This is a genomic window from Bacillus sp. ISL-75, from assembly GCF_018613095.1.
In genome coordinates this window covers 1-44159 of sequence record NZ_JAGGQX010000040.1, presented here as the reverse complement: position 1 = coordinate 44159, position 44159 = coordinate 1, and the positions used below count along the sequence as shown (strand labels likewise).

Genomic DNA, 44159 nt, shown 5'->3' with positions numbered 1-44159 from the left:
CGGTACACGGGATTGTCGCTGCTCTCTATGATCAGAGAACATACAATTATTATTTAAAGCCATTCGCCTCTAATAGAGAAACGAATGGCTTTTTTCTTTGGTTTTTTAATAATTTTGAACAAAACTTGGTGAGTTGGCCTCCAAATAAAACCCAAGATATGTCTTTATAGCTAATCAGTATATGAAAGATAACGATGTTTAAGAAAAAATAATGTTAACTTTTTCCAACAGTAAATATCTATAAAAGTATATTTTAATAATAATGATGGAATAGTCAACAAAGTTAAAGATAATTTATACATCAACATATAATATATAATGACATATATGTTGATATATGTTTTGAAAATATTATTAAAATATTGGTAGAGAAAAGAAATTCGGAGGTGTACACAAAAGCCGTATCCTAAGAATACTTGTAGTGAACAACTTCCATTCTATATAACCAGAACAACGTCCTGAGATCTGGAGCCGCCTGTAGTTCCATTACGTTTTTACCGTTTAACCAGGAAGCAGGAAGGAAAAATTCCACTCGATGGGGGTTGAAGCCAGCTCCAGCTATAGTCACCAATTGTTTGTTTATTCTCAGACTGATGGGAGGGAATCCTTCCTGATTTCTGTTTCGTGATACTAGACCAGTGAATGCAGCGATAGTATGGCCGTTTCTCATCTGGTCATCGTTCAAAGGAAAGCGGAACGCAACTGAACGTCCGTTGCTCACGATGACATGATCAAATCTGAAAGAACTCTCATTTTTAGTCGGATGTAGTCCGGGAGACGTTTCCGGCGGATTCAACTCAACGGATGAATACAGCTTGGAGATCGCTTCGTTGATACCGTCTTCCGGCATATTTGCGGCTTTCAACGCAGGACGCATGGACTCTTTTTCCAATGTCGGGAAGACCGTAGGGGAATAGATTACTTCCGCTACGTCCAAAGCTGTTCTCATTTTTGGAAAGACACCGGAAACGTAAAGTGCCTGGGCTACTTGCTCTGGCTGCGTGTATCCCACGTCGGCGGATAAATATGTTACAGCCAATTGCTCAGGGAATAACTCCGTAAACACAGGGGTCGGATCGCTGTGTTTTAGGACTTGCCCCAATTGCGCAGGGGATAACCCGGAGTAAAATCTCAAAATTTCATGCGCCAAGGAAGCGGGTAATGCTTGTGGAAACGCAAGGCGTAGCAACCACGCCTGATAGGCAGCGTCCTCCACTACATAGATTGATAGATTCATAGCTCTCCTCTTTTCTCTTTTCTGCTTTAGTTTCCGTACGTCTCCTGAATGGCTGCCATACGGTCGTCAGCGCTGGATCCAGGGAAAACTGTTGCTAATGCGGAAAGTACCTCTTCCTTGTCCGAATATCCCGCAATTTGCAGTGTTTGGACCATCTTCAAAGGAGTATCTTTGGTATCGCTAAAATACAGCCGCACAAGTATCGCCATCTGCAATGGTAACGCTGCGTACGGCGGATTGTCGTCCTTAATTTTCCAGGGCCGCTTCAGATGCGATTTTTCCTTGCTCCTGCAGAGCGAAGATGGATTGCTCTACGCTAAAAACGGGAAAAGCGCCCAAAGTTAGAACCATAAAATCATGCATGTTAATTTTCCCTTGGTAATATGTGCCCAACGCTTTACTCGCCTGGGCAGCAGAGATACCTGCTATACTAAGCGACCAGGCCATTTGTGCCGGAACACTAGTGGAACCTGTAAATTCATTTCCCAGCAAGGTTACTAGCAGCAACGGGTTGTTACGAATTTCCGGATACAGACCGGCCAACACATTGTTTCTCCATACTCATGAATTGATTCGTAACCAAATATGTAGATTCATTTTGTTTCTCTCTCAAATTACCAATTTTAAATGTTTGAATAGTCAGAAAATTATTAGTATAATAGAAAAAAGATCAAGGAGTTGATTTCTTATGGAAAAGAATTTGCTTAATTCACCACAACCTGAAGTTAATGTCATGGATTCTCTATTTGCTGAAATGGTGTTAGACAAAGCCCTGCGTGATTTCCGAAAAGAGAAAATTCAAAAGAAAATCGACCTGTCCTTAAGAGATAAAAATAAAGCAGAATTCATACGATTAACAGAGGAATTAAAGAAAGTTTCTTAAAATGGTTTTATGTAAATAGGTCTTATATAGTATAAAGGTTCTTCCAGTCGAAGATCCTTTATACTGCTTGTTGAACTAAACGTATCCGTTAGCCACCCATGCATCGCACGCTACACCACAGAAAATGAAATTGGGTACCCTCGGACTATTCTTTTATAAAGATTGGCAAACCATGTCGTTACATTTTGGTACCTTAGAGCTCATGTAGATGATAATTAAATATCATTTCTCGAATACATTCTAACCTTTTCATTTTTTGTTTTTGAAATCAAAAACCTCCTACATTTAGGCTTGGGCCTTGGGAGTGCACTTGTAGGAGTTATTTTGAAAATGGGCGGTTATATTCCGAATGCTAAACAAACTGCAACCGCTTTAAATTATATTGAAATAAGCTTTATCTGGATACCACTAGTCATCTGTATACTGATCGGAATCACCCTGATTCCCTACAAACTCGATGATAAACGGGCAGAAATGGACTTAGAACTTGAACGCCGCCGATCAGGCGCAACGCCAATTCAAAATGTTGGTTGATGCATGGGATGATGCATGGGGACGGTTCTTTTGCAAAATTCTCATAATTTAAGAAGAATGGTATAAACCGAATGACCCCGACTAATCGGTATAGTGTGAAGGAAAGTGGAGTGCAATGTAAATATATAGCTGATAAGTATACTAAAACTTAAACATTTTTAACTAATACAACCCTTTTCAGAATGAAAAGGGCTGTTTTCTAATCCATCACTATATAAAATAAGTAGCAAAATGTATACTAAATACTATTACTATTTGTTATATCATTACCAATATATACCTATAACACTGACCTCGTTTATTTTTTGCCGCTACATATGAATGTTGCAGTATTTTGATTAAGGTAAGTTGCCCTACTTTTGGGGTGCAGTACACACTTTTACGTGTCGAGTTACTACAATCTACAATTTAAAACTTTTGCTTGTTCAGTTATCCAACTGCAATGGTATCAAATTCAAAATACTTTGAAGCTACTTTTACTGTTGTTTCTTTAGAAACCTTAATGGCCTCCTCTGCGTCTAATTGATAATATTCCGGACGGAATAATTCTACAGACGCAACATCTGAAAAACCAATTTCCTTCAATGTTGATAAAATGCCATCTAAATCAATTGCACCTAATCCAGGCCATACTCGATCCTCATCTGTTAAGAATCCAATTGGGAAATCTTCTGTATCATCCATGTGTAAGATAAAGATTTTCGAGCCGTCTGCGTTCTTCAGGTCTTCCATTTTTGATCCCATCGCATGGAAGTGGAAACAATCAAGAACTAATCCGACATTCTCACGATTAACTGTCTCCACAATATCGTAAGCTTGCCCAAAAGTATTGACCGTACATTGCGGATGTCCAACAAATTCAACGGCGATTTTAATGCCATAGCCTTGAGCAATGTCAGATAATTCTTTTAAGACTTCTACACAACTGTTTTTAATATCTTGTTTCAGAATCTTTTGTTCAGTAACCAATGGCACTGCTACCACATACTGAACACCAATCTTTTTACCTAATTCCATCATTTCTTTGAATTCTTCAATGATGGCCTGATAGCCCTCTTCATCCCGATTGTTGAAAAATACAAGAGCATTAAATGCAAGCGGCTTAATATGATGGGTTTGGAAATATTCTGCGAGTTCATCAATTGTATGGTCTTTTAGATACTCAGGCAACTTGTCCATGGTACGAATTTCGATAGAATCATAACCATGTTTTTCACAGTATTCCAAATCCTTAGCTAGATTAGAGTTTTTCAGTGTAGTAGCTTCGTTAAAACATAATTTCATCGGTATCATCTCCATAGGGATATAGTTAATTTTACACTCAAGGGTGATTTACTTATCATTTGTTTTAAAAGAATTAAGCCTCTTGAAGCTGCTTCTCACTATAAAATGCCGGCTTTTCTCGAAGAATAATCGGTTCCTTTTGACCTGTTTGCTGGGCTTGAACACATGCATCTGCTGTTACTTGCGCAATATAGCCATCCCATGATGTTGGTCCTTGAGGCTCGCCAGTTTTATTAATGGAATCAATAAAGTCCTGGATTTCGACATTATAAGCATCCATAAAACGGTATTTCCAATCATTTAAGATGCTTGTGCTAAGTTTTTCATCCTTTCGCATCACGATACTGGAGAATTCAGGTAATTTTGCAATACCATCTTCACCAATGATTTCACATTGAATATCATAGCCATATTTACAATTTACAAACACTTCCACATTCATCACAATCCCGCCAACTGTTTCGATTGTAAATAATTGTGGATCTTGCAGCTTTTCATGTGAGTATTTTGTTTTCCTTGGAAAAACAACTTGAACAGATTTATAGTCATCATTTACAAGCCAGTGAAGTACATCAATTTCGTGGATTAATGTATCTACTACAGCCATTTCCGTCACATAATTTTCGCCTACAGTTGGATTACGGTGTGCCGCACGAATCATTAATGGCTCACCAATTTCATTGTTATCAATGGCTTGTTTTAATTGAACATATCCACTATCATAACGGCGCATGAAGCCTACTTGAACTAATTTTTTACCTTGTTTCATTTCTGCTTCCACGATTCTCACGCAGCCTTCCGCAGTAGTCGCTAACGGTTTTTCACAAAAAACATATTTACCAGCCTCAACTGCAGCTACAACTGTTGCTTCATGTGCTGGCCCCCAGCTTGTAACAATGACGACATCCACATTCGCATCGGCAATTAGTGCTCGATCGTCTGGATAAACGACAGCATCTAATCGATAGGTTTCAACCGTTTGTTTTGCAGATTCTTGATTAACATCTGTTACTGCTACAATTTTCCCTCCGGATAATTTATTTGTAATTCGATCAATATGCTCTCTGCCAATTGCACCTGTTCCTACTACACCAAATCTTAAAGTCATGTTGATACTCTCCTTTATATTTACGAATTTAATGTGATACATCTAGATGGCGCTTTCATTTTTTAGTTAATTCACAATTCAATCATTGTTTTATAAGATTATTGATTGGAAGCTTGTTTATGACTTTCTTGTTCATAGTTACGGAAATAACTTTCTAACTGCTCAAGTGACTTTCCTCTTGTCTCTGGCAAGATTTTATTCACAAATATAATGGCGGCAATTCCACACACAGCGAAAATGAAGAAGGTTATCGATAAGCCCACTGCACTTAGTAATATTGGGAAAAATAGCCCAACAAGGAAGTTTGTGATCCATAAGCAGAAAACCGTAACACCCATTCCAAGACCGCGTAATTTTTGCGGGAAGATTTCAGATAACATTAACCAGGTTACCGGAGAAATAGCACCCTGCTGGAATGCTAGGAAGGTAACTGTCAAGCTAAGAACTACAAACGGAAGCGCTGGTGATCCTTTAAGTACTAACGAGAATACCCCAATTAAGGCAAGAGCTGCCGTTGTTCCCGTCAATCCAGCAATAAGCATCGGACGTCGACCGACTTTTCCTAAAAGCCAGATACCGACAAAAGTTGCTAATACTGAGATGGCACCATTAGCAATATTTCCGATTAGTGCTGCATTGGTTGAAAAACCTGATTTTTGAAGAATTTGAGTGCCATAATACATGATGGAATTAACACCCGTTATTTGTTGCACAATCGCAATCCCAATTCCAATCCCGATTATCCGGCGGACCCACGGCACATTTAAATCCCCAAATGTTGCATGCTGAACCCCTGACTCTTGAGAAATATTATTTTTAATCTCATCAAGTTCCGATTCGGCACGGTTTGCTTCACGTATTTCTTTAAGGACTCTTAGTGCATCCCCCAGTTTTCCTTTTGATGCAAGCCAACGCGGGCTCTCTGGAACCGCTAACATTCCAAACCATAAGACCACAGCCGGAAGTGACGCAATCACTAACATGTAACGCCAAACATGTGAAGCTCCTTCGCCAAGCGTATTTCCAAGGATGGCATTAAATACAAACGCTAACAATTGACCGGAAACAATCATTAATTCGTTCTGGGTAACCATCCTTCCCCTCTTCTCAACCGGAGACATTTCCGCTAAAAAGGATGGCACCATAACGGATGCAGCCCCTACGGCTAAACCCAGCAAGAATCGGAAGACGATCATAACACCAGCAGATGGTGAAAGCGTACATCCAATGGCTGCAATAAAGAATAGTAAAGCGAGATTTAGAATCATTTTGCGGCGGCCAAAACGGTCGGATAAACGCCCACCAAATACGGATCCAAGCGCAGCTCCAAAAAGTAATGAACTTGTAACGAAACCTTCCGTCACCGGTGTCAGATTTAGCTGGTCAGGTTTTGCCATAAAAGGTAATGCTCCGTTAATAACACCGGTGTCATATCCAAAAAGAAGTCCCCCAAATGTGGATATAACCGTAATCTTTTTTAAAGCTTTTTCGTAATCATGTGGTTTTTCAATCGCTTGATTACTCATGTTCTCCCTCCCCAGGGTTCGTTTTTTTTTAAGCTTTTATTAATGAACCAATTTCTAATGGAATTAATTCTTCATTAATATAATTACGGGCTTTCAACGCATACTCCAACGGATGTGCAACTGAGGGGTCTTGTTCTGCTTCAATGACAATCCAGCCTGAATAATTCGTTCCGAGAAGCTTCTTGTATACTTCTGTAAAATCAATGCAGCCGTCACCAGGAACTGTAAACATTCCTGCCAAAAAGGATTGTAAGAAGGACTTTCCTTCTTTTTCACATTGTTCTTTTACCGCTTGACGCACATCTTTAAAATGAACGTGATGGATGCGATTGAGATGTTTATTTAATAGAGTCATATAATCAGCATCGGATACATAGATATGGCCGGTATCATACAGCAAATGAACGTGATTAGGATTAGTGTTTTCCATAAGACGATCAATTTCTGCTAATGTTTGTACGCCCGTCCCCATATGATGGTGAAAAACTAGCTTCAAATCATATTCTTCAGCAATTTTTCCTAATTCATTTAGTCCCTGGCATAACTGAGCCCATTCTTTATCTGTGAAGTATGGTTTTTCATTGAAAACATTTTTATCTATACCTTGAATACTATAGGTTTGTTCTGATACGACAGCAACAGCTGCATTAACCGCTTTCAAATACTCACAATGTTTATGGAAAGCTTTAGAGGCTTCTTCCACACCGTCTCGAATAATAAAACTGCTAAACCATTGTCCTGCAATTTTTAATTTGCGAAGTTGAAGCTCTTTGTTCAATACTTTAGGTTCTGGAAAAAAGCCACCAACTTCTGTTCCCTCAAAGCCTGCTACTACAATATCACTTAGTAAGTGGGACAATGTATTCTCTGCCCCAATTTCAGGAATGTCATCATTGCGCCAACCAATTGGAGCAATCCCCCATGAAATTTTTTTATTTCCCATCGTATAACCTTCTTCCTTATAAAAGTAGGACTGTTTAACCGGTTGTTTTATGAATAGCGTAAAAACCCGAAATAATATATCCTCCCTCTCTTATTAGTGGATTTCACTCCAATTATCGTCTGCAGACAAGAGTGTTCAGTCATATGTTCACAAAGAGATATTGATTAGTTCCTATTTTATAGATTATGAAGAATCGATGTATTATAAAAAATTGCTATCTAATTATCATTTCTTGCTAAACTTTTAGAAGTGTATCAAGATTTAACAAAAAAATACCCACATAAATGGATATTTTTTAAAAATATGTAATTAAAAACAAAGTTTTCTAAACTTTCCAGGAGTTATGCCCCCAGTAGATTGGGAGAACACTTTAATAAAATGGCCAATACTATTAAATCCGCAATCCATGCTTATTTGCTCGATTGAAAGATTGGTTTCCACCAATTGATTCTTAGCTTGGATCAATCTGTAATTTAGTACATATTGGTGAGGGCTGGTTCCTATATACTTTTTAAACGTACGACAAAAATGATAGGTACTTATATTGGATATTTCACTCAGCTGGTCGACGGTAATTTTAGATGAGTAATTCTCACTTATATAAGACAGTACGGCTTGAATTTCGGTTGGCACTGCTTTTGTCCCATTTGTATCTCTGTTTTCAAACGTATTACGGGTACTTTCTACTAAATTACCAAGCAGTTTATAAATTTCTAAAGATATTTTAAAGTCTATTTCCTGGTTCGACGCTATAAGTGATAAAATATTTGGAATATTATTTTGTTCAGTCGGCAGTCTAAAAATACACCCCTTTCTTTTGTATAACTCTTTATACATAACTTGCGTGTGACTACCTGTAAAGTGAAAAAATTGGAAGGTCGTTTCTTCCGCTGCATAGTAGTTATTATTTTCTTTACAATCTAGAAGAACAATATCATCTTTCGAGGCTACAAATGATTGGTCAAGATAGTGGAAATGCATCGATCCTTTTTTTATATAAAAAATGATAAAGGAATTCATGTAATCACGCTTAATGCTGTAGGGAACATCTACTATATATTCACCGCCCCATAGGACATAATTATATAATTCTTTCGTTAAAGCGGAAGGTTCATAGAAATATAATCCCTTTTTTGACTTGATGCCCGGTTCTACCTTTGGAATATAGAAATTCATTTTTTCACCTCTCACCAATTGTAAACACTAATTTAACATTATTAAATATAGTATATTTCATACAGACTCAAATGTAATGGTCTATTTTTTTGGAACTATTCGAACATTTTATACAATAGCACGGTAAATATTCTCTGAACACCATGTACGAGCGTTTTTTATTGAACATGAAAAAAAAGAGAAATATTGAGATAATTCATATTTTACACGCTTACATTATGAATGTTAGCGTTTTTTTAATACATGTTTTCGTTTTCATCACGATTGCTAAAGGGACTCACGAGGTACAAAATTAAATTAAACTAAACTAATTCCCAGGGGGAAATCATGATGAAAAGAATAATTAAATTCATTAAACATACAATACCATCTTTTAAAAAGTCAATGGATCAATATGGAGAGGCACGAATCATTTTTTATGAAAGTATGTGTGCTTTAAGCGAAAAAAAGTAAGGTAATTTTATTAATAATCTCATAAAAAAAAGCATAAAAAAACGCGGAGTAGTCCTCTAGACCATCTCCGCGATTCAGTTATTCATTTATTTTTTCTATGCTCTCATTTTAAAGTTGTCCTCTATTTGTTCTAATGAAAGCCCTCTTGTCTCTGGCAAGTTTTTCGCTACAAACACTACCCCAATGAACCCAAACACAGCAAATAAGAAAAATGTTCCTGAAAGTCCGACAACCTTTAAAAGTGTAGGGAAAAATAGACCTACTATAAAATTACAAAGCCATAAAAACAATGTAGCAATTCCCATACCAGCACCACGGAAACGAACAGGGAAAATTTCAGCAATAATGAGCCACCCTAAAGGACCAATTGCTCCTTGGAAGAAGGCTAAATATAGGACTGTCAGAGATAAAACTACCAATGGCAAGGCCGGTGAACCAGCAAGCGCGAAAGTAGAAATACCGATCGTAATAAGAACAACTGTTACACCAGTTAACCCTGTAAGCAGCATTGTCCGTCTGTTGACTTTGTTCGTGAGAGACATACCAACTATAACAGCAATAACGGCGATTAATCCATTTGCTACATTTGCAATCAAAGCTGTTTTTGTTCCAAAACCAGCATTTTCTAGAATTTGTGTTCCATAATACATAATAGAGTTTATACCAACTAACTGGGATACTCCCCCAATTATAGCCCCTAGGAAGATAATACGTTTGATCCAAGGTACCCTTAAATTCTTTAGCGTCACTTTTTCTATTTTTTGCTCTGCTTGGATATGTGCTTTTATTTCATTTAATTCTTGTTGTGCTACACCCTCATTACGAATCATTTGAAGCACTTTTAGTGCTTCAGCCATTTTTCCTTTTGATGCCAACCATCGAGGACTTTCTGGTAAAATAACCACTCCAATCCATAAAGCCACAGCTGGTAATGTTGCAACTACTAACATGTAACGCCAAGCATGTCCTGTATCACCAAAGACATTTCCGATGACTGCATTACATATATAAGCTAGAAACTGCCCAGTTACAATCATCAATTCATTTCGAGTAACCATCATGCCCCGCCGATCCGATGGAGACATTTCCGCAAGATAGGATGGTATTATGACTGAAGAACCACCGACAGCAAGCCCCAGCAAAAAGCGGAAAATAATCATGATTGATGCATTGGGTGAAATAACGCAGCCTAATGTTGAAAATAAAAATAAAATAGCTAGATACATGATTAGGCTTCTGCGCCCTTTTTTATCTGATAATCGGCCTCCCACTAATGACCCCATAGCAGCACCTAAGATTAATGAACTCGCTACTAACCCTTCTGTAAAAGCATTAAGATTTAATTGGTCAGGTTTAGCCATAAATGGAAGTGCTCCATTAATAACTCCTGTATCATATCCAAATAATAGCCCCCCAAATGTTGATACAGTAGTAATTAATTTCAAGAACTTTTTTGGGTTCTTTTTCTTCTCATGTTCCAGTTGAACTGGAATATCAGAAACTTTGAGATTTTGCATGTTAAATTTCCCCTTTGTCTAATTGTTTTTAACAAATTTCTTATCCCAGATTCCTTGATTAAGTCAGGTTGGAATAATAGACTCCCATAAAGATCCTTGCTCATTCGGGATCCATTTAAAACGCTTTCATTTTACTCAATTTTGAATCAAACTGATTCTATTTATATTTCTCATAATATAACCTAAAGTGGTACTGTAATTTTGAAATGCGATGTTGTGGTTTTCGGGGGTTCATAATTTTTAATGTTAATTATTGTAGATGACATGAGATGTTTAACTAAAAGACAGATTCCTGCATTGGCACAATTCAATAAGGAAAGTCTCAGGATATGAGGTAAAAAAATATATTTTATCTGACCGAGGAACAATCTATGGTAATTGCCCCCCCGGCCTTATAATACATTCAGTTGAATCTCTTCATATAACGAAGCTGTTTAACCTTTTTTTAGACTAGCTGTGGTTTTTTATTCTCATATTCTACCCAAACGGATCCGTTGTCTGCAGAACGAACACAGTTTTCAATCCAGCGAATACCTTCAATTCCAGCATTAATATCAGGGTATACCAGATTTTTCAATGTTTCCTCATCCCCGCGATTTTTTGCATCAATGGCAATGGCAAATTTCAGATAAATATTTGCCCAAGATTCGGTTAAACCTTCTTGATGCAATGCTCCCAAACGCTCATCAGCATTACATGTTTCATCCAAGTAAGGCATTGCACGTATTAAAGTTTGAATAGGTTCTCCCTGAACTTCCAACTTAAGTTCATTTGGTTTGCTATCCCACCATTCTAGACTTGCTTTAGATCCGACAATGCGAATTCTGTGGCCGTCCATACATCCTGCATTGATAGAAGATGTCCATAGTCTTCCTACTGCTCCGTTTTCATATTGCATCAAAACAAAAGCATTATCCTCTAAAGGAGCACGGGATCCAACAAAACTTTGTCGGTCACATAATAATTTTTTAATTTTCATGTTTGGCATAATCAGCTCGGACATATAGTAAGTATGGGTTGAAAGATCTCCCAAAACAAAACTTGGACCAGCAACCTTAGGATCCACACGCCATTTTTGGGCAGCATTTGTTTTATCACCTTGTTCGGTTGCACTAAAACCATGTGTGTACTGTAAATCAACCACACGAATATCACCGATCTTACCTTGTTCAATCATGGCCCGCATTTGAAGCAGCAACTGATTCCCAGAAAAACCATAAGTAACTCCCACAATTTTTCCTAGTTTCTCTGCTAGGGCTTTTATCTCCTCACCCTCTGCCACAGTAAAGAACAAAGGTTTTTCACAAATAACATGCAATCCGGCTTCCAATGCTTCTTTCGTAATTTCATAATGGGTTCCGTTAGGAGTGGCAATGGATACAACCTCGATACCATCTTCCCGTTTCGCTTCTTCTGCAAACATTGTTTTATAATCAGGATAGCAGCGATTCTCATCGACACCAAGATTAACACCAAAGTCTTTTCCTCTTTCTGCATCGATATCAAATGCACCCGCTACCAATTGATAAGCTGTATTATCTCTTAGTGCCCCAATGCGGTGTTTATAACCAACCTGGCCAGTTCGCCCGCCTCCAATCATCGCCCAACGTAGTGGTCTTTCAATCTTTTTCTCTCCATTTAACATCGTAAAAACTCCTCTCAATTGAATAATTTTTAGTATTTTTCAGAAATATCTGTAAAATTAAAAGCTAAGTGTTTGTTTTAAAGCATCTATCGATGTTCTTATTCCTGCCTCAATGGACATGGTCAGATCTTCCATTTCTAGTGAAACTTCACCGTTATATCCCATCATGCGAACAACAGAGAAGAATTCTTTCCACCATTGCAAATCTTGACCGCAGCCGACAGCCACATAATTCCATGCTCTATTTGCTGTATCCGTAACCTCTTTTGTTTCCAATACACCATTAACAGCTGATAAATGTCTTTCAATTCTTACATCTTTACCATGAACATGGTGAATCGCTGCTCCCAGTTCTCTGGCTGCCAAAATGGGATCTGCTCCCATCCAGATTAAATGGCTTGGGTCTAAATTCAATCCAACCATCGGTCCAACTGCATTCCGTAATCTAAATAATGTTTCCGGATTATACACTAGCATAGAACTGAAATTTTCAAGGGCAATTTTTTCGACACCACATGATTCAGCCTTTTTCACTAACTCTTTCCAATAGGGGATCGCTACCCCATTCCATTGATAATCCAAAATATCTTTTAATACTGGAGGCCAGCTTACTGTATAGGTAATCCAGTTAGGAATTTTATCTTCCGGGCTTCCTGCCGGCAGACCACTCATCATAATGACCTTCTTAACACCAAGTAAACCGGCTAATTCCATTGTTTTTTCTGTTACTTCTCTGTGCTCTTTTCCAAGTTCACCTGGATCTAAAGGATTTCCAGAACAATTCAATGCACAAAGCTTAATATTCCGCTTTTCTAGTTCGCCTAGAAATTCACTTCTTTTTGCTTCACTTTCCAGCAATTCATTTAAACGCAAATGTGGAGCCGGTGACCAACCTCCTGTTGTCATCTCAATCGTATCAATCCCCATTTCAGCCACCGTATCCAGCATTTTTTCAAACGGCAAGTGGCCTAAGCTATCTGTTACATATGATAATTTCATAGAATTTCCCTCCTTGTTTTGATTGCTGTGTATTTCTGAATCCTTTATTGCATAAAAGTGTTTGGTTTTTACATTTAAGGACATCTTACAAATTAACCTGTTTTTGGAGAATTCGCTTTCATTTTCCCATGTCTGTATTTTCCAATGAATCACCTTCTATGATCTTGTCATGACCTTGTTTACATAGCTAATTATATAAAAAGAATTCAGAATAGTAATTAAATTATAGAGACATGTTTTTATACTTTAAGGACATCTTTCTTTAAATGATTAAATTTTAATCGTAAAAAAACACCCCCAATATAATAATGGAGGTGTCAGCTATGCGAATATGTAGTTGTATTTTGATCTACAAACAGAGAGCGAAACTTTCCTGGTGATATTTGCATCATGGAAGTAAAAACACGGGTAAAATATTGAACATTCATAAAACCCGTTTCCTCAGCAATTTCTTTTAACGACAAATTCGATTTTTTGAGTAATCATGGCTTTTTTTATTCGTTCGTCTTGAACATACTTTGAAAAACTAACTCCTAATTCAGATACAAAAACACGAGACAAATGTCTTCCGGATATGTGTAGATGTTTGGCTACTTCCGTAAGCTTCAAGGAATTTGATAAATTGTCATGAATATATAACTGCGCCTGCGTAAGGAGTACGGAGTGCTGTTCGGGATCATGTTTATGATTACTCTTATTCAAAGCAGGAACAAAATCCTGCAATATGGAGAGAATAAGAGAATAAGCAATATTGGAGAGCATTTCTTCAAAAAACTCATTTTGCCGCTTTGTTGCCTGGATAAGCAGTGATTTCCATAATAATGCTGTTTCCATTTCATCTTTATCATGTAAAATTACTTCGGTGCATAGTTTGGCAGTCTCCATAATTTTGATCCAGCTTTCACTCGATTCGGATTCAATTAGTTCAAAGGCAACATATAATAAAGACAAGCCCTTTTCACTTTTTATTTGATGTAAAATTTCAGGTCTCGATAAAAAAAGCGTATTTTCTTGAAGTGTAAAGGTACTTTGATCGTCTATGTAGGTTCCTTCCCCTTCGACTACATAACACACTTCGAAAAAGGAATGTTTATGTAATTGATTGTCATAATGTTTCGGCATGACTCCCCAATAATGAACTTGAAAAGAGGCATTATTTTGGTTTAAACGATGAACATAATCATTCAAAGAAGTTTTTCCAGAAAGGTATTTATTTAAATCCAATATAAGCACTCCTATTCAAAGTGATGTAAACGCTTTTATATGGTATTAATTAAAACTAAATAGCCTTTGGGACTATCCAACTTATCTTAGTTATTAAATTTTTTTAGTCTAGTGAACTCTTCATTATTCCGTCTTGTCTTGTACACTTATTTAATGGTTCAAATACATTCTAGATGCCAGCCTTACTTTTTTCAACAGATTGTCATTTAACTTGAAGATTAAGGCTCAAGCACATCAAAGAAGAACCCTTTAAGAGTTCTTCCTCAGCCCTTACTTCTAATTGCACGAATACTATTTCTTAGAGAGGTATGTTCTTTCCTTTACAGCCCGGCTGTTTCCCGGATGTACTTCCTTGCTTTCACTGCATATTCAAATGGATTTGCAATTGCCGGATCCTGTTCGGCCTCGACTACAAACCATCCTTTATAGTTTGCTTCGCTTAACACCTCAAATACCGGTTTGAAATCAATGACGCCGTCTCCTGGTACGGTGAAAACCCCTGATTTAACAGCCTGCAAAAAGCTCATTTTTTCACTATGTACTCTTTCCACGACTTCCAAACGGACATCCTTTAAGTGAACGTGATGGATCCGATCAACGTATTTTTTTAACACTGACAGGTGATCTTCGCCAGAGAATACAAGATGTCCTGTATCGTAAAGAAGGGATACTTTTTCAGGGTCGGTTCCTTCCATTAAACGGTCGATTTCTGTTGTGGTTTGCACGCCTGTCCCCATGTGGTGGTGGTAGACAATTTTCATTCCTTTTTCAGCCGCCAGGTCGCCAAGGCGAGTCAGCCCTTCCGATAAGAGCTTCCATTCTTCTTCAGTATTTACAGGTTTATTTGCAAATAGCGGTGTTTCCATTTGGCCCTGGATGCTGTTGCCTTGTTCTGAGACAACAATTACTTTTGCACCCATTTCATGAAGAAAATCACGATGTTCTATAAAAGTTTTTTCAGTTACTTCAAATGACTTTGATGTTAAAAAGGAACTAAACCAAGCACTTGCAATCTCTAATCCTCTTAAAGAAAGGGTCTTTTTTAAAACCTCTGTATCTCGCGGATACTTGTTTCCCACTTCACTTCCCGAAAAACCGGAAAGCGCCATTTCGCTTATGCATTGCTCGAAGGTAACTTCGCTGCCGAGTTCAGGCATATCATCGTTCGTCCAGCCGATTGGGGCAATTGCCAATTTTACTTGATTTGCGTTAAACATTGTCTTATCCTCCATCATTCATTGTCCTGTGTTTTAGCAATAATGGCCTTTTTAGTAATAATGGCCTATTCGTCTCATTGCCTTGTAAGTTAATACAAAACCTCCTAACTGCATCAGATCAAACGGATGGCTTCTCTACTATTAGGAGGTTCGTAGTATCACTTCTTCATTTCTATTAAATTACTGGAGCTGCAAGATTTAATTGAACTGGGGCACCCTTTTCAAGCGATTCTTTTGCTGCTTTCGCGATTTTTTGCGCTTGTAAGCCATCAAAGCCTGTGCAGGCAACTTCTTTCTTTTCAAGAATAGAGTAAGTAAATTCTAAAACTTCATCAATATATGCCTGGTTGTAACGCTCAAGGAAAAAGTAAAGCGGCTTATCTAGCGTAACAGCCTCAACTGTTGATACTTCAACAGTCGTAGGACGATTGTTATCAGCTTGTGCTGCCCCTTTTTCACCGAAAACTTCAAGGCGCTGATCATATCCGTACACTGCCTGACGGCTGTTATCAATTACTCCCAGTGCACCATTGGCAAATTTCAATGTAACGATAGCGGTATCAATATCACCAACTTCACCGATTGCCGGATCCACCAGCACTGCTCCGGCAGCAGAAACCTCGACAACTTCACTGTCCATTACATAGCGTGCCATATCAAAATCGTGGATCATCATATCCATAAACAATCCGCCGGAAGCTTTCACATAGTCAACACCTGGCGGCTCTGGGTCACGGGAAGTAATTCGTAAAATATGCGGCTGACCAATTTGACCATCTTTTACAAGTGTTTGAATTCTCCGGAAATTCGGATCATAGCGGCGGTTAAAACCAATTTGCAGCTTTACTCCCGCTTTTTCAACAACAGCTAATGCTGCTTCTGTTTCTTCTACGGAAAAACTTACTGGTTTTTCACAGAAGATATCTTTGCCGGCAAGTGCTGCTTCTTTAATGATTGTTGCGTGAGTATTGGTTGGTGAACAAATGAAAACTGCTTGGATATCCGGATCTTCGAGCAATTCATGGTAATTGTTTGTCAGTACTTCAATTTGTTTTTCCTTCCCCCATGCCTCTAGATGATCAATTACAACATCTGAAACACTTTTAATGCGAATTTGTGGTATCTTTCTTAAATTTTCTACATGCAATTTTCCAATCCGGCCTGCGCCAATTATTCCTACTGTTAATGATGTCATTGTGATTCCTCCGATTTATTAAAGGTAATGTTTGGTTAAGCGCTTACTCTATACCCACGCCGAAAAGTCGATCGGCGTCATTAAAGATTTTTTAAGTTTCTTACAGATTTACGTTCAACCAACCTAGGTGAAAGCATAATTCGCTGCTGCGGGATCCTTGGGTCTTTTATTAGCTTTAATAGCTGATCCATCGCAAATTTTGCCAACTCCTGCTTTGGCTGGGCAATCGTCGTTAAGCCGGGTTCGGTTAATTCCGCGTAAATCGTATTATCAAAGCCAACTATAGATAGATCATTTGGTATGCGGATACGTGCCTTACGTGCTTCCTTGATAAAAATTGCCGCAATTAAATCGGTTGAAGCAAACACTGCTGTCGGCCTATTCTCCAATTGCAATATCTTCCTTGCTGCAGCTTTTGCGTCGTCTATTTTAGACATGGCATTTAAAGTCCATTCATCCTTTAAGACAACCCCTTCATCAGCCAGGGATTTTTTAAAGCCTTCAAGACGCATTCTGCCGCTGGCCCGGTTTTGCTCTGCGATTATAGCAATTTCTGTATGCCCCATATCAAGGAGGTACCTTCCTGCCATATATCCCCCTCGTACATCATCTGTTGTTACAATATGTGATGAAAAACGGAGGCTGTCAACAGAAAACATTAAATGCGGTATATCCCTTTTTTGAAGACTTTTATAGGCCTTCCAATCTTCAGGCTCTGTCGCAATAATAATCCCGTCAACCTGTTTTTTTTGTAATAATTCTAAATAATCATGTTCGCGTTCAATCTGGTAATCCGTACTGCATAAAATAATGGAATAGCCCATTTCCCTGGCGTTGTTTTCCAACGCACGGGCAACTTCGGCAAAAAAGGCATTTGAAATATCAGGAACAAGAACACCGATTGTAAAGGTTTGCTTACCTGTTAAAGCAGTAGCAACACTGCTTGGCTGATATTCAAGCTCCCTCATTATTTTCAGAACTTTATTTCTCGTTTCTTCACTGATACGGCCTGTATCGTTAATCACCTTGGAAACGGTTGCAATCGAGACCCCTGCCTTTTCAGCTACATCATAGATCGTAGGCTTCATTTTCTTCCAAACTCCCTTTAATAATCCTTATTCTGGTATTATTTTACCACAAAGGATTACCGGGTGATGCTATGCTATATTGGAATCTCTTTTTTAAAACAAAATTTCCCGCTTATTTTAAAACTTTCACAAACATTTTTAAATTGTATGATCCATTAATTACCTACATACTGTTTAATCTTAGAAAGTGACTCATCCACATTTTCTTTAGTAATCACATTAGCACCGGAATCAATTCGTTTGTCAACTGACTGTCCGTGAATTGCTTTAACCGCTGCATCTACCGCCATATAACCAATCTTATAAGGATCCTGGGCTACCTCAGCATCCAGCCCGCCTGCTTTGATCGAATTTAATCCTTCTGATGTCCCATCGAAACCAACAACCATTACTTTGCTGTTTTTTGATTGTACAGCACGTAATGCACCTAATGCCATATCCTCGCTTGTTACGAATACTGCTTTAATTTTAGGATTTGATTGAAGAATATTTTGCATTACATTCATCGCTTTCGCTCTGTCACTATCAGCAGGTTGAATCGTCACGACATTAATACCAGCAGCTTTCAGGGCTTTTTCTGCTCCATTGGTCCGGTCATCGTGGGTTTTATCCCCTAAAGCTCCACGAATGATGGCTACCTTATCTCCTTTATGAAGTTTATTGGCCATGTATTTTCCACCTTCTTGACCAGCCACTAAATTTCCTGTTCCTACGAAACCAACTTTTTCAGGATAGTTTGCATCTGTATCTGCCAAAATGACAGGAATCTTATTTCTATTGGCCTGTTGAAGAACATTAAGTACGGTAGCGGGTTGGCTGGGTGCAACAACCAAAGCATTCACATTATTGGTAATTTGATCTTGAATCAGAGTAACTTGTTTTTGTACATCAGTTTCAGCACTAGGCCCCATTACATCTACAGTAACTCCATCTTTTTTACCCGCATCCATTGCACCACGCTGAACCAGCTTCCAATATTCACTATTTAAAGCTTTAAGAACAACAGAGACCTTTACTTCTTCATTTGAAGCAGCCTTATTAGAACCAGAAGCAGTCTTGCTTGCCCCTGGAGAAGCCGAATTGCTGCATCCCCCCATTACTAATCCGGCCCCTAATACACTAATCATTAAAATCCCGCTAAGTTTTTTCATCATTTCTGCCCCCTTAAAATTTAAGTTTAAGAAATCGCATTCTCCCGAGCATTATTCTTTGATGATATTTTTTTGAATCAACTTTTTCACACAGAGTTAGTTTTTCTTACTTTTGCGTTGACGAAGAACGTCAACATACACTGCCGCAATGATAACCAATCCGATTACCGCCAGTTGAGCATCTGCGGAAACGTTAAGAAGGTTAAGGCCATTTTGAAGAACAGCAATTACTAGCGCCCCGATTAATGTGCCGGAAACTGTACCAACCCCGCCGAAAAAGCTGGCGCCACCAATAATAACAGCTGCAATGGCATTTGTTTCATAGTTTAATCCTGCTAGTGGGAATGCGGAGTTAACTTGACCTACCATTACTAATCCGGCAAGTCCTGCCATTAAGCCGCTAAGTGAATAAACAATCAGAAGCACTCGGTCCACATTAATACCAGACAAGCGTGCAGCCTCCTTATTGCCTCCGATCGCATAGATATAGCGGCCTGTCTTTGACCTGGTAAGGAAAATGTGAAACAGTACATAAACAACAATGACAAGAAGAAAGCTGACTGGAATCGGACCAACAAATTGATTTCCAGCAAATTGAATGGCAACCGGGAACCCAGCAATCGGTGCGGCTGCGGTTACAATTAGAGCAATACCGCGGCCGATGAATTGTGTACCAAGTGTAGAGATAAACGGATGCGGTAAATGCAGCTTCGTTAATAACAGTCCGTTTACCCAGCCAAATAAAGAACCTACACCAAGACAAACAATGACACCAATAAATGGGTTCATATGCAGGTTAACGGTAACGATTCCCATTAACATGATCGATACGGCAAGAATAGCACCAACTGACAAGTCAATCCCTGCTGTTATGATTGCTAAAAGCATTCCAAGCGCCATTAAAGCATTGATGGCCGATTGACTGGCTATATTCATAAGGTTATTTAAGGTAAGAAACTTATCTGATAGGCAGGTAAGTATGACAATCAAGATGACAAGAGCTAATAGAGGTCCCAGCTTACCAATTATTTTCTTTAAAGTGATCTTTTCTTTTGGATCTGTGTTCACCGAAAGATTCTTTTCTGATTCTGTCACTAATTGAACTTGACTCATTTTCTCATCCTCCTGTAGCCGCTTTCATTATTCGGTCTTGCGAAGCTTCTTCAATCGGCAGATCTGCCGTTAATTTCCCTTCACTCATGACTAATACCCGATCACACATCCCAAGAATTTCAGGAAGGTCCGAAGAAATCATCAATACCATGGAACCGTTTTCAACTAACTGATTCATCAAGCGATAAACTTCAACTTTTGCCCCTACGTCTATCCCTCTTGTCGGTTCATCAAAGATAAATACCTTCGCATGTGTGCATAACCACTTGGCAATAACAACCTTTTGCTGATTTCCGCCACTCAAGTTCCTGGAGTGAAGTTCAATGTTACCAGGACGAATTTTTAACTCTTTTACATACTTTTGTGCTTCCTTACGCATTTCTTTTACATCCAGCAGACCTGTACTGCCTTTAAACTTTTCCATATTCGCTATAGCAATATTAAAGTCAAGTGTCATGTCGAGTAGTAGACCTTCACTTTTGCGATCCTCTGTAATAAAAGCTATCCCTGCGTTTATGGCGTCGCGTGGAGATTTAATCTTTATTTCCTGACCGTCAATAAAGACTTTCCCGCCTTTATGGTGGTCAACACCGAAAATAGATCTGGCCAATTCTGTACGGCCCGCACCTACAAGTCCAGAGATTCCAACAATTTCTCCATAATGGACTGAAAAATTAACCGGTTGGGTCGTGCCTGCTACGATTAAATCTTCAACACGAAAGCCCTCTTTTCCAAGGGTAAAGGACTGCTTTGGAAACTTTTCATCTAATGATCGTCCCACCATCAGTTCAATCCAGTAATCACTTTCTGTTGTTTTAACTGGTAAAGTTTCGATTTTAAATCCATCTCGGAGAATGGTTATCCGATCGCCAAGGTGTTTAATTTCCTCAAGGCGATGGGAAATAAAGATAATGGCGATGCCTTTTTTCTTAAGCTCTTCGACCACTTTATAGAGCTGTTCTACTTCCTGGGCGCTTAAACTGGAAGTAGGCTCATCCATAATAATTAATTTGGCATCTAACGTGATTGCTTTTGCAATTTCAACTAACTGCTGCTGTCCAATACCAAGTGTTCCCAGTTGTTTATCTGCAAGTTTCGGGCTTTGGCCAAGCATCTCCAAGCAGCGCTCAGCTTCTTTGCGCATTGCTTTATGGTTAAGCAAGGACATTTTTCCGCCGTGTTTTAATTCTCTTCCAAGAAAGATATTTTCATAGACCTTCAGTTCAGGAATGACATTTAGTTCTTGATAAATGGTAGCAATGCCTAGTTTCATGGAATCAACTGGGTTATTTAGTGTTACCGAGCTCCCTTCCCAATAGATTTCTCCTGCGTCCTTTTGATGCACGCCTGTTAAAATCTTGATTAAAGTAGATTTACCTGCACCGTTTTCCCCCAGCAGCACATGTACTTCACCCGGTCTTACGTCAAGATTGATTCCCTTTAATACATGGTTTTGAGCAAAACTTTTCTTAATTCCTTTAATTTCGAGAAGGCTCCCTCCACGTACAACCATATATTGTCTCCTTTCTGCAATTATCCATTTTGGCTTTAATAGATTGGTCGTAAAGCGCTTACCCAAACAAGAGAATGGGATTATTATATTTTAAATAAGAGACCATTTGTTTTATCTAGGTAAGCGCTTACCCTATGCTTATATTGTAACCTACTCCTATTGGGGATTTCAATTCTTATTTTTCCAAATTAACAAAAAATTTATTGTATTTTTGGTATATAGTGATAAAGTTAGTGTTATTTTGCTTAAATATTGATACATACTCTTATTATATTTTGGGATATAGTGGTCATCTTATAGTGATGTAATGATTATATTTCTACCTTCGAAGTATCCCATACCTTTAGTTTTTCTAATGAAGTTTTGTAGTAATCGGTTAGAACCTGAAGATAATCTGGTCCTTTAACTGCTGTAAACGGATTTGGGCCTTCTGCAGTCATCTCCATAATGATCGGCCCAGTATAATTAATTTCATGTAATGCTTCAACTTGACCTTTTATATTAGAATGGCCATTTCCAACAGCTTGACGATTAGAATCAGCTACATGATAAACTCCCAACTTACTTCCTGCTTTTCTTAATGCATCAATAGGGTCTTCTTCCTCAATATTCATATGATAAGCATCTAAAAGAATAGATAAATTCGGACTATTGACAGAATCAAGTAGTTTCAAGGCCTCTTGATTTGTAATAATTTGATGGTTCTCATAGCGATTTAACACTTCGAACACTACTTCGATATTTAAAGCTTCGGCTTTCTTCATCACTACCCTGGAACTTTCTACAAGAAGCACCCAATCCTTCGCGAGATCTCCACTCCCGGTTATTTTTCCCACATCGCCATGTAAACAAATTCGTTTTGCACCTAAATCGCTTGCCCAATCCAATAGATTTAAAAAGTAGCCCACTGCCTCTAGTCTTATATCTTCATTTTCACAGGAAATATCCACATTATCAGGTGTAACAGATAAGACTTTTAACCCGTATCTAGACAAGATATTTGCAAGTTCCCCTGGATCTTGCGTAAGATCTCCTTGAACTTCTACACCATCTACACCAATATCCTTAGCTAATTTACACTTTTCTTCAACAGAAATATCACCAAAAGTCCATAAACATAAACCATATTCTCTACTCATACTACTTCCTCCTAGTTACTAATTTATTTAATATTTCTTTTATAGAGTCTAGTACTCTACAATATTTCAGAGTGGATTGAATTTTCAGATTATTATTTATATATGATTCTAGTACTTGATAATACAAAACGCCCGGATACTCACATTTATAAACGGTTTTTAACCTATCTTACTAACCTTACTCTGATTTACATCATATTTATCTCTAAACTCATCCTCTATTTGTTCCAATGTCAGCCCTCTTGTCTCTGGCAAGTTTTTCGCAACAAATAATATCCCAATAAATCCAAACACAGCAAATAAGAAAAAGGTTCCTGATAGTCCGAGTATTCTTAAAAGAGTAGGGAACAATAGTCCTACTAGAAAATTGCAAATCCATTGGGAGCATGTAGCGATCCCCATACTAAGACCACGTAGGCGAACAGGGGCAATTTCAGCTATTACGAGCCATCCTAAAGGTCCAATAAACCCTTGAAAAAAGGCTAAGTATGTAACTGTCAATGTTAATACGATAAATGGTAAAATCGGTGAATCAGTTAGCGCAATATTAGTAATCCCAATCGCTATTAAAACCACTGTAACACCAGTAAAACCTATAAGCAGCATCGTCCGTCTATTCACTCTGTTAAGGAGGGACATACCAACGATAACAGCAATAACGGCAATTAATCCATTTGCTACGTTTGCAATCAAAGCTGTCTTGGTTCCAAAACCAGCATTTTCAAGAATTTGAGTTCCATAATACATAATAGAATTTATTCCCACTAACTGAGCTACTGACCCAACGACAACCCCTATTCCTACCATATATCGAACCCAAGGTACCCTTAAATCTTTTAGTGATGCTTTTTCTACTTTTTGCGATTCTTGAATATGTGTTTTTATTTCATTTAATTCTTGTTGTGCAATACTCTCATTACGAATCATTTGCAGTACCTTTAATGCTTCAGCCATTTTTCCTTTTGAGGCTAACCATCGAGGACTTTCCGGTAGAACAGCCACTCCAAACCATAATGCCACTGCCGGTAAAGTTGCAACAACTAACATATAACGCCAAACATGTCCTGTATCTCCAAAGGCATTTCCAATAATGGCGTTAAAAACATAAGCTAGAAATTGCCCAGTAACAATCATTAATTCATTTCGCGTAACCATCCTGCCCCGATGTTCCGACGGAGACATTTCCGAAAGATAGGATGGTATGATTACCGAAGAACCGCCGACAGCAAGGCCTAGAATGAAGCGGAAAATAATCATTACTGTTGCATTGGGTGCAGTAACGCAGCCCATTGTTGCAAATAAAAATATAATAGCGAGATACAGTATTAGACTTCTGCGCCCTTTTCGATCTGATAACTGTCCTCCCACTATTGAACCAAAAGCAGCTCCTAACGTTAGAGAACTTGCTACAAGCCCTTCTGTAAGAGGGGTAAGATTTAATTGTTCGGGCTTTGCCATAAATGGGAGTGAACCATTCATAACACCAGTATCATATCCGAATAATAGCCCCCCAAATGTTGATACAGTGGTAATTAATTTCAAAAACTTTTTTGGGTTCTTTTTCGTAAAATGATCCAATTGCACACTCTTATTTGAAATATTCTCCATATAGAAATTCCCCTTATATATATAAGTGATTAACTCTTGGGCAAAACAACTGTAAAATTAATCTAAGAAACAATAATCCTAAAGTAAAACTTCCATTGGTTTTCAAACTGTGCAGCGCTTACAAATTTCTTTTAAGGCATCTCCCTTTTCTATGTAAAATGGAATGAAATCCTGTTCTGATGTGAAACTAACATCATGCCTGGAAAATGGAGAAGATCTTATCTTTCATTCATAGAAATTGGAGCCGTTGAATCACGAACAATCAAGAGAGGAGACATAACTACCCGTTGCATCACTTTATTAGATTGTTCTTTCTTATTGGTAATTTCATCAACAAGCAACTCTACTGCTTTTGCTCCCATTTCTTCTATAGGTTGAGCGATAGTCGTTAATGGCGGGTCACTAAGTTTTGCCAAAATACTATTATCAAATCCTACAATAGATAACTCATTAGGGATTTGTATCTTTAGAGTTCTTGCTGCACGGAAAACACCAAAAGCAAGTAACTCTGTCGAAACAAAAATGGCTGTAGGCCTGTTTTCTTGATTTTCCAATAAATTTAAGCACACTTGTCCACTCTCATCCAAATCTAAAGAACTATATAGGATGGTTAACTCTTCAGAAGATAGACCAGAAGCTTTTAATCCTTCTTTAAATCCCTTTACTCGGTTTTTTATGGAAGGGATATTGATGTTTTCTACGATCATGGCTATTTTTCGATGACCTAACTGTGCTAAATGAGTACCAGCTTCATACCCACCCTGAAAATCGTCTACCATTACTATATGAATGGGTAAATTAGGAACATCACGAGAAAGCATCACAACTGGAATATCACTCTCAATTAATTGTTGAAAAGCGCGCCTATTTTTTAAACCAGTTGCAATGATCATTCCATCAACATATTTTTGTTTCAACATGGAAATATATTCATCTTCTTTGGTACTGTCATTATCAGTACTACATATAATGACATTAAACCCTTTTTTACGACCGTTGTCCTCAATTGCTCTTGTCACTTCAGCCATAAATGGATTAGAAATATCAGGAATCAACAAACCAATTGTTTTCATTGCCTTTTTAACGGAAGAAGCAATACTTGGCTGAAACTGTAATTCATCAATTACTTCCCAAATTCGTTTCTTTGTCTTTTCACTGATACTTCCATTTCCGTTTAATACTTTCGATACAGTAGATATAGAAACATTTGCTTTTTTTGCAACATCATATATAGTTGGCTTCAATGCTAATCTCCCTTTCCCCAATTTCTATTTTTCATTATAAACAAAGTTATTAGGAAAAAGGGCAATTTTTATCCATTCAAACCGTAATTAAAACATCATTTTCTACTTTAACCGGCTTTTTCTCCTTATACGACTCTATACATGCAAGAGCGATTAACAATGCAGAACGGGCATCCTCTCCGGTAATGGAAGTCGGTTTATTGTTCTTTACTGAATCAACAAAATCTTTTAATTCATCTACATAAGCATCAAAGAGCAAGTCCTGATCGTAGCGCAAAGTATTATAACTCGCTCCCTCTTTTGTATACCTAGTCATACTTGATTCGCGAATGCTTCCCATCTGTAACATCCCTTCAGAACCAAAGACTTCCCCACGGACATCATACCCATACACTGCTTGGAAGTTTGCTTCTGCAACAGCAATAGCGCCATTATCAAATCTAACGCTTACAACTGCTGTATCGAGTAAACCTTTATCCTTAAATTCTGGTGCTACCAAAGCATCTGCCATAACAAATACTTCAACTGGTTTAGCATTTGGATTTAGGTATAAAAGTGTATCAAAATCATGAATAAGTGTTTCCAGAAAAATAGTCCACTCAGGTTTATTTGGATTACCTAATGCTGGATCTCTTGTTAAAGAGCGTAATAATTGTGGTGTACCAATTTTTCCAGCAACGATTTCTTCATGCGCGCCTTTGAAGCCTTTTGAAAAGCGACGGTTAAATCCAACTTGTAATGGCACTTTCATCTCCTTAACAACTTGAAGAACTTCATCCGCTTCTTCCAGTGTTATCGCCATTGGCTTTTCACAAAAAACAGCTTTTCCGTTTTTCGCAGCAGCAATAACATTACTTGCATGTGTTCTTGCTGGTGAAGCGATAATAACTGCATCTACATTTGGGTCCTGCATCATTTCAAGTGGATCTGTATACGTTTTTATATTTAATCCTAATTCATTTGCAAATTTTTCTGCAGCACCGGGAAATGGATCTGCTACTGCATATAAAGTAGCATCTGGTATTCGTTTTGCTATACTTTCTCCGTGAAAGGCCCCCATTCTGCCAGCACCTAATAACCCAACCTTTAATTGACTCATTTCATCACACCTCATCATTTTAAGAAATACTTTTTTCTAATTATTATTAAAAAAACTCACTTAGAAAAAACATTTAGGAAAGTTCTTTCCTATATTTTTATTGTAATCACTTACATTAAAATCGTCAATTACTTTTATTTCATTTTTATGAAAATTTTTTAAATTCAATTTGGGATTGATAGCTTACTGGACGCTTAAAGAAAAAAGGCTATTCTTAAGCATTTTTCATACAATACTGGTCTTCTCTTTTAAAAGTTTCGATTACTTTTATACTTCGAAACATCATATGCTTTACCTGGAATGACGAGAAAGAAATTAAACAATACCGGATTTAAGGTGTTTCTTTCAGAATATATCTTTTTTTGAGAACTCACTTTAGGAAAGTCCTTTCCTAACTATACACACTGCTCTCCTTTCTTGCTATGGTGGTTATAAAAAAAGATACAAAGTTTTTTAACTTTGTATCTTTTATCAAAATTTTAGGAATTTGTTGGAAAGGACACATCGACAATTACTAGGCACCAGCCTTACTTTTTTTGATAGATTTTTCTTTTTCCAATTCAGCATGATCTTTCCCCCAAATGATGATGAGGAACGTAGCCATTAGTCCCAGTACCCCGACAAAATAAAATCCTGCTTTAATTCCCAATAGTGAATTAAATATTCCTGCACAAAATGGCCCTACAAAGATGCCTATTGCATAAATAGCCTGGTAGGCACCCATCGCCGTCGCTCTTTTTTCGGGTGTAATTTTTTCAATGGCCAATCCTAACAGCAACGGGAAAATTAAGCCCAATGAAAATCCGCTAAAAATCTGAACGGCCAAAAATAACTCTTTACTCTGAACGAACGGAATCAGTAACGTGAAAACGGACGCAAAGAAAAAGGCCGTTTTTAGGGCATTCCATTCACCCAAAAGCGGAACAAGTACTCTCCCCATAAAAGGAGTCGCAATGGCATGAGGGATCATAAACGCAAACACGATGAAAGTGAGCTCTCTTGCATGAAAGCCAATATGGAGGGCATAGTTGGATGTAAATCCAAACATCGTTGAAAAAATAATACTATGTGCCAAAATCGATAATAGGGCCACCTTCAACAATGATGGTTCTTTTATAACAGTCGCTAATTCCTTCACCTTTAGCGGTTCCCTCTCTATTCCTTCTTTTGATTCAAAAATAAAAAGGGATAGGATCACACCGAGGATGCTGAAAGCTCCAGCTATCCAAAATGGAGCTTTCCAGCCCCATTCACTTACGATTGAACCACTGAAACTCATCCCTAAAAACTGGGCAAGAACGACAATAAATGAAATACTCCCCATTGCCCGATGTACTTCATGATCAGCAAAATAACTGGGATATAACACTGTAAATGCGACCCACGTAGCCGCTGAAATTCCTGCAAGTGCGCGGGCTGCGAGAATCCAACCTAAACTATCTGTTAGTAAAAAAATCACACAACTTAACATGCTGGCCAACATGCCAAAAATGATAAATGGTTTCCTAGCTTTCTTTACATCAGAAAATATCCCAATCGGAAGTCTGCATAAAAGCTGCATTATCCCGTAGCTGCTCAATACCATCCCAATAAATGTATACTTTCCCCCCAATGATTCCATATAAGGTGAAAAAACAGGAACATAGAGAAATTGCGGAAACCACAATAAAAAAGAAACAACAATAAACAGATATTTATTTCTATTCGTTCGTAATGTAATCAGGCATACCACTTCCATTTTATTGATTTAAGAAAAAACCGGGCAAATTTCGCCCGGTTGATTTTATGCTTTATAGCTTGATTTAAATTCTCTAATCTTCGCTTTTACCGTTTCTTTAACAGCTTCCTTACCTGGTGTAAGAATGGTCCGGGCATCATACACTTCCTTATCGTTCTCGAGCACATTTCGAACAGCCTTTGCCCATGCTTGCAAGCATTCTGTATTCACATTAATTTTGGCATGACCTAATTCAATCGCCTTATGAATTTGGTGTAATGGGATCCCTGAACCACCATGTAGGACAAGCGGCACATTGGTTAATTCTGAAATTTCCTTCATTTCGGCAAACCCTAATTTTGGTTCTCCTTGGTAGGGGCCATGTACAGAGCCAAGGGCCGCTGCCAGTGCATCGATGTTTGTTTCTTGGACAAGCCGTAAACATTCCTGTGGATCGGCGTAATTAATGCCACCGATAAGACCATCCTCGTTACCGCCCACGGTTCCAACCTCAGCTTCGACTGTCACACCGTGATGCCGGGCATAGTCAGTCACTTGCTTTGTCATGGCAATGTTTTCTTCAATGGAATAGTGCGAACCGTCAATCATAACGGAGGTATATCCAGCGTCAATGGCCTCCTTACATCTTTCCACACTTTTTCCATGATCAAGATGAAGCGCAACCGGTACTGTAATCTTCTTTTCCTCTACAATTCTATTTACCATCGCAGCTATCGTCTTAAATCCGCCCAAATAATCTACTAGTCTATCGGATGAGGCCACAATTATAGGAGACCGCTCCTCTTCAGCCGCTTCTAGCATCGCTTCTGCCCATTGAAAGCTGTTGATATTAAATTGTCCTACCGCATACTTTTCTTTTTTCGCTTTATCAAGCATTTCTTTCATCGGAACTAACCTTGTTGTTGCGATCATTTCCATCCCACCTCTCTTGTCTGAATTTTCAAACTAATTAAGGCGGATCAAATTCAAGTGAATTTGATCCAACCTCAAATGGATTTTTAGATTTAGTATTGTTTTGCCGTTTCTAATTTTTGTTGTCTTAACTCATATGCCTTTTGGATGCTTTCTTTATTCGATACCTCTGCAACACCGACATTCCACCAGCTATCATAGCCATCAGTCATTGTTTTTGGAAGGACTTTAATATCGATTAGTGTAGAGACTTCTTGCTTCTTGGCATCTTCTAAGGCTGCTTTCAATTCTTCGACTGTATTGACGCGGTAGGTCTTTGCACCATATCCCTCAGCCACTTTTGCATAGTCAATATTGAGGATTTTATTATCATGGGTTCTAAATTCACAGAAATAACTGCCGCCGCCATGATCCATTTGTAAATTGTTGATACATCCAAATCCTGAATTATCAAAGAGGACAACATTGATTTTTTGTCCGTATTGAATAGACGTAATTAATTCAGAATGCAGCAATAGGAAGCTGCCATCACCTACAAGGGAATATACCTCTTTCGTTGGCTCCGCTAATTTTACCCCTAATGCACCCGATACTTCATACCCCATACAAGAGTAGCCGTACTCGACATTGTAAGTATTTGGTTCAGTCGTATTCCATATACGCTGTACATCTCCTGGAAGGGACCCAGCTGCAGTGATGATCACGCTGTCAGGTGAAATGGTGTCATTCACGGCTAGTAAGGCCGTCGTCTGAGCAAGCTCTGTGTTAAGTGCGTCCGCATATTCATTCAATACTTCTTGAGAAAAATGATTTTTAACTTCCGGAAGGAAATTCTCACGCTTGAATGTTACTTGACTCAAACGGTCACGTTCAGCATTCCATTCTTCTTTTAATTCAGCAATTTCACTGCCAAAATCACTTTCATATCCTTCTAATAATGGTGCCAATTGCTCTAATGTTATTTTTGCATCTGCTACGACTTGGAAGGCATCCATTTTATAAGCCTGCAGACGGCTGACATTGATATTTAAGAACTTGGTTTGATCAAAGTCAAATGCAGTTTTTGAAGAAGTGGCAAAATCTGTATATCTTGTTCCAATCCCAATAAATAAATCAGCTTGACGCGCCGCTTTATTGGCTGCCAGTGTACCAGTGATCCCCATTCCACCTAGATTATTTTTGAAATCGGATTCTATTGTTGCTTTACCGGCTTGTGTTTCTACTAATGGGATATTATGTTTTTCTGAAAGCGAAACCAATATATCACGTGCTTGGGAGTATTTTGCTCCACCGCCAACTAAAATGACCGGTTTTTTGCTTGCACGGATCCGTTCAGCAGCTCCCTTAAGCTCTCGCTCAACCGGTGCTTTACGATCGACATAATGGACGCGTTTTTCAAAGAATTTTTCATCATAGTCAAACGCTTCCCCTTCTACATCCTGCGCAATACAAATCGTTGCCGGACCTGCTTTTCCCTGGTCGGTCATCACTTCAAAGGCACGAAGCAAACTTGGCATTAACTGTTCAGGGCGTGTAATCCGATCCCAATACCTGGAGACCGGTTTTAATGCATCATTTGTCGTTACAGCTAAGCTATATTCTTGTTCTACTTGTTGTAAAACTGGATCAGGCTGTCTTGATGCAAAGGTATCACCCGGGATAAACAATACAGGGATGTTATTGGCCAAGGCTGTCCCAGCCGCTGCGGCCAAGTTGGCTGAACCTGGCCCAACAGACGTTGTTACGGCATAGATTTTTTGACGAAGCATTTGTTTACTGTATGCGATTGCTGCATGTGCCATCCCTTGTTCGTTTTTCCCTTGAATCACCTTTAAATGACCTGAATATTGCTCAAGTGCCTGCCCAATTCCTAAAACATTTCCATGTCCAAATATATTAAAGATTCCTTCAACAAATGGAAATTCTTTTCCGTCCACATGGATATATTGTTGATTTAAAAATTTAATTAATGCCTGCGCTGTTGTTAATCTAATTTTCCCCATGGCTATTCTCACCTCACACTGTTTGTTCAGCTTTTTCAGATCTTGCCGCAATTAATTGTTCAATTTCGGCAACGGTTGGCATCGCTTCTGAAGAACTGTGTTTACTTACCACAATAGCTGCAGAGGCACTGCCGTATTTAAGGGCGGTTTCAATATCCTTGCCTGTGACTAGAGCGTATAAGAAGGCAGATGCGTAAGAGTCGCCTGCGCCAAACGTTTTTAATACTTTCGTTAGATAAGCATGGCCTCTGAATGTTTCTCCTGATTTTGAATATGCATAAGATCCTTCTACACCGTGCTTAATCACAACTAGTTCTGGAGAGTATTTAAATAAATGGTTAACAGTCGCTGCGTTGCTGCCATCTGCCACGTTTTCCATCACATCGAATTCATCACGTGTACCCACTACCACATCTGCCTGCTCCGCCACTAATGAATAATAAACAGATGTTTCTTCAGGTGATGCCCATGTATATTCACGATAGTCCAATTCAAAAACAACTTTCACGTCATGTTTTTTTGCTAAATGAATGGCTTTTAAGACTGCTTCACGGGAAGGGCTTTTAGCTAAAGCTGTACCAGAAACAAGTAGAACTTTTGCTTTTTTAATATATTCTTCATCTACCTCAGATGGCTGTAAATAAAGGTCAGCTACCTCATCGCGGTACATTAAGATACTGCATTCTTCCGGACTTTTAATCTCCGTAAAGGCTAAACCTGTCTTATGGCCTTCTTGATCAACGGCCATGTTGGATGTATCCACTCCAACACCACGCATATACTGCTCAATAAAACGTCCGTGCTGGTCATTGGCAAGCTTGCCGATAAATCCTGTTTTTAGTCCAAGCTTTGATGATCCAATCGCAATATTTGCTGGTGAACCGCCTACATATTTTTTAAATGTCATTGTTTCTTCCATTGGTCGGTTGTATTCCACCGCGTTTAAATCCATGCATGCACGGCCAATGGCAATAAGGTCAAATTCTCTATCAGTATTAAAATGAATTTTCATTTTTTAATAACATCTCCTTTACTTACGGTTTAAGATCCATTCGTGTGCTGGCTCATTGTGAAATTTCCAAATGCGTGTTGGTCCTGCCATTACATTTAGGTAATAGGATTCATAACCATCAGGAACCCCAACTGGATGGTATCCGGCAGGTACTAACACGACGTCGCCATTCTCTACTGCCATTGTTTCATCAAGAGAACGGTCATCTGTGTATACACGTTGCAAGACAAATCCTTGACGAGGGTTCATTTCATGATAGTAGCTTTCTTCTAAAAAAGACTCATTCGGCAAGTTATCTTGATCATGCTTATGGGGCGGATAGCTTGACCAGTTTCCGCTTTCTGTGAATACTTCTACCACTAGTAAACTATTTGCGGAAGGGTCTGAATCTGGTAAGATATTATGAACTAAACGCTTATTGCTATATTTCCCTCTATTTTCAATTCCATTATCTTCCGCTTTAATTAACATAGTAGGCAATTGATTAAAAGATGGGGAGTAGCAAAGAGCAACCCGAGCTTGACTCACAGCCTCCACCTCAAAAGAACGATCATTTGATACATAAACACTATCTGTTGGTTTCTTTTCAAATACGCTTTCTCTAGTACCTATATTTTTAAATGCTTGTTCATGATCGGTAACATTGATTTTCCCTGTTAGTGCGACAATGCAGCATTCTACTTTAGCTAGTTCTTCTGTATATGTACTACCTGGAGTAAGGTCGATTACTTTAAACCCCACATATTCTAATGAAGAATTTTCACTTGTTACTTCATGAACGATGGTTACACCTGGTGACGTTTCTTTAAGATTTGGTTTTCGGAGCAATTTACTCACTTTGTAGTTGCCTCCTATTTCTGTGAATTCTAGTAATGGCTATTATCCTAGCAATCATTAGCAGGATAATAGCCGAATGTTACAGTTGCTGGTAACTTATTCAAATGATGGGGCTTTATAATTAGCTGTAACTACTTTTTTACGTGTATAAAAGTCTACACCGTCTTTCCCGTTTGCAGGTAATGTTCCGTAGAAGGAAGATTTCCATCCAGAGAATGCGAAGAATGCCATTGGAGCTGGAACACCTAAGTTAATTCCAAGCATACCTGCATCGATATTTTCACGGAAGTAACGAATGGCCGAAGCGTTTGATGTATAGAGACATGCACCATTTGCAAATTCTGATTGATTGGCTGTTTCCACAGCTTCTTTTAAGTTTTTAACACGAACGATGGATAGGACTGGAGCAAAAATTTCATCTTTCCAGATGGCCATATCGGTTGTTACATCATCAAAAATAGTTGGTCCTACAAAAAATCCTTCTTCTGGTGTATTTTCCCGGCCATCACATACTAATTTTGCCCCTTCTTCAATACCCTTTTGGATATAACCTAATGTCCGCAGTTGATTTTGTTCACGTATAACCGGACCTAAGAACACGCCTTCATCCAAGCCGTGACCGATTTTTACTTCTTTTGCTTTTTCTAGTAATCTATCAAGAAAAGCATCCGCAATTCCTTCTTCTACTGTTACAACCGAACAAGCCATGCAGCGTTCACCAGCCGAACCAAAGGCAGAAGCAATAACATTTGTTATAGCAAGTTCTAAATCAGCATCATTTAAAACGACTGAATGGTTTTTAGCACCTGTTAAGGCTTGAACACGTTTTAGATTTTGACTTCCGCGTTTGTATACATATTCTCCGACAGGCTTTGAACCAACGAAGGAAATAGCTTTCACTTCTGGGTGGTCTAAAAGTCCATTTACAACATCATGTGCACCGTGAACAATGTTGAAGACTCCTTTAGGAAGACCAGCTTCTTCTAATAGTTGAGCAAGTTTTTGAGCTAATAATGGTGTTCTTTCAGATGGTTTAAGAACGAATGTATTACCAACAGCAATGGCCATTGGGAACATCCAGCATGGTACCATCATCGGGAAGTTAAATGGCGTAATTCCGCCAACAACACCAATTGGATAACGATAATTAGTGATTTCTACATCTGTTGCAATTGTAGTAAGTGAGTCTCCCATCATTAGTGTAGGGGCACCTGCAGCAAATTCCACATTTTCAATTCCGCGTCCTACTTCACCTAATGCTTCAGATAGATTTTTACCATTTTCAATCGTGATAATACGAGCTAATTCTTCTTTATTTTTTTGTAAAAGTTGGTGGAAATCAAATAAGACTCTCGCCCGCTTTTGCACAGGTACGTTTTTCCACTTTTCAAATGCATTTGCTGCCACTTCTACAGCATAATCAACTTCTTCTTTTGTTGAAAGAGGAACCTGGGCAATAATTTCTTTTTTAGCAGGATCGTAGACATCCTCAAATTGCGTTGTTTTACTTTCGACCCATTCACCATTGATATAATTTTTTAGTTTTTCTACTTTCACCATTACATTAGTCATATTTGTGCTTCCTCCTTAAGAATAAAATCATTGTAGTTTTTGAGTACTTTAGAATGTAAGATCCTCTATCAGACTGATAAAACTGGTAAATTACATTCAACTATTTGTGATATATTGGTTATCTTTTGGTTATGTTTGATTTCATCTTAATACTAAAAACGCTTTCAGTCAACTGTTTTTTTAAGATTATTTTGGAAGTTTTGATTATAGTTTACCCGTTAAAAACTGAGCTTCGCCGAAACCAAAGCTCCAGTCAGCTGCCCCATTCGTAACAATGGAGACCATAATATCATTTGGTTCAGTTCCACAATTCTCTGCTAACCCTTGTGCTAATAGTTTATAAAAGGTTTTCTTTTGCTGATCACTTCTTTGTGTACTTGTTATAGTGACAACAATTACATTTCGGCTTCTTTCAAACCCTAACCCAGTGTCTTCAATGATTAGTTCATTTGCTCGATGCTGATGGACGATTTGGTAACGATCTCTTTCAGGGACGCCAAAAGCCTTTACCACAGCCCGGTGAGAAACATCTAGTAATTGTTTCAACTCTTTTTCATCTCGACCCTCTATTAAATCAAATCTAATTAACGGCATTTGATCCCCTCCAATTGGTTTATCAATACCAACCTTTTATTAACTATTGGGTATATGTTGGTTATGTAATGATTATATCATATTATTAATTTGGGATTCAATCAATAATTTCATCTTACTTTAAATAATTGGAATACCTTGGAGCCCAATGACACACAGATTTATAATAATAAGGCTGAAATCAAAAAAGCCTTTCCTCATAATCACTGAGAAAAGGCTTTTTATTTATGAATTTTTTTAATTAAAATCGGAATTTCAATCAAATTCTAAATGATGTAGAGCGCGTCTAAATATATAATCCCTCTTTAATGGATTTCAAAGTTAGTTCATTGGACCACTCTGATCTATCAGGATAGGCGAATACTGAATTGGTTACAATTCCATCAAATCTCATTTCTCTTAATTTCCGATATAATGCTTCAAAGTTTACTTCCCCTTCACCAGGATTCAAATGCTGATGGATGGTTACGTTCGCATTAGGCGGATTAATAATATATCGTAATCCAAAGGCTGCTTTATGATTAAGAGTATCAGCAATTAAAACATGTGCAAGTAAATCCCCTGCTTCCTCTAAGTGTTTCGCTACATCGCCGATCCCATCATCATAAAAGAAAGCATGTGCTACAGAATATACTAATTTAATCCAATCTTTATCAAACGCACGAATCATTCGGATTGCTTCTGTGTTCAACTCAATAAAATCATTTGGATGGGATTGTAGATTTAATTTAATGCCTTCTTTTTCAAAAATTGGCATTAGCTCTTCCATTGATCTTACAAATGCAGCTTCACTTTCTAGTGGGCGACTTTTGTCTCCGCTAAATTCACTGTTCATTAAATCTACTCCTAAATCAGAGGTAATTTCAATACAGCGTTTCCAATTTCTAACGGCAGCTTGGCGTTCCTGTTCATTTGGCGAAGACCATTGTTGAACAGGAAGGACGGAAGAGATTCGAACACCCGCATCTGAACAATATCTTTTTAAATCTTTTATCAACTGCCTATCAACCTTTGGATATTCATAAAACCAAATAAAATCTTTACGTGGAGATAACTCTACCCATTCATATCCTAATCTAGCAACTGCATCGATAGTCTCTTTTAAACTAGTATTGTCACGATAATGTGACGGATCGTAAGCTAAACGCATACTAATTTCCCCTTTCGTTATTGGCAAAGAATATGCCCCAATTTGTTTTATAATTCAATCCAAAAGTAAATACCTCTTTAATACGATTTGCATGAAATCCACTACCCCATTTCTTATAAATTTTTTGGAGTAATACAAATCCTGCAATCCAAAGCGCTTTCATTATTAAAGTGCATCAGAAATTCAAAACGTTATAAAGTTTTGGTTAACTCTTGGTAATTTATAAGTACATATTAATACTAATAGTACCAATAATGCAATCTTTTTTTCTTTTTTTTATAAAAAATGAGAACTAAAAAACCCTTTTTTACGGGGACTGGTCCATAAAAAAGGGAATTTTAACAAGATTACGTTAGTCAGCAATAACTAGCTGAATGCTATTATTCTTAGCATAATCTTTATATGTTTCATTCGGAAATCTATCGGTAATTAAAAAATCAATTTCATCTAGACCGCAATAGGTCATCAATCCATATTTATCGAATTTATCGTGGTCTACCAATAGATAGACCTCAGAACTCCGATTGACAATTGTCTTTTTTAATTCACTTTCCAAAGGTGATGCGTTCGTTACTCCGTTTACCAGAGAGATGCCCGTAGAAGCCATAAAGGCTTTCTTAATATTGTAATCTTTAAATAACTCCATATTTCTTGGATTAACAAATGAATTGGTTTTACGGTCAAGCATTCCTCCGACAGAAATTACAGTTAAATTCTCAACCGGAAGGGCAAGAACGATAAAGTCGATACTATTCGTGAAAATAGTCAGATTTTTTTCCTTTAGAAAATCAAACATTGCAAGAGTAGTGGTACCCGAATCGATAAAAATAAAATCTCCATCTTCCACATAGCTTGATGCTTTTTCTGAAATTAATGCTTTTTTTTCTTGATTTCGTATTTGTCTATCTTGAAACGATTCAAGTTTTTTATGAATAACCGATACCCCGCCATAAACCTTTTTTAGGTCTCCACGATCAACTAATTCTTGAACATCACGTCTAATTGTATTTTTAGATACATCAAAAGCTGCTACCAATTCGTCTAAAGACGCAGATTGATGTTCAATTACATATTCATTTATTTTTTTGATGCGTATTTCTTTAATCATTTCAATTCACCCTAATTCACTGTTATCGCTTACATTATATTTATTCTATCTCCATAGTACCAACAAATAACCAAAACTTCATTATATTTTTATAAAAAGGATGAAATATTTTCTATAATACGTCAAAGAAGTAATTAATTAACGCCAACACTATTCCAATTTTCATTGAGTAATCACAAGTCGGATGGCATTTTTTTTAGCATATTCTCTATATGTTGCATTCGGAAGCCTATCAGTAACTAGATAATCAATAGCACCTAAACCGCAATAGGTCATTAACCCATATTTATCGAATTTATCGTGGTCAACCAATAAATAAACCTCTGAACTTCTTTTAACAATTACCTTTTTTAATTCACTCTCAAGTGGGGAGGCGTTGGTTACCCCATTGGTTAGGGAGATACCAGTAGATGCCATAAAGGCTTTCTTAATATTGTAATTACTTAGAAGGTCCATATTGTTATTGTGTGGGTTACCGAACGAATCGGTTTTTCGATCCAGTAACCCCCCGATTGAAATAACATTTAAATGGTCGAACGGAAGAGCACGAACAATACAATCAATACTATTCGTAAAAATTGTCAAGTTCTTGTCCTTTATATATTTGAACATCCCAATCGTTGTAGTTCCTGAATCTATGAAAATAATATCACCATCTTTCACATAGCTGGCTGCTTTTTTTACAATAGATGCTTTTTGTTCTTGATTGCGTATTTTTCTGTCTTGAAATGACTCCAGTTTCTTATGAATGGCAGATACACCGCCATAAACTTTTTTCAATTCTCCGCGTTCCACTAGTGTTTGAATATCACGCCTGATTGTGTTTTTCGATACATCAAAAACTGACACCAATTCGTCTAATGATGCAGATTGTTGCTCAATAACATATTCATGAATTTTTTTAATACGCTTTTCCTTTATCAAACCATTTCATCCCCTTACAACCACTCATAACATTATTTTAATAAATATATTACCAAAATATTATCAATACTTCACTACAAATTTGTATTTAAGATATCCTTATAGATATCTTATGATGAAGTTATAAACTTATTTAGCTTCTTCAGTATCAAGAAATGCAAAAAGGCAACGCCCCGTCGGGTAAGTTGCCTTCCAGCTACTGAGTTATCACTTCTCTGATAGCTCTAATTGATTGACCTGCATTATCAATAACTACATTGGCTTATCTCTATTCAAGTTCAAGCCTTCATTTGTAAAATGAATGTATAAAATTCGCATAAGTCTTCGCCTTTAGACCAGAATGATGTTTTCCATATACCTTCAGAACCTTTTGGGCTGAAAAATTTGTCACCCTTAGGCTTCTTCTTTAAAAGGATGTCTTTAAAGTGTAAAAACATATCTTCAAAACCCAATTACTATTATTATATGTTTTTATATAACTATATTAATAGGAAAAATCATCAATCATTATATTTTAAATATAAAGAAACTGATTACATAAGGGTGTTTTTGCATGGGTTCAGCGGATTATGCTTGATAAATCCCTCCTATTCGCAAAACAAAAACAATTAATTAAATAAATAGCATTTTAAACGTTTAAATAAAAATGATTTATTTATACAGAAACCATTGTAAATAGATAATTAAAGGAGTTGGAAGGATGGATACAAAAGTTCGTTGGGGAATTTTAAGTACTGCGTACATTGCTCAAGATGAATTACTTCCAGCATTTACGGATGCATCTAATGCAGAAGTAGTTGCAATCGCTAGTTCAAATAATAAAGTATACGAAATTGCTTCAAAATTTAGGATTCCTAAGATTTACGGGACTTATGAGGATTTGTTAGATGATCCAGATATCGATGCAGTTTACATTCCTTTGCCAAATGCACTCCATTCAACCTGGGTAAAGAAAACAGCTGAGAAAGGGAAGCATGTCTTTTGTGAGAAACCCGCAGCCTTGACTGTAATAGAGGCAAAAGAAATGATCGAAGTATGTAAGAAAAATAGCGTTATGTTTATGGAAGGTTTTATGTATCAATTTCACCCACAACATAAAAGAGTAAAAGAAATTATTGCTTCCGGTGAAATTGGTGAAGTAAAGATTATGAGGGTGAGCCTTTCTTTTTTCCTTGAGGATCAAATTGGAAATATTCGAATGAATCAAAAATTAGGTGGAGGCAGTATCTATGATGTCGGTTGTTACTGTATTCATTCAATTAGAAATATTTTAAATACCGAACCTAAACGGGTATTTGCTTCAACTCAAAATGACATATCTAATCAAGTAGATATGTCAGTAACGGGAATAATTGAGCTTGAAAATGGGATTATTGCAGAGTTTGATGCTGCAATGGACCGAACAAGAGTGGGTCAATATGAAATTATTGGGACAAAAGGCACCGTTCAAGTGCCAAGAGCCTTTATCCCTCAAAATGGAAATGCCCATGTTATTATAGTTGATGAAAGTGGAAATTATAAGGTAGAAAATTTATACGGACAGCAATATACGTTAGAAGTAGAGTATTTCTCTCAATTAATATTAGAAGGGAAAATGCAAGAAAATCTTTTAGAAGATACCATTCAAAATATGATTGTTAGTGAGGCGTGTTTTAAGTCTATTGAAAAAGTAACATTTATAAATTTATCATTAGGGGGCCAGCTCCATGCCCGTAAAGCTAAGGAGCAACTCTTCTAAAAAAAATGATGAGTTGACAAAAGAAATGAAGTGTTTGAGAAGAGGAAGTTATCTATCATAAATTTATTTTTAAGATCATCCGAATATGTGATAGCTAAACTGCTGACACGCAGCACATTTGGATTGTAGTAAAGTATCCTACTAAGTAGTCTCTTACATATAAATAAGGGATAAATCATAATAAAGATTTATCCCTTAATATTGCTATTTCCTTTGTAGATACTCCAAAGGAGAACGGCTAAAAATAATAAACCTCGCCTTTTATTAATAAAATTTCGTATGACTTTTCGAATATATACTAAAACCTAAAACCAGTAATATCATTGCTCAATTATGTTTTGGTATAGACTTTACTATATATTTAGCACTTCTCTCTGCTTCTTCATACTTTAGTCGGTCTGTTTTTATGATTTCAAGAAAAAGTTCCCGGAGTTAAGAAAAGTCCGGTCGTGTTTTCCAACCTAAATCAATAGCAATGTATAAATATCCTCTTCAGTAAACAAAAGCATCTAATCAATAAAGAATATTCCGCTTTCCTCCTTCATTTGAAAATGTTCCTCTCATTATTCTCTTTACACCATTCCTCTTAATCCTTTTCTTGTTTATCCCCTTTTATGGTTTTTCCTTGCATAAGTACGTCATGCTTTAATCAAAAAAATCTCTCTGCTTTGCAATGAGATTTTTTATACACACGGCCACACTTTTTATTTTTTTAATACCAGTAGTGAACAGCACTCAACATGTGTAGAGTGGGGAAACAAATTCTCTTAAAAAACTTGTCAATTTTTTCATCAAAAAAAATCATTAACTTATGATACATTTCACCGATATCGATTCAAAAGAAACCTCCTGTTAGAAAAAAGGCTTATGACTGCTAAGCATAGGAGGCCTTTAAATTCTTTACCCTATCTTTTTTTTAAAAAATATTCTAGTAGCAAGTTTTGTTTCCATCAATAGTTCCCTTCATTCTGGACTTTGCTCGTCCTTTCAACAATTTTTTTAATATAAAAAAGTTGAATGACAATTTATCTTTTCTTTTAGCGTTTATACAATTTCGTTTTTATTCTAAATACTAATCATTTAAATGGTCCCTGGTGTTTGAAAAAGTACAAGATTTAAAAGTTGATTTAGTGAACCCTAAATACACTTTTAAGGCTAGTCTCTACCTTTAAAGAAAACAAAAATAAATTTAAGCATTTCTCTAAAAGGATCGAATGGTTTTTTATCGGTTCATTTAATAGTTTACGTTTCATTAAATACATAATATAAATACAATGATGATATAGAAAATAAAAATAAGGATAAATAATACAACAACAAATATAACAAGAATAGCATATACATATATGTTGATAAAATCATATTAAACAATGTTATTCTTGAAATAAACTTTACCGGATGGCATTCTGTGCCCACTAAAATTTATAGCTCTTAAATATAGGTGATTAATAATCTGTTAGATTTTTTTATCCCATTGGATTAGTAACTAATTGGATCATTATCTGTATTTCTTTATTCCCTTTTGGTAATCATAATTATTATCTTGAAAGGAATAATATTGTTGAAAAAAATAATCAAATATAGATTACCATTTTACATGGGACTTTTATGTATCCTTGCCCTTACCAAGGTTCTATTTCATTTAAAGTATTCACCATCTTTCTTTACATTGCTCTTGTTGACCTATATTTTCCTTTTACGTTTGAATATTTTTACCTCATAAAAAGATTGAAGAAACAAAATAAGCCCCTTTCAAGTAGGAGGTCTTATTATTGTGAAAAACGGTGTTAAAATCCCCAATATAAACGGTTAAAAATTCCCCAAAAATAACGGATAATTGTCTCGATACATCAAAATTTTTTTGAGTGGAGAGACAGCATGTTAAAGGATGGGGAATTTTTTATGATCAGAGAGTTACATCAGAAAGGATGGACTCAAACTGCAATTTCAGAAGAAACAGGGTTTGATAGAAAGACCATTAGGAAGTACATAAACCAGAATCAACTTCCTAAAAGAAAGGGGGATAAAAAAAGTAAAGGAAGCAAATTAGATGACTATAAAGAGTATTTGTTAAAGAGACTTAAAGAAGGAACCACAAATTGTGTAGTTTTGTTAGAGGAGATACAGGGAATGGGCTATGATGGCCAAATGACAATACTAAGGGAGTTTATCAGTCCCTTTCGTGAAAAACCTAATAAGCAGTCAAGTATCCGTTTTGAAACTCCTCCAGGTAAACAAGCTCAAATGGATTGGGGTGAATTAGGAGAACACGAGATTGACGGTAAGAAACAGAAACTTTATGTATTCGTCATCGTCCTTGGATATTCAAGAATGAAATACATGGAGATTACAACAACAATGAACATGGAACAACTGATGAAGTGTCACATGAATGATTTCTCGTATTTTAATGGTGTTCCATCACAAATTCTTTATGACAACATGAAGACTGTAGTGATTAAGCATAGCCCGACTGAAATTAGATTCAATAGAAAATTTGAGGAGTTTTTAGCTTACTATGGCATTGTTCCAAAAGCTTGTAAACCAGCTCGTCCTCAATCTAAAGGTAAAGTGGAAAGTGCAGTTGGATATGTGAAGAAAAATTTTATGCAGCGAAAGTTGGAGCCATCCCTAGTTAAGATGAATGAGAGTCTAATAGAATGGTTGGACAAAATAGCTAATAAGAAGCCTAATCAAACAACCAAGGAATCACCGTTTGAACGGTTTGAAGTGGAACAAGAGAAATTACTAAATTGGAACCAACGCCCTCTATTCCCAATGAGTAGATGGACAACTACTAGAGTTGACCAACAGGGTTATATCTCTTACGAGAATAAACTGTACTCTGTCCCCTACCGTTATAAGGGAGCAGAAGTGAAGATTAAAGAGACTTTAGAACACCATATCGAAGTTTACTATGAACTAGATTGTATTGCGACACATCCAATGATCAATGGGAATACCAAATCAATCGCTCAATTGAAACATTACAAAGAAAATAAAAAAGAAGAGACGAAAGTGACACCTAAAGGTTTGGCGACCGGTCACAATCCTCTCTCTGGTCCAAAAGTGGAACAACGTTCCCTCTTGGTGTATGAAGAACAGTCAAAGGTTGGTGAATATGAATGAACACTGACCTTCTAACTGAACGTCTTAAAAGTGTAGGTTTTCATTTAACCTCAAATCGAATTGAAGGCATTTTAGAGGATGCCTCTAAAGATAATGTATCATATTCTGACTTTCTTAACATCGTTTTATTACAAGAAATTGAAAGTAAAGAGAGACAAAACCTTGAAAGACGGCTTAAAAAATCTAAACTACCATTTTATAAAAAAATTGAGGACTTTGATTTTGAATTTCAAACAAGCGTCAATGAACGTAGAGTAAAAGAGGTAATGACTTGTCGTTTCATCCAAAATGGAGAAAACATCTTACTCCTGGGTCCGCCAGGAGTAGGGAAAACTCACCTAGCAATAGGTCTAACAATTGAAGCAATAGAACAAGGAAATACAGCCTATTACACCAGATGTGATGATTTTATTTTATCTTGTAAAAAGGCTGAGCAGCGTGGAACTACTGCCCGCCTAGTTAATAAATTGTGTGTTCCTGAAGTATTAATTATTGACGAATTATGCAAAGCTTCACATAATTCGTCTTATGAAAAGTGAATTATTA

Annotated in this window: 38 protein-coding genes; 5 read left to right on the top strand and 33 right to left on the bottom strand. The window is 37.2% G+C overall.

Annotated elements, in window-relative coordinates:
• Positions 1 to 406: 406 nt before the first annotated feature.
• The 3 genes from J7E63_RS17260 to J7E63_RS17250 are packed head-to-tail and all read right to left on the bottom strand — an operon-like array spanning position 407 to position 1783.
• A complete protein-coding gene (locus J7E63_RS17260) occupies positions 407 to 1237 on the bottom strand; it encodes a hypothetical protein (protein WP_215014595.1) in 831 nt (276 codons plus the stop codon).
• A 26-nt stretch (positions 1238 to 1263) separates the two neighbouring features.
• Entirely contained in the window at positions 1264 to 1434 is a 171-nt protein-coding gene (locus tag J7E63_RS17255; RefSeq protein ID WP_215014593.1) for a hypothetical protein, read from the bottom strand.
• Between the two features lie 49 nt (positions 1435 to 1483).
• The gene (locus J7E63_RS17250; RefSeq protein WP_215014591.1) at positions 1484 to 1783 is read right to left on the bottom strand and encodes a hypothetical protein; all 300 of its coding nucleotides are present in this window, start codon (positions 1781 to 1783) and stop codon (positions 1484 to 1486) included.
• Between the two features lie 142 nt (positions 1784 to 1925).
• On the opposite strand from J7E63_RS17250, the gene J7E63_RS17245 reads away from it, so the two are divergent.
• The gene (locus J7E63_RS17245; RefSeq protein ID WP_214714089.1) at positions 1926 to 2120 is read left to right on the top strand and encodes an IDEAL domain-containing protein; all 195 of its coding nucleotides are present in this window, start codon (positions 1926 to 1928) and stop codon (positions 2118 to 2120) included.
• A gap of 291 nt (positions 2121 to 2411) precedes the next feature.
• The gene (locus J7E63_RS17240) at positions 2412 to 2654 is read left to right on the top strand and encodes an MFS transporter (RefSeq protein WP_251026897.1); all 243 of its coding nucleotides are present in this window, start codon (positions 2412 to 2414) and stop codon (positions 2652 to 2654) included.
• A gap of 429 nt (positions 2655 to 3083) precedes the next feature.
• Here J7E63_RS17240 and iolI read toward each other — a convergent pair whose 3' ends face one another.
• The 30 genes from iolI to J7E63_RS17095 all read right to left on the bottom strand — a co-directional run bounded on the left by iolI (position 3084) and on the right by J7E63_RS17095 (position 38746).
• Entirely contained in the window at positions 3084 to 3938 is an 855-nt protein-coding gene (iolI, locus tag J7E63_RS17235; RefSeq protein ID WP_214714087.1) for a sugar phosphate isomerase/epimerase family protein, read from the bottom strand.
• Positions 3939 to 4011: 73 nt separating this feature from the next.
• The gene (iolG, locus tag J7E63_RS17230) at positions 4012 to 5046 is read right to left on the bottom strand and encodes a bifunctional inositol 2-dehydrogenase/D-chiro-inositol 1-dehydrogenase (RefSeq protein ID WP_215014589.1); all 1035 of its coding nucleotides are present in this window, start codon (positions 5044 to 5046) and stop codon (positions 4012 to 4014) included.
• Between the two features lie 98 nt (positions 5047 to 5144).
• Positions 5145 to 6572, bottom strand: coding sequence for a sugar porter family MFS transporter (locus tag J7E63_RS17225; RefSeq protein WP_214714083.1), 1428 nt, complete (start codon positions 6570 to 6572; stop codon positions 5145 to 5147).
• Positions 6573 to 6600: 28 nt separating this feature from the next.
• Positions 6601 to 7515, bottom strand: a complete 915-nt coding sequence (gene iolE, locus J7E63_RS17220) for a myo-inosose-2 dehydratase (protein ID WP_214714081.1) — start codon at positions 7513 to 7515, stop codon at positions 6601 to 6603.
• 309 nt (positions 7516 to 7824) lie between these two features.
• The gene (locus tag J7E63_RS17215; RefSeq protein ID WP_214714079.1) at positions 7825 to 8691 is read right to left on the bottom strand and encodes a helix-turn-helix domain-containing protein; all 867 of its coding nucleotides are present in this window, start codon (positions 8689 to 8691) and stop codon (positions 7825 to 7827) included.
• Positions 8692 to 9239: 548 nt separating this feature from the next.
• Complete coding sequence (locus tag J7E63_RS17210) at positions 9240 to 10661, bottom strand: sugar porter family MFS transporter (protein WP_214714077.1); 1422 nt, start codon at positions 10659 to 10661, stop codon at positions 9240 to 9242.
• A gap of 445 nt (positions 10662 to 11106) precedes the next feature.
• A complete protein-coding gene (locus J7E63_RS17205) occupies positions 11107 to 12306 on the bottom strand; it encodes a Gfo/Idh/MocA family protein (RefSeq protein WP_214714075.1) in 1200 nt (399 codons plus the stop codon).
• Between the two features lie 57 nt (positions 12307 to 12363).
• Entirely contained in the window at positions 12364 to 13305 is a 942-nt protein-coding gene (locus J7E63_RS17200) for a sugar phosphate isomerase/epimerase family protein (protein WP_215014587.1), read from the bottom strand.
• Between the two features lie 317 nt (positions 13306 to 13622).
• On the bottom strand, positions 13623 to 13733 hold the full coding sequence (locus J7E63_RS29695; protein ID WP_251033593.1) for a hypothetical protein: 111 nt from the start codon (positions 13731 to 13733) through the stop codon (positions 13623 to 13625).
• Positions 13734 to 13746: 13 nt separating this feature from the next.
• Positions 13747 to 14529 carry an AraC family ligand binding domain-containing protein gene (locus J7E63_RS17195; RefSeq protein ID WP_251033592.1) on the bottom strand — a complete coding sequence of 261 codons (783 nt, stop codon included), beginning with the start codon at positions 14527 to 14529 and terminating at the stop codon, positions 13747 to 13749.
• A 320-nt stretch (positions 14530 to 14849) separates the two neighbouring features.
• Positions 14850 to 15746, bottom strand: coding sequence for a myo-inosose-2 dehydratase (iolE, locus tag J7E63_RS17190; RefSeq protein ID WP_214714070.1), 897 nt, complete (start codon positions 15744 to 15746; stop codon positions 14850 to 14852).
• Between the two features lie 175 nt (positions 15747 to 15921).
• Positions 15922 to 16941, bottom strand: a complete 1020-nt coding sequence (gene iolG / locus J7E63_RS17185) for an inositol 2-dehydrogenase (protein WP_214714068.1) — start codon at positions 16939 to 16941, stop codon at positions 15922 to 15924.
• Positions 16942 to 17021: 80 nt separating this feature from the next.
• Complete coding sequence (locus J7E63_RS17180) at positions 17022 to 18029, bottom strand: LacI family DNA-binding transcriptional regulator (protein WP_214714065.1); 1008 nt, start codon at positions 18027 to 18029, stop codon at positions 17022 to 17024.
• Positions 18030 to 18184: 155 nt separating this feature from the next.
• Positions 18185 to 19183, bottom strand: a complete 999-nt coding sequence (locus tag J7E63_RS17175; protein WP_215014586.1) for a sugar ABC transporter substrate-binding protein — start codon at positions 19181 to 19183, stop codon at positions 18185 to 18187.
• 93 nt (positions 19184 to 19276) lie between these two features.
• On the bottom strand, positions 19277 to 20293 hold the full coding sequence (locus J7E63_RS17170; RefSeq protein ID WP_215014585.1) for an ABC transporter permease: 1017 nt from the start codon (positions 20291 to 20293) through the stop codon (positions 19277 to 19279).
• A 4-nt stretch (positions 20294 to 20297) separates the two neighbouring features.
• Positions 20298 to 21806, bottom strand: a complete 1509-nt coding sequence (locus J7E63_RS17165; protein WP_215014584.1) for a sugar ABC transporter ATP-binding protein — start codon at positions 21804 to 21806, stop codon at positions 20298 to 20300.
• A 311-nt stretch (positions 21807 to 22117) separates the two neighbouring features.
• The gene (locus J7E63_RS17160; protein WP_215014582.1) at positions 22118 to 22945 is read right to left on the bottom strand and encodes a sugar phosphate isomerase/epimerase family protein; all 828 of its coding nucleotides are present in this window, start codon (positions 22943 to 22945) and stop codon (positions 22118 to 22120) included.
• 159 nt (positions 22946 to 23104) lie between these two features.
• Positions 23105 to 24553 carry a sugar porter family MFS transporter gene (locus J7E63_RS17155; protein WP_215014580.1) on the bottom strand — a complete coding sequence of 483 codons (1449 nt, stop codon included), beginning with the start codon at positions 24551 to 24553 and terminating at the stop codon, positions 23105 to 23107.
• 218 nt (positions 24554 to 24771) lie between these two features.
• Positions 24772 to 25797: a LacI family DNA-binding transcriptional regulator gene (locus J7E63_RS17150; RefSeq protein WP_214732766.1), complete on the bottom strand. Its 1026-nt coding sequence runs from the start codon at positions 25795 to 25797 to the stop codon at positions 24772 to 24774.
• Between the two features lie 76 nt (positions 25798 to 25873).
• Positions 25874 to 26896 carry a Gfo/Idh/MocA family oxidoreductase gene (locus J7E63_RS17145; RefSeq protein WP_214732765.1) on the bottom strand — a complete coding sequence of 341 codons (1023 nt, stop codon included), beginning with the start codon at positions 26894 to 26896 and terminating at the stop codon, positions 25874 to 25876.
• Positions 26897 to 27410: 514 nt separating this feature from the next.
• Positions 27411 to 28634, bottom strand: a complete 1224-nt coding sequence (locus J7E63_RS17140) for an MFS transporter (protein WP_308161971.1) — start codon at positions 28632 to 28634, stop codon at positions 27411 to 27413.
• 45 nt (positions 28635 to 28679) lie between these two features.
• On the bottom strand, positions 28680 to 29546 hold the full coding sequence (fba, locus tag J7E63_RS17135) for a class II fructose-1,6-bisphosphate aldolase (protein ID WP_251026896.1): 867 nt from the start codon (positions 29544 to 29546) through the stop codon (positions 28680 to 28682).
• A 92-nt stretch (positions 29547 to 29638) separates the two neighbouring features.
• On the bottom strand, positions 29639 to 31549 hold the full coding sequence (iolD, locus tag J7E63_RS17130; protein ID WP_214714049.1) for a 3D-(3,5/4)-trihydroxycyclohexane-1,2-dione acylhydrolase (decyclizing): 1911 nt from the start codon (positions 31547 to 31549) through the stop codon (positions 29639 to 29641).
• Positions 31550 to 31562: 13 nt separating this feature from the next.
• On the bottom strand, positions 31563 to 32561 hold the full coding sequence (gene iolC, locus J7E63_RS17125) for a 5-dehydro-2-deoxygluconokinase (protein WP_215014578.1): 999 nt from the start codon (positions 32559 to 32561) through the stop codon (positions 31563 to 31565).
• Between the two features lie 18 nt (positions 32562 to 32579).
• Positions 32580 to 33398 (bottom strand): 5-deoxy-glucuronate isomerase, encoded by an 819-nt coding sequence (gene iolB / locus J7E63_RS17120; protein WP_214714045.1) that lies wholly within the window; start codon positions 33396 to 33398, stop codon positions 32580 to 32582.
• Positions 33399 to 33494: 96 nt separating this feature from the next.
• Positions 33495 to 34958, bottom strand: a complete 1464-nt coding sequence (locus J7E63_RS17115) for a CoA-acylating methylmalonate-semialdehyde dehydrogenase (protein ID WP_215014597.1) — start codon at positions 34956 to 34958, stop codon at positions 33495 to 33497.
• 216 nt (positions 34959 to 35174) lie between these two features.
• On the bottom strand, positions 35175 to 35564 hold the full coding sequence (locus J7E63_RS17110; protein ID WP_214714043.1) for a tautomerase family protein: 390 nt from the start codon (positions 35562 to 35564) through the stop codon (positions 35175 to 35177).
• Positions 35565 to 35850: 286 nt separating this feature from the next.
• Entirely contained in the window at positions 35851 to 36714 is an 864-nt protein-coding gene (locus J7E63_RS17105) for a sugar phosphate isomerase/epimerase family protein (protein ID WP_214732771.1), read from the bottom strand.
• Positions 36715 to 37066: 352 nt separating this feature from the next.
• Positions 37067 to 37822, bottom strand: a complete 756-nt coding sequence (locus J7E63_RS17100) for a DeoR/GlpR family DNA-binding transcription regulator (protein WP_214732761.1) — start codon at positions 37820 to 37822, stop codon at positions 37067 to 37069.
• A gap of 162 nt (positions 37823 to 37984) precedes the next feature.
• A complete protein-coding gene (locus J7E63_RS17095; protein WP_214732760.1) occupies positions 37985 to 38746 on the bottom strand; it encodes a DeoR/GlpR family DNA-binding transcription regulator in 762 nt (253 codons plus the stop codon).
• 700 nt (positions 38747 to 39446) lie between these two features.
• Between J7E63_RS17095 and J7E63_RS17090 the strand changes: the two genes are divergently transcribed.
• From J7E63_RS17090 to J7E63_RS17080, 3 genes are all read left to right on the top strand, one after another.
• Positions 39447 to 40484 carry a Gfo/Idh/MocA family protein gene (locus tag J7E63_RS17090; protein WP_215014576.1) on the top strand — a complete coding sequence of 346 codons (1038 nt, stop codon included), beginning with the start codon at positions 39447 to 39449 and terminating at the stop codon, positions 40482 to 40484.
• Between the two features lie 1878 nt (positions 40485 to 42362).
• On the top strand, positions 42363 to 43613 hold the full coding sequence (istA, locus tag J7E63_RS17085) for an IS21 family transposase (protein ID WP_215014574.1): 1251 nt from the start codon (positions 42363 to 42365) through the stop codon (positions 43611 to 43613).
• On the top strand, positions 43610 to 44152 hold the full coding sequence (locus J7E63_RS17080; protein WP_215014572.1) for an ATP-binding protein: 543 nt from the start codon (positions 43610 to 43612) through the stop codon (positions 44150 to 44152). Before istA ends, J7E63_RS17080 begins: the two co-directional genes overlap by 4 nt.
• Positions 44153 to 44159 lie beyond the last annotated feature (7 nt).

What these genes read in the sequence shown, in the direction of transcription:
- iolI (WP_214714087.1), bottom strand. Translation starts at nt 3,938, where the DNA reads ATGAAATTATGTTTTAACGAAGCTACTACACTGAAAAACTCTAATCTA.
- iolG (WP_215014589.1), bottom strand. Translation starts at nt 5,046, where the DNA reads ATGACTTTAAGATTTGGTGTAGTAGGAACAGGTGCAATTGGCAGAGAG.
- J7E63_RS17175 (WP_215014586.1), bottom strand. Translation starts at nt 19,183, where the DNA reads ATGATGAAAAAACTTAGCGGGATTTTAATGATTAGTGTATTAGGGGCC.
- J7E63_RS17080 (WP_215014572.1), top strand. Translation starts at nt 43,610, where the DNA reads ATGAACACTGACCTTCTAACTGAACGTCTTAAAAGTGTAGGTTTTCAT.
- J7E63_RS17100 (WP_214732761.1), bottom strand. Translation starts at nt 37,822, where the DNA reads ATGATTAAAGAAATACGCATCAAAAAAATAAATGAATATGTAATTGAA.
- J7E63_RS17145 (WP_214732765.1), bottom strand. Translation starts at nt 26,896, where the DNA reads ATGAGTCAATTAAAGGTTGGGTTATTAGGTGCTGGCAGAATGGGGGCC.
- J7E63_RS17245 (WP_214714089.1), top strand. Translation starts at nt 1,926, where the DNA reads ATGGAAAAGAATTTGCTTAATTCACCACAACCTGAAGTTAATGTCATG.
- J7E63_RS17260 (WP_215014595.1), bottom strand. Translation starts at nt 1,237, where the DNA reads ATGAATCTATCAATCTATGTAGTGGAGGACGCTGCCTATCAGGCGTGG.
- J7E63_RS17140 (WP_308161971.1), bottom strand. Translation starts at nt 28,634, where the DNA reads ATGGAAGTGGTATGCCTGATTACATTACGAACGAATAGAAATAAATAT.
- J7E63_RS17205 (WP_214714075.1), bottom strand. Translation starts at nt 12,306, where the DNA reads ATGTTAAATGGAGAGAAAAAGATTGAAAGACCACTACGTTGGGCGATG.
- J7E63_RS17115 (WP_215014597.1), bottom strand. Translation starts at nt 34,958, where the DNA reads ATGGTGAAAGTAGAAAAACTAAAAAATTATATCAATGGTGAATGGGTC.
- iolE (WP_214714081.1), bottom strand. Translation starts at nt 7,515, where the DNA reads ATGGGAAATAAAAAAATTTCATGGGGGATTGCTCCAATTGGTTGGCGC.
- iolC (WP_215014578.1), bottom strand. Translation starts at nt 32,561, where the DNA reads ATGAAAATTCATTTTAATACTGATAGAGAATTTGACCTTATTGCCATT.
- istA (WP_215014574.1), top strand. Translation starts at nt 42,363, where the DNA reads ATGTTAAAGGATGGGGAATTTTTTATGATCAGAGAGTTACATCAGAAA.
- J7E63_RS17225 (WP_214714083.1), bottom strand. Translation starts at nt 6,572, where the DNA reads ATGAGTAATCAAGCGATTGAAAAACCACATGATTACGAAAAAGCTTTA.
- J7E63_RS17180 (WP_214714065.1), bottom strand. Translation starts at nt 18,029, where the DNA reads ATGAAGCCTACGATCTATGATGTAGCTGAAAAGGCAGGGGTCTCGATT.
- iolE (WP_214714070.1), bottom strand. Translation starts at nt 15,746, where the DNA reads ATGTTTAACGCAAATCAAGTAAAATTGGCAATTGCCCCAATCGGCTGG.
- J7E63_RS17105 (WP_214732771.1), bottom strand. Translation starts at nt 36,714, where the DNA reads ATGCGTTTAGCTTACGATCCGTCACATTATCGTGACAATACTAGTTTA.
- iolG (WP_214714068.1), bottom strand. Translation starts at nt 16,941, where the DNA reads ATGACATCATTAACAGTAGGAATAATTGGCGCAGGCCGGATTGGAAAA.
- J7E63_RS17170 (WP_215014585.1), bottom strand. Translation starts at nt 20,293, where the DNA reads ATGAGTCAAGTTCAATTAGTGACAGAATCAGAAAAGAATCTTTCGGTG.
- J7E63_RS17215 (WP_214714079.1), bottom strand. Translation starts at nt 8,691, where the DNA reads ATGAATTTCTATATTCCAAAGGTAGAACCGGGCATCAAGTCAAAAAAG.
- J7E63_RS17090 (WP_215014576.1), top strand. Translation starts at nt 39,447, where the DNA reads ATGGATACAAAAGTTCGTTGGGGAATTTTAAGTACTGCGTACATTGCT.
- J7E63_RS17200 (WP_215014587.1), bottom strand. Translation starts at nt 13,305, where the DNA reads ATGAAATTATCATATGTAACAGATAGCTTAGGCCACTTGCCGTTTGAA.
- iolD (WP_214714049.1), bottom strand. Translation starts at nt 31,549, where the DNA reads ATGGGGAAAATTAGATTAACAACAGCGCAGGCATTAATTAAATTTTTA.
- J7E63_RS17110 (WP_214714043.1), bottom strand. Translation starts at nt 35,564, where the DNA reads ATGCCGTTAATTAGATTTGATTTAATAGAGGGTCGAGATGAAAAAGAG.
- J7E63_RS17155 (WP_215014580.1), bottom strand. Translation starts at nt 24,553, where the DNA reads ATGGAGAATATTTCAAATAAGAGTGTGCAATTGGATCATTTTACGAAA.
- J7E63_RS17165 (WP_215014584.1), bottom strand. Translation starts at nt 21,806, where the DNA reads ATGGTTGTACGTGGAGGGAGCCTTCTCGAAATTAAAGGAATTAAGAAA.
- J7E63_RS17210 (WP_214714077.1), bottom strand. Translation starts at nt 10,661, where the DNA reads ATGCAAAATCTCAAAGTTTCTGATATTCCAGTTCAACTGGAACATGAG.
- J7E63_RS17160 (WP_215014582.1), bottom strand. Translation starts at nt 22,945, where the DNA reads ATGAGTAGAGAATATGGTTTATGTTTATGGACTTTTGGTGATATTTCT.
- fba (WP_251026896.1), bottom strand. Translation starts at nt 29,546, where the DNA reads ATGATCGCAACAACAAGGTTAGTTCCGATGAAAGAAATGCTTGATAAA.
- J7E63_RS29695 (WP_251033593.1), bottom strand. Translation starts at nt 13,733, where the DNA reads ATGAATGTTCAATATTTTACCCGTGTTTTTACTTCCATGATGCAAATA.